The 57,671-nt window shown below is 35.0% G+C and carries 41 protein-coding genes (1 of these 41 running past the window's edge); 23 read left to right on the top strand and 18 right to left on the bottom strand.

Annotated elements, in window-relative coordinates; genetic code table 11:
* The 3 genes from ccoN to CLV33_RS13905 form a co-directional block, all read right to left on the bottom strand.
* Window positions 1-1,247, bottom strand: the 5' portion of a protein-coding gene (gene ccoN / locus CLV33_RS13915; protein ID WP_042242574.1) for a cytochrome-c oxidase, cbb3-type subunit I. Its footprint begins 943 nt before the window's first position; 1,247 of the gene's 2,190 nt are visible here — the first part of the coding sequence; the start codon lies at window positions 1,245-1,247; the stop codon falls past the left edge of the window.
* Between the two features lie 11 nt (window positions 1,248-1,258).
* Window positions 1,259-1,444 (bottom strand): cbb3-type cytochrome oxidase assembly protein CcoS, encoded by a 186-nt coding sequence (gene ccoS, locus CLV33_RS13910; RefSeq protein WP_042242577.1) that lies wholly within the window; start codon window positions 1,442-1,444, stop codon window positions 1,259-1,261.
* 241 nt (window positions 1,445-1,685) lie between these two features.
* Window positions 1,686-4,061, bottom strand: a complete 2,376-nt coding sequence (locus CLV33_RS13905; RefSeq protein ID WP_105474419.1) for a heavy metal translocating P-type ATPase — start codon at window positions 4,059-4,061, stop codon at window positions 1,686-1,688.
* Between the two features lie 107 nt (window positions 4,062-4,168).
* Here CLV33_RS13905 and CLV33_RS13900 point away from each other — a divergent pair, with 107 nt between their 5' ends.
* Complete coding sequence (locus tag CLV33_RS13900; RefSeq protein WP_105474418.1) at window positions 4,169-4,846, top strand: Crp/Fnr family transcriptional regulator; 678 nt, start codon at window positions 4,169-4,171, stop codon at window positions 4,844-4,846.
* A 49-nt stretch (window positions 4,847-4,895) separates the two neighbouring features.
* On the opposite strand, the gene CLV33_RS13895 is transcribed toward CLV33_RS13900, so the two are convergent.
* Window positions 4,896-8,093 carry a WD40/YVTN/BNR-like repeat-containing protein gene (locus CLV33_RS13895; protein ID WP_105474417.1) on the bottom strand — a complete coding sequence of 1,066 codons (3,198 nt, stop codon included), beginning with the start codon at window positions 8,091-8,093 and terminating at the stop codon, window positions 4,896-4,898.
* A gap of 109 nt (window positions 8,094-8,202) precedes the next feature.
* Between CLV33_RS13895 and CLV33_RS13890 the strand changes: the two genes are divergently transcribed.
* The 5 genes from CLV33_RS13890 (at window position 8,203) to CLV33_RS13870 (ending at window position 15,478) form a co-directional block, all read left to right on the top strand.
* Complete coding sequence (locus CLV33_RS13890; protein WP_042242583.1) at window positions 8,203-9,330, top strand: vWA domain-containing protein; 1,128 nt, start codon at window positions 8,203-8,205, stop codon at window positions 9,328-9,330.
* A 91-nt stretch (window positions 9,331-9,421) separates the two neighbouring features.
* Complete coding sequence (locus CLV33_RS13885) at window positions 9,422-10,888, top strand: MoxR family ATPase (RefSeq protein WP_042247868.1); 1,467 nt, start codon at window positions 9,422-9,424, stop codon at window positions 10,886-10,888.
* 272 nt (window positions 10,889-11,160) lie between these two features.
* Window positions 11,161-13,248, top strand: a complete 2,088-nt coding sequence (locus tag CLV33_RS13880; protein WP_105474416.1) for an HAD-IIB family hydrolase — start codon at window positions 11,161-11,163, stop codon at window positions 13,246-13,248.
* An 18-nt stretch (window positions 13,249-13,266) separates the two neighbouring features.
* Complete coding sequence (locus CLV33_RS13875) at window positions 13,267-14,541, top strand: glycosyltransferase (RefSeq protein WP_105474415.1); 1,275 nt, start codon at window positions 13,267-13,269, stop codon at window positions 14,539-14,541.
* A 55-nt stretch (window positions 14,542-14,596) separates the two neighbouring features.
* Window positions 14,597-15,478: a carbohydrate kinase family protein gene (locus tag CLV33_RS13870; protein WP_105474414.1), complete on the top strand. Its 882-nt coding sequence runs from the start codon at window positions 14,597-14,599 to the stop codon at window positions 15,476-15,478.
* Between the two features lie 92 nt (window positions 15,479-15,570).
* Here CLV33_RS13870 and CLV33_RS13865 read toward each other — a convergent pair whose 3' ends face one another.
* The 8 genes from CLV33_RS13865 to CLV33_RS13830 form a co-directional block, all read right to left on the bottom strand.
* Window positions 15,571-17,217 carry a M1 family metallopeptidase gene (locus tag CLV33_RS13865; protein ID WP_105474413.1) on the bottom strand — a complete coding sequence of 549 codons (1,647 nt, stop codon included), beginning with the start codon at window positions 17,215-17,217 and terminating at the stop codon, window positions 15,571-15,573.
* On the bottom strand, window positions 17,210-17,980 hold the full coding sequence (locus CLV33_RS17715) for a M23 family metallopeptidase (protein WP_170064025.1): 771 nt from the start codon (window positions 17,978-17,980) through the stop codon (window positions 17,210-17,212). Before CLV33_RS17715 ends, CLV33_RS13865 begins: the two co-directional genes overlap by 8 nt.
* Window positions 17,981-18,017: 37 nt before the next feature.
* Entirely contained in the window at window positions 18,018-19,349 is a 1,332-nt protein-coding gene (locus CLV33_RS13855; RefSeq protein ID WP_105474411.1) for a M28 family peptidase, read from the bottom strand.
* A gap of 101 nt (window positions 19,350-19,450) precedes the next feature.
* Complete coding sequence (locus CLV33_RS13850) at window positions 19,451-21,256, bottom strand: acyl-CoA dehydrogenase family protein (RefSeq protein WP_042247871.1); 1,806 nt, start codon at window positions 21,254-21,256, stop codon at window positions 19,451-19,453.
* 170 nt (window positions 21,257-21,426) lie between these two features.
* Window positions 21,427-22,617 (bottom strand): acetyl-CoA C-acyltransferase, encoded by a 1,191-nt coding sequence (locus CLV33_RS13845; RefSeq protein WP_105474410.1) that lies wholly within the window; start codon window positions 22,615-22,617, stop codon window positions 21,427-21,429.
* Between the two features lie 131 nt (window positions 22,618-22,748).
* Window positions 22,749-25,157, bottom strand: a complete 2,409-nt coding sequence (locus CLV33_RS13840; RefSeq protein WP_105474409.1) for a 3-hydroxyacyl-CoA dehydrogenase/enoyl-CoA hydratase family protein — start codon at window positions 25,155-25,157, stop codon at window positions 22,749-22,751.
* A gap of 13 nt (window positions 25,158-25,170) precedes the next feature.
* Window positions 25,171-25,617 (bottom strand): MarR family winged helix-turn-helix transcriptional regulator, encoded by a 447-nt coding sequence (locus CLV33_RS13835; RefSeq protein WP_042242605.1) that lies wholly within the window; start codon window positions 25,615-25,617, stop codon window positions 25,171-25,173.
* 268 nt (window positions 25,618-25,885) lie between these two features.
* Window positions 25,886-27,658 carry an AMP-dependent synthetase/ligase gene (locus CLV33_RS13830; RefSeq protein WP_105474408.1) on the bottom strand — a complete coding sequence of 591 codons (1,773 nt, stop codon included), beginning with the start codon at window positions 27,656-27,658 and terminating at the stop codon, window positions 25,886-25,888.
* A 375-nt stretch (window positions 27,659-28,033) separates the two neighbouring features.
* Between CLV33_RS13830 and pflB the strand changes: the two genes are divergently transcribed.
* The 4 genes from pflB (at window position 28,034) to ppdK (ending at window position 35,387) form a co-directional block, all read left to right on the top strand.
* A complete protein-coding gene (gene pflB, locus CLV33_RS13825) occupies window positions 28,034-30,259 on the top strand; it encodes a formate C-acetyltransferase (protein ID WP_042242608.1) in 2,226 nt (741 codons plus the stop codon).
* Between the two features lie 108 nt (window positions 30,260-30,367).
* Window positions 30,368-31,090 (top strand): pyruvate formate-lyase-activating protein, encoded by a 723-nt coding sequence (pflA, locus tag CLV33_RS13820; RefSeq protein ID WP_244906440.1) that lies wholly within the window; start codon window positions 30,368-30,370, stop codon window positions 31,088-31,090.
* A gap of 38 nt (window positions 31,091-31,128) precedes the next feature.
* Entirely contained in the window at window positions 31,129-32,397 is a 1,269-nt protein-coding gene (locus tag CLV33_RS13815) for an L-lactate MFS transporter (RefSeq protein WP_105474406.1), read from the top strand.
* Between the two features lie 260 nt (window positions 32,398-32,657).
* Window positions 32,658-35,387 carry a pyruvate, phosphate dikinase gene (ppdK, locus tag CLV33_RS13810; protein ID WP_105474480.1) on the top strand — a complete coding sequence of 910 codons (2,730 nt, stop codon included), beginning with the start codon at window positions 32,658-32,660 and terminating at the stop codon, window positions 35,385-35,387.
* 86 nt (window positions 35,388-35,473) lie between these two features.
* On the opposite strand, the gene CLV33_RS13805 is transcribed toward ppdK, so the two are convergent.
* Both CLV33_RS13805 and purL read right to left on the bottom strand, forming a co-directional pair.
* Window positions 35,474-36,478 (bottom strand): T9SS type A sorting domain-containing protein, encoded by a 1,005-nt coding sequence (locus CLV33_RS13805; protein WP_105474405.1) that lies wholly within the window; start codon window positions 36,476-36,478, stop codon window positions 35,474-35,476.
* A 218-nt stretch (window positions 36,479-36,696) separates the two neighbouring features.
* Window positions 36,697-40,386, bottom strand: a complete 3,690-nt coding sequence (gene purL / locus CLV33_RS13800) for a phosphoribosylformylglycinamidine synthase (RefSeq protein WP_105474404.1) — start codon at window positions 40,384-40,386, stop codon at window positions 36,697-36,699.
* Window positions 40,387-40,715: 329 nt separating this feature from the next.
* Here purL and CLV33_RS17710 point away from each other — a divergent pair, with 329 nt between their 5' ends.
* From CLV33_RS17710 to CLV33_RS13770, 4 genes are all read left to right on the top strand, one after another.
* Window positions 40,716-43,097 (top strand): DUF4397 domain-containing protein, encoded by a 2,382-nt coding sequence (locus CLV33_RS17710; RefSeq protein ID WP_244906438.1) that lies wholly within the window; start codon window positions 40,716-40,718, stop codon window positions 43,095-43,097.
* 425 nt (window positions 43,098-43,522) lie between these two features.
* Window positions 43,523-44,455 (top strand): peptidylprolyl isomerase, encoded by a 933-nt coding sequence (locus CLV33_RS13780; RefSeq protein WP_105474403.1) that lies wholly within the window; start codon window positions 43,523-43,525, stop codon window positions 44,453-44,455.
* A gap of 196 nt (window positions 44,456-44,651) precedes the next feature.
* Window positions 44,652-45,074, top strand: a complete 423-nt coding sequence (locus CLV33_RS13775) for a hypothetical protein (protein WP_105474402.1) — start codon at window positions 44,652-44,654, stop codon at window positions 45,072-45,074.
* Window positions 45,075-45,183: 109 nt separating this feature from the next.
* Entirely contained in the window at window positions 45,184-45,666 is a 483-nt protein-coding gene (locus CLV33_RS13770; protein ID WP_105474401.1) for a GNAT family N-acetyltransferase, read from the top strand.
* Window positions 45,667-45,730: 64 nt separating this feature from the next.
* Here the strand turns inward: CLV33_RS13770 and CLV33_RS13765 are convergent, their stop codons facing one another.
* A complete protein-coding gene (locus tag CLV33_RS13765; RefSeq protein ID WP_105474400.1) occupies window positions 45,731-46,288 on the bottom strand; it encodes a thioredoxin family protein in 558 nt (185 codons plus the stop codon).
* A 46-nt stretch (window positions 46,289-46,334) separates the two neighbouring features.
* Here CLV33_RS13765 and CLV33_RS13760 point away from each other — a divergent pair, with 46 nt between their 5' ends.
* On the top strand, window positions 46,335-46,670 hold the full coding sequence (locus tag CLV33_RS13760) for a tRNA-binding protein (protein WP_105474399.1): 336 nt from the start codon (window positions 46,335-46,337) through the stop codon (window positions 46,668-46,670).
* Between the two features lie 4 nt (window positions 46,671-46,674).
* On the opposite strand, the gene CLV33_RS13755 is transcribed toward CLV33_RS13760, so the two are convergent.
* From CLV33_RS13755 to CLV33_RS13745, 3 genes are all read right to left on the bottom strand, one after another.
* Window positions 46,675-49,188, bottom strand: a complete 2,514-nt coding sequence (locus tag CLV33_RS13755) for a M14 family metallopeptidase (RefSeq protein WP_105474398.1) — start codon at window positions 49,186-49,188, stop codon at window positions 46,675-46,677.
* Between the two features lie 78 nt (window positions 49,189-49,266).
* Window positions 49,267-49,653, bottom strand: coding sequence for a PUR family DNA/RNA-binding protein (locus CLV33_RS13750; protein WP_042242631.1), 387 nt, complete (start codon window positions 49,651-49,653; stop codon window positions 49,267-49,269).
* Window positions 49,654-49,798: 145 nt separating this feature from the next.
* Window positions 49,799-51,559: an ABC transporter ATP-binding protein gene (locus CLV33_RS13745; RefSeq protein WP_105474397.1), complete on the bottom strand. Its 1,761-nt coding sequence runs from the start codon at window positions 51,557-51,559 to the stop codon at window positions 49,799-49,801.
* Window positions 51,560-51,776: 217 nt separating this feature from the next.
* Between CLV33_RS13745 and nusB the strand changes: the two genes are divergently transcribed.
* The 8 genes from nusB to CLV33_RS13705 all read left to right on the top strand — a co-directional run bounded on the left by nusB (window position 51,777) and on the right by CLV33_RS13705 (window position 57,460).
* Complete coding sequence (gene nusB / locus CLV33_RS13740) at window positions 51,777-52,724, top strand: transcription antitermination factor NusB (RefSeq protein ID WP_244906437.1); 948 nt, start codon at window positions 51,777-51,779, stop codon at window positions 52,722-52,724.
* An 86-nt stretch (window positions 52,725-52,810) separates the two neighbouring features.
* Window positions 52,811-53,284, top strand: coding sequence for a DUF1573 domain-containing protein (locus CLV33_RS13735; RefSeq protein WP_042242636.1), 474 nt, complete (start codon window positions 52,811-52,813; stop codon window positions 53,282-53,284).
* A gap of 10 nt (window positions 53,285-53,294) precedes the next feature.
* A complete protein-coding gene (gene yajC / locus CLV33_RS13730) occupies window positions 53,295-53,594 on the top strand; it encodes a preprotein translocase subunit YajC (RefSeq protein WP_042242638.1) in 300 nt (99 codons plus the stop codon).
* A gap of 383 nt (window positions 53,595-53,977) precedes the next feature.
* Window positions 53,978-54,418 carry a GNAT family N-acetyltransferase gene (locus tag CLV33_RS13725; protein ID WP_042242641.1) on the top strand — a complete coding sequence of 147 codons (441 nt, stop codon included), beginning with the start codon at window positions 53,978-53,980 and terminating at the stop codon, window positions 54,416-54,418.
* A gap of 34 nt (window positions 54,419-54,452) precedes the next feature.
* Complete coding sequence (locus CLV33_RS13720; RefSeq protein ID WP_042242644.1) at window positions 54,453-54,644, top strand: hypothetical protein; 192 nt, start codon at window positions 54,453-54,455, stop codon at window positions 54,642-54,644.
* 27 nt (window positions 54,645-54,671) lie between these two features.
* Complete coding sequence (proC, locus tag CLV33_RS13715) at window positions 54,672-55,478, top strand: pyrroline-5-carboxylate reductase (RefSeq protein WP_042242647.1); 807 nt, start codon at window positions 54,672-54,674, stop codon at window positions 55,476-55,478.
* A gap of 1 nt (window position 55,479) precedes the next feature.
* The gene (gene proB, locus CLV33_RS13710; RefSeq protein WP_105474396.1) at window positions 55,480-56,250 is read left to right on the top strand and encodes a glutamate 5-kinase; all 771 of its coding nucleotides are present in this window, start codon (window positions 55,480-55,482) and stop codon (window positions 56,248-56,250) included.
* Between the two features lie 10 nt (window positions 56,251-56,260).
* On the top strand, window positions 56,261-57,460 hold the full coding sequence (locus CLV33_RS13705; RefSeq protein ID WP_105474395.1) for a glutamate-5-semialdehyde dehydrogenase: 1,200 nt from the start codon (window positions 56,261-56,263) through the stop codon (window positions 57,458-57,460).
* Window positions 57,461-57,671 lie beyond the last annotated feature (211 nt).

Genomic DNA, 57,671 nt, shown 5'->3' with positions numbered 1-57,671 from the left:
TCTGGGTTAAATTGTTTCCACATACTAGCTTGTGTAAATCCAGCAACATACATAGGTAAAGCATACATTATTATACCCAGTGTGCCTATCCAAAAGTGTAGATTGGCAAGTCCTACAGAGTACAGTTTGGTTTTAAACAATCGTGGTACTAAATAATAAATCATACCAAAGGTTAAAAAACCATTCCAAGCAAGAGCACCCACGTGTACGTGTGCTATAATCCAATCTGTAAAGTGCGCAATAGCATTTACGTTTTTAAGTGAAAGCGTAGGGCCTTCAAAGGTTGCCATACCGTATCCTGTAATGGCAACTACCATAAATTTTAGAACAGGATCTGTTCTTACTTTATCCCAAGCACCACGTAAGGTTAATAAACCGTTTATCATACCGCCCCAAGACGGCATTAATAACATTACAGAAAAGGTAACCCCTAGGTTTTGTGCCCATTCTGGTAACGCAGTATATAATAAATGGTGAGGTCCTGCCCAAATGTAAATAAATATTAAAGACCAGAAGTGCACAATAGAAAGTCTATACGAGTATACAGGTCTGTTTGCTGCTTTTGGTACAAAGTAGTACATTAACCCTAGGAATGGTGTTGTAAGGAAAAATGCAACAGCATTGTGTCCATACCACCATTGTACTAAAGCATCTTGTACACCAGCATAAACAGAGTAGCTTTTCATACTGGTTAATGATAAAGGTAATTCTAAACTATTAAAAATATGAAGTACTGCAACGGTTACGAATGTTGCTATGTAAAACCAAATAGCAACATATAAATGGCGTTGTCTACGTTTTAACATGGTACCAATTAAATTCCATCCAAAAACCACCCATATTACTGCAATAGCAATATCGAAAGGCCATTCTAATTCGGCATATTCTTTAGAACTTGTGTATCCAAGAGGTAAAGTTATTGCAGCACCTACAATAATAAGTTGCCAGCCCCAAAAATTAATTTTACTTAAGGTGTCGTTAAACATTCTTGCTTTTAACAAGCGTTGAGTAGAATAATAAACACCTGCAAAAATAGCATTACCTACAAATGCAAAAATAACGGCATTAGTATGTAATGGTCTTAATCTACCAAAGCTTAACCACGAAATGCCGTCTGTTAAGTTTGGAAATAAAAACATAAAGGCTAGCAGTAACCCTACAAGCATGCCTACAACCCCCCAAAGCATGGTGGCATAAATAAAATTTTTAACGATTTTATTATCGTAATGAAATTGTTGCATTTCCATAATTATAGTTATTAATCTTTCTTGGTTAGTATCGTTTTATTGGTTTTATCTTTTATTAATTCGTCTTCAAAAAGCATGCGTACAGACGGTGTATAGCTATCATCAAATTGTCCTTTTTTTACGGCAACAACAAATGCCACAAAAAAAGCAATAGCAACCACTATGCTTACGGCTAATAAAATATATATAACACTCATACCTAATTGAAGTTATGGTTCAAAAATACTTTTATACTTATTTTAAAAAGATGACATTTGTCATATTTACCCATTTTTTTTATGCTTTAATCTCTTTGGTTGGGCTTTCCGCTCTAGGTGTTCTATTGTTTCTCATGGTAAGCTTTTCTCTATAATTCCTAATGCAGTTATCAACTTAAACCGTAGTTTAAATTATCTCCCTAATTTTCTGTGAAAACTTAGAGAAGTGTTTTATGGTTATCTATTTCAACTTTCGTCCAATTATATTAGTACACACTGTTGTAAATACCACGATACTAATAGAGCTTAAAGGCATTAAAATAGCCGCAACCACAGGTGCTAATTGTCCTGTAACTGCAAAATAAAGGCCAATGGCATTGTAAACAAAAGATAGCACAAAGCTCCATTTTATAATGGTTATAGCCTGTTTTGATGCTTTTATAAAATGGTATAAACTATTAAATTTTGATGCATCTAAAATAGCATCGCAAGCTGGTGAAAATACATTTACGTCTTCTGAAATAGCAATGCCAACATCGCTTTGTGCTAGGGCACCTGCATCATTTAATCCATCACCAATCATTAATACTTTTGCACCAGAACTTTGATGGTGCTTTATGTACTCTAACTTGTCTTCGGGCTTTTGGTTAAAAAACAACTTTGTTTTAGCTGGTAAAAGTTTGGTTAAGTTCTCTTTTTCTCCAGCATTATCGCCAGAAAGTATAACCAAATCGTATTCTTTTTTTAGTTTGTTAAATAATTTTGAAAGTCCTTTTCTGTATTTATTATAAAATGTAAATTTTCCCTTATATGTATTATTGGTGCTTACATGTACCGCAGTGTTTAAAGTGGTACTTTCAGAAGAATGTCCCACAAAAGGTGCAGATCCAATTTTTATGGAATTGTTATTGTGTGTTGCGCTTATACCTTTGCCAATATGCTCTTCGTAATCGTTTAAAGTTAAAATATCGTTATCCTGTAAAAGTGCATATAAAGAACGACTTAAGGGATGGTTTGAGTTTCTTAGCGAACTTTTTAAAAGCACTTCTTCGGTGCTAGAAAGTGCCATACCCTCATAGGCAATAGAGGTTTCTTTGTTTGCAGTAATAGTTCCTGTTTTATCAAAAATAATGGTGTTAATGGCCGCCAATTGTTCTATTACCGAGGCGTTTTTTGCGTAAAATTTTAACTTACCAAAAATACGTAGCATATTACCAAAGGTAAACGGTGCAGCCAGCGCAATGGCACAAGGGCATGCAATAATTAAAACAGCTGTAAATACATTTAAGGCTTTAGATGCATCAACAAACATCCAAAAAATGGTTGCAAAAATTGCTATACTTAAAATGGTTATTGTAAACTTTTTGCTTATGGCATTGGTTAGGTTGGTAAACCCGTCCTCTTTATTTTTATTAAATACATCGTTGCTCCATAATTGCGTTAAGTAGCTTTGTTCTACTGTTTTTAATACATCAACCTCAATGCTGCCATTTAGTTGTTTGCCACCAGCAAATAACTTATCGCCAGATGTTTTAGAAACCGTATTAGATTCACCTGTTACAAAACTATAATCAATGCTGGCATTACCATGAATTAAGATACAATCTACAGGAATTAATTCTTCATTTCTAATTAAAAGCCTATCACCTTTTTCAATATCATAAACTTGTATAGACTCTTCTTTACCCTCTGAAGTAATTTTTGTAATTCCTATAGGGAAATAAGATTTGTAATCTCTTTCAAACGATAAGAAATTGTACGTTTTTTGCTGAAAAAATTTTCCAAGCAAAAGAAAGAATACCAAACCAGATAAACTATCAAAAAAACCTGTACCTATATCTAAAACAATTTCGGCAGTACTCCTTAAGAATAGTACCGTAACACCAAGTGCTATAGGAACATCTATATTTAAAAGTTTAGATTTTAAACCCTTGTAGGCCGATATAAAATAGTCTTGAGCGCAATAAAATACTACAGGAAGAGAGAAGGTAAACATTAACCACCTAAACGTATGTTTAAATTGTTCCAGCCAATATTCGCCAACCTGAAAATACTCCGGGAAGGATAAAAACATAATGTTACCAAAAGCAAAACCCGCGATTCCTAATTTGTAAATTAGCGAACGATCTACATTTTTTTTGCCCACACTATAGTCATCTAAACTTATAAATGGTTCGTAACCTATGCTACTTAATAATTTTACTAATGCTTTTATAGAAAAGTTATTTGTGTAGTAATTTACCCTAACGGTTTTTTTTCCAAAATTTACAATTGAAGAACTTATTGAAGGATGTAGTTTGTTTAAATTCTCTAAAATCCAAATACAAGAACTACAGTGAATATGTGGGATGTAGAGTGTAACAATTTGTGTGTTTTCATCATTAAATTCCAACAAGCGTTCTACAATTTTTTTGTTATCCAAAAAATTGTATTTGCCTTCAATTTCTTTTGGTGTAGCGCCAGGGGCTTGTTGTAAATCGTAATAGCACCCTAAATCGTTTGCAGAAAATATCTCGTAAACAGTTTTACAACCGTTACAACAAAACGATTTATTGTCGTACACAATTTCAGAAGATGTGGCATCTAGTCCACAGTGGAAACATGTTTTTGCTCCCATAATATTTGCTCATTTATACCTGAAACAAAAATGATAAAACAAGTACTTACTTCATATGATATTTGTCATGTTTTATTTATTTTTGTATTCTAAACAAACATCTCGGTATGAGTAAATGTGAACAATGCATCATTAAACAGTTTAATGCGCTTAAGTCCTTGACTAAGGATGAGTTAATTAGAATTTCTGGATGCAAAACCTCAAAAGTTATAAAAAAGGGGGAAATTATTTTTGAGGAAGGCGAGGCTATAAACGGCGTATACTGTATTAAAGATGGTATATGTAAGTTGTCTAAATTAAGCGAAAATGGTAAAGACCAAGTTGTAAAAATGGTAGTTAAAGGCCAACTTATTGGGCAACGTTCCTTGGTTTCTGATGAGAGTTCTAATTTACAAGCTACTGCTTTAAATGACATGGAAGTTTGTTTTATACCTAAAAGCGAAATTATTGCAGACCTTGAGCGTAATCCTAAATTTACCTTGGATATGTTAAAGGATATGGCACACGATTTAAAAGAAGCAGATGACGTAATTGTGGATATGGCACAAAAATCTGTAAAACAACGTTTGGCAGAAACCTTGATTTATGTTGAAAAAAACTTTGGAACAAATCCTGATGGTACTATAAGTTTGGTGTTGTCTCGTGAAGATTATGCAAACATTGTAGGTACTGCAACAGAATCGGCTATTAGGGTGCTATCCCAGTTTAAAAAAGAAGGTATTATTTCTACCGTAGGAAAGCACATTAGAATTGAAGACGTTAGTGCATTGCGACGTGTAGAATAATAAGATTAAAAAAAGGGTTTTGAAAATTTTTTCAAAACCCTTTTTTATGCTAGTCTTGTAATTTAAAGGATTTTGTTTCTTTAAATGGAGACAGGTTTACATCGTTCATCTTATCTTTATAGCCTTTCCACGCTTCATTAAAAAATGTATTTGTTTTATCAAGACCACTTTGTAAGGCTGTTTTAGCTTGTGCTATTAAGGCTTTTTCGGTTGCAGTAATACCGTTTTGTCTAGAACTAACATAGCTATTTGCTAAACTAATACGCCTGCTAATATTGGGTTTGGGGCTTCTTACAATGCCTTGGCGTTTATCTTCTTTTCCTAAAAATAATGCCATAAGCGTATCTATTTCTTTTACAATTGCTTTTGAAGCTTTTATATGCGTTTTGTATTTCTCTCTGTCTAGTTGTTTTAATTCAGACTGATATTTTTCTGCTATCTGTTTGCTTTCAGCTAGTTGTTTTGTAGCATCTGCAGCCAGTTGTGTCATCTCTTCAATAGCTTTAGCAGTTTTATAAACATCATTAACGGCTTGTATTGATGTATCAAGTCTAGGATCCAACTCAACTTTAATCATTTCTTCTGAAACCTTATCCCCAAAATGTAAAGCAATTTTATAAATACCAGGTTTTACACGAACCCCTGAAGGTTCGTTTTTAGGAGTTCTCATAGTTCTGGAAGGACGTTCGGGACCTTTTTCAGTTAAATTCCATCGCCATTTTTGTATGCCTGTTTTTTTAGGTGCTTTTTGTTTTAGAGTTCTAATTAGGCGATCCCCGTCATAAATTTTAAGAGTTAAAGAATCCCATTTTGCAGTATTTTTTTTGATTTTAGAATCATCCTCATCTTTCTTTTCGTTATTAGATTGTGTTTTTTCATCAATAGTAACAAAATAAGAAATTTGCGCTCCAGAATTTCGGTTTTCACCATTATATAGTGCATCTGCACCAAAACGACTACCTGAAGGTTGCTGATAGGCAGCTAAATAAGCCGTAGGTGGTTTAAATAATTCTAGCTTAGAATTAAGCAGTTGTTGGTTGTTGGCAATGGCTCGAAGCGGACGAATATCGTCTAACACCCAAGCAGCACGCCCAAATGTACCTATTATTAAATCGTGTTCTCTAGGGTGTATAACCAAATCTTTTACCGATACTGTTGGAAACCCCTCAGTCCATTTAGTCCAAGTGTTACCTTTGTTAATAGATATGTATAAACCATCGTCGGTTCCTAAAAATAATAAGTTTGGGTTTTCTATGTCTTCAATTATAGATAATGTGTAGCTTTCAACATCGTTTTCATCAACAATACGTTCCCAAGTTTTACCATAGTTTGTAGTACGGTAAGCATATGGTGTGTAATTAAATCTTCTATAATCGTTAGCAATAAGTAGCGCTTCACCTTTGTTTTTATTTGAAGCTTTTATCTGCGGAATCCAGCTTCCCGAGGGCAATCCTTTAATGTTTTTAGATACATCGGTCCATGTTGATCCTCCATTTTTTGTTATATGTACTTTACCATCGTCTGTGCTTACCCAAAGCATATCTTTTTCTAGGGGAGAAGGCTCAATAACTAAAATGGTACAATGGTTTTCGGCACCTGTGGCATCAATGGTTAATCCGCCACTTTCACTTTGTTTTTGTTTTTCTGGATTGTTGGTTGTTAAGTCATCTGAAATAAGCTTCCAAGTTAATCCTTTATCTGTTGATTTATGAACAAACTGACTTCCAAAATAGAGTGTATTACTGTCAAAAGGATCAATACTTATAGCAGCATTCCAATTAAACCGTAACAATACATCAGGGTTAGGATGTGTAGGTCTAACGCTAAAATTATTTCCAGTTTCTGCATCGTAATATCTCACATTTCCTTGTTGGCTCATAGACCATCCAAAACGAGCATTAGTGGGGTCTGGAACCACATCAAAACCATCACCAAAGCTAATTTCCTGCCAATACGAGTTACGAATACCTTGTGCGCGCCAAACATAAGCAGGCCCTTTCCAGGAACCGTTATCTTGCATGCCGCCATATACGTTATAGGGTATATCGTTATCTACAGCAATGTGGTAAAATTGTGCTACAGGCAAGTTGCCAATAAAGCGCCAAGTCTTACCACCATCTTTGGTTATATTTAGTCCGCCATCGTTCCCATCAATCATAAAATTACCATTTTTAGGATGAATCCACCACGCATGATGATCTGGGTGCACACCGTTATTTGCACCATATGCAGGCATTAATTGTGTAAAGTTTTTACCGCCATCTTCACTTACATTTACATATGTAAAAACCGAGTATACCCTATTTTCATTCTGTGGATCTACATAAATTTCAGAATAATAAAAAGGCCTGTTGCCAATGTCTTCTTTATCGTTAATTTTTTCCCATTTAAATCCGCCATCTTCACTTTTATAAAGTGCATTTTTTTTAGCCTCAACTAAAGCATAAACGGTATTGGGTTTATTGGCAGCAATAGCAACACCTATGCGGCCTAAATCGCCCTTAGGAAAGCCATCTTCTTCGGTTACTTTTTTCCAAGTTTCTCCGCCATTATAAGTTATGTGTAACCCAGAGCCAGAACCGCCAGAATTAAAAAACCAGGGTTCGCGTTTGTGTTCCCACATAGCTGCGATAAGTTTATTGGGGTTTGTTGGATCCATTACTAAATCTGCAGCACCAGTTTTATTGTTTGCAAATAGTATTTTTTCCCAGGAAATACCGCCATCGGTAGTTTTAAAAACACCGCGTTCTGGGTGTTCTCCCCAGGGCGAGCCTATGGCAGCTACATAAATGGTATTAGGGTTTGTAGGGTCTATAATTACTCTATGGATATGGCGGGTGTTTTCCAGCCCCATAAGTGTCCAGTTTTTACCGCCATCTAGTGAGCGGTAAATACCATAACCCCCATTTAAACTATTTCTTGGGTTGCCCTCGCCGGTACCTACCCAAATTACACTTGGGTTAGATTGCTGGATAGCCACCGCGCCTATAGAGGCTGTTACTTCTTCTTCAAAAATAGGATCCCATTTTATACCGCCAGAAGTAGATTTCCATAACCCTCCAGAGGCAGTACCAACATACATAATATCTGGGTTGGAATGTACAACATCTATTGCTGTAACTCTTCCAGACATACCACCTGGACCAATATTTCTAGGATGCATATTCTTAAAAAGATCCATAGAAAGATTTTGACTAAAAACTGAAAATGAGCTTAATAAAACTAGAGTTAGAATAATTTTTTTCATTGATTATTTTTTAATGCTTTCGAAAATAATGAAAACTTATTACAGAATTGTTTAAATAGATGTTAATCTTAACTTAGGTATTCTATAAAAGTAGTATTTTTATACAGCTATGAAAAACAACACTACTATTAGAAAAGGTTTCGTTTTTAAAACTTACGAGGCACCTTACAAATCGCCTTTTGATACACTTTTCGAAATTTTCAAGGAACTAATTACGCATACTTCTGGTGATTTTGATGAAGCCATTAGTTGGTTACGAGAATTAGATAAGGAGTACAAACTAACAACTCCAGAGTATACCATTGAAGATTTTATTGAAGACCTTAAAAAGAAAGGCTATCTACGTGAAGAAATTGATCCTGATGGAAACGGTGCTCTACAAATTACTGCTAAAACAGAACGTGCTATTCGCCAGCAAGCCTTAGATCAAATTTTTGGTAAAATAAAACGCAGCGGACAAGGCAACCATAAAAGTAAAAGCCCAGGTATTGGCGATGAGCATACTGGAGATTTTAGAGGCTACCAATTTGGTGATGCGCTAGATAAGGTATCTATGACCGAAAGCTTAAAGAATGCACAAATAAATCATGGTATATCAGACTTTACACTTTCTGAAGACGATTTGGTAGTTGAAGAAACGCTGCATAAATCTCAGATGAGTACAGTTTTAATGATAGATATTAGCCATAGTATGATTTTATATGGTGAAGATCGCATTACACCAGCAAAAAAAGTAGCGATGGCACTGGCCGAATTAATTACCACCCGTTACCCAAAAGATACTCTAGACATTATTGTTTTTGGCAACGATGCGTGGCGTATAGAAATTAAGGATTTGCCATATTTAAAAGTAGGTCCTTACCATACCAATACGGTTGCGGGCCTAGAACTTGCCATGGATTTACTAAGACGTAAACGAAACACAAATAAACAAATTTTTATGATTACCGACGGTAAACCAAGCTGCTTGCGTTTACCCGATGGGCAGTATTATAAAAATAGTATGGGCTTAGATCCTCATATTATTAATAAATGTTATATGATGGCACAACAAGCTAGACGATTGCACATTCCCATCACCACTTTTATGATTGCTAAAGATAGTTATTTAATGCAATTTGTAAGAGAGTTTACTTATGCCAACCAAGGAAAAGCATTTTATACTGGGTTAAAAGGTTTGGGTGAAATGATTTTTGAAGATTACGAAACCAATAGAAAAAAGAGAATTAAAGGATAATTTTAACGTATAAACTTTGGGTATTATCTTTTATAAATTTTAAAATAGAGTAAGTGCTAGTGGCTAAGCGCCAATAGCTAAAAGCAGACATATGAAAATAGAAAAAATAAAAACACTAGGAGCACTAAAACAATCAGGGTATCAATCAAAATCTATTAAAGATGAATTGAGAGATAACCTAATTAAAAAGATAAAAAATAAGGAAACTACTTTTGAAGGTGTTCATGGATACGAGAATACTGTTATTCCAGAACTAGAACGGGCCATTTTATCTCGACATAATATTAACTTATTAGGATTACGAGGACAGGCAAAAACCCGTTTAGCAAGATTAATGTTGAATTTATTAGACGAATACATTCCATTGGTTGAGGGTTCTGATGTAAACGACGATCCTTTAAATCCTATTTCAAGATACGCCAAAACGTTAATTAACGAGAAGGGTGATGATACACCTATTTCATGGTTGCACAGAAGCGAGCGTTTTGCAGAAAAATTGGCAACTCCAGATGTAACAGTAGCCGATATTATAGGCGATGTAGACCCAATAAAAGCTGCAAATTTAAAGTTGAGTTATGCCGACGACCGTGTAATTCACTATGGTATGATACCAAGAGCTAACCGTTGTATTTTTGTAATTAATGAGTTACCAGATTTGCAGGCTCGAATTCAGGTAGCACTTTTCAATATTTTACAAGAAGGCGATATACAAATTAGAGGGTTTAAAGTACGTTTACCTTTAGATATACAGTTTTTATTTACCGCAAACCCAGAAGATTATACCAATAGAGGTAGTATTGTTACGCCTTTAAAAGATAGAATAGGCTCGCAAATTTTAACACACTATCCAGAAGATATAGAAACTGCACGATTAATTACCGAGCAAGAATCTAACCTAGTTGAAAGTCAAAAAGAACATGTATATGTGCCAGATTTAGCAAAAGATTTACTAGAACAAATCGTTTTTGAAGCACGGGAAAGTGAATATATTGATGCTAAAAGCGGTGTAAGTGCAAGATTAAGCATCACAGCCTTTGAGAATTTATTGAGTACCGCAGAGAGGCGTGCCTTAATGGCTGGAGACGACAAAACAACATTGCGTTTAAGCGATTTTATAGGCGTAATCCCCTCAATTACTGGAAAAGTAGAATTGGTTTATGAAGGCGAACAAGAAGGTGCCGCAGTTGTAGCTTATAACCTAATTGGAGAAGGCGTAAAAAGTCTATTTGAAGAATTTTTCCCGAAAATTGAAAAATTAAAAAAACAAAATGAAGAAACAGCATATGACGACATAGTATCTTGGTTTTTCAACCAAAAAGAAGGGTTTGAGCTTCTGGATGATGTAAGAGATAAGGACTATAAAAATATGCTAGATGCCATTTCTCCGCTAGATGATTTATTAGGAAAATACCAACCTAATTTAACAAAGGCAGATAGTTATTTTGTAAAAGAATTTGTGCTTTGGGCACTTGCCGAATTTAAGCAATTAAGTAAGCACAGATTTTCAGAAGGTATACATTTTAAAGATCCTTACGGGAGTTTTATAAGTGGCATATAACATACTTTAATTTTACAAAACTAGTTCTACAGGGCTAAATTCTATATAAACAAAAATAGAATTTAGCCTTTTTTTTATTACAAATTCTCATTTTAACTATTGCTAAATCTTCAAAATAGTTACCAGAGATTTTGTAAATTCTTATTCTATAAATTTCTGTTTACCACATTCTAAATAAGGTCTAAAATAGCGCAATTGCGCTTGGTTTTATCCTTTTAAAGCCATATTTTATTCAAAAATGTAAAAAAACAATAAAAAATCAATAATCCTATATGAGTAAAATCACAACCCATGATCAGGCCGATATACAATTGCTTTCATTTGATATAGATAATACCTTAATAGATTTTCATACCTATAAAAGCAATTTTAAAACAGCTTGGGAAAAGTTCAAACCAAAAAACGTGCTGTTAACTTATAACACTGGGCGTTTAATTGATGACGTTCTTAATTTGATTGATAAGGGTATTTTACCTCGTCCAGATTATATAATTTCGGGAGTAGGTACACATATATATGATTTTAATAATAATTGTATTGTAAAAGAGTTTAACGATGTTTTAGACGATGGTTGGGATTTAAAATCTGTAGAAGATTTGATACAAAGTATACAGCACCCCATAAGCGAGCAACCTATTAGGTTTCAACATGCCTATAAACGAAGCTACTTTTTTCATGATGCAACGCCCGATTTAATTTCGAGTATAGAACAAGATTTTGCCGAGGCCAATATGCACGTTAATGTAGTTTATTCCGGCGATAAGTTTTTGGATGTTTTGCCAAAATATGCAAATAAAGGTAATGCTTTACAGTGGCTATTAAAAAAACTAAATTTAAAAACCCATCAGGCTCTGGTTGCGGGAGACAGCGGTAACGATTCTGCAATGTTCGATATTAAAAATATTAAAGGTATTGTAGTATCTAATGCGCATGAAGAATTATATAAATATACCAAGCACAGACAGGTTTATCATTCTGAACAGGAACAAGGCGATGGCATTGTAGAAGGATTGATATATTATGGTATTTTACCAGAAGAAGCAAAAATACAATGCGATATAGACCATAGCGAAGACTTTTTTATAAAAAAAGAACTAGACAGTGTTGCTTCCGAAGATGATGATGAGAAAGTAGCACTTATTAAAGAAGGTTATGTTAAAGCTGTAGACGCTTTAAAAAAGAATATTACCCCGTTAGGTTTTTCGGCATGTTCAATTAAAGATAATGTAGCCCACGGTACAGACGAAAATTACTATAGCGTTTGGGCCAGAGATGGCGCTATTACAGTTATTGGCGCGCTACCGTTAATTCATAAAGATGAAGAAATACATAAGTGCGCTAGACAAACATTGCTTACCTTATTCGAACATATTTCTAGAAGCGGACAGATTCCTTCTAACGTTCGTATAAAAGATAACGTACCCGATTATTCAGGCGTAGGTGGTATTTGTTCTATAGATAGTGGTATTTGGGTAGTTATAGCATTTTACGAATATGTAAATGTTACTAAGGATATTAAGTTTTTAAGAGAACATATTTCTGCTATAAAAGAAACCATGCGATGGTTAGGCGCCCACGATAGTAATAATGATGCTTTATTGGAAATTCCTGAAGCTGGCGATTGGACTGATTTGTTTGGAAGAAGCTACAATATATTGTACGATGAAATATTATGGTATCGCTCTAACGTGTGTTTTGGGCGTATGTTAGAAATGTTGGGAGATCATGAACAGGCGGGTGAGTATATTCGCTGGTCTCAAGTTATAAAGAAGGAAATAGTTCAAAACTTTTGGCCTTCTACCCAGCAACAATTATTTCAATCGGTTTCTTTTGCAGAAAAGCAATTTACACTAGGCGATACATCTTACTTAATAGCGCAAACTACACCATTCGATTTTAGTTGGCGATGTGATGTGCTAGGAAATGTTTTAGCATTTTTGCACGGTACTATAGATGCAGAAAAAGCACACCAAACATTTAAATTTATGTTAGGTGTTGGAGTTAACGATCCGTTTCCAGTAGCAAATGTATACCCTGTAGTAAGTCCTGGAGATCCAGACTGGAGGCCCTACTACACTGTTAATCTATTAAACCTTCCAAACCATTACCATAACGGTGGTATTTGGCCATTTGTTGGTGGGTTTTGGGTAAAATTTATTAATAAACTAGGTTTAAAAGATGTTGCGATTTTAGAGTTGCACAAACTGGCACTTATTAATAAAGAAGGTATAAACGACGAATGGGAATTTACAGAATGGGCGCATGGTACAACGGGTAAACCTATGGGGAAAGCTTATCAAGCATGGTCTGCAGCGCAATATATTTCAGCTTGCCATGATTTAAAAATAATTAAAAAATAAACTTAAAACTTAAAAATTATGAAGTCTATATTAATGATCTCTTTACACGGTTACGTAGCTGCAAATCCAGAATTAGGAAAACCAGATACAGGGGGACAAGTAGTGTATGTATTAGAACTTGCAGATAGATTTAGCAGACTAGGAAAACGTGTAGATTTAGTAACACGACAGTTTGAAGATCAGCCAGAATATGACGAAGTATATGAAAATTTTAAGGTATGGCGTATTCCCTTTGGAGGTAAAGAATTTATCCGAAAAGAAGATATGCACGACCATTTAAAAAAGTTTGTTACTAATACACTAGCAGCCATAAAAAAAGAGCGTAAAAAATACGATATTGTGTATTCTCACTATTGGGATGCAGGTTGGGCAGGACAAAAAATTGCTGAAGAGCTAGGTATTTCACATGTACATACGCCACATTCGTTAGGTTGGTGGAAACAGCATACCATGGGCAGTGATATGGAGGAGAAAGACATGGAGAAAAAATACCGCTTTAAAGAGCGTATTCGAAAAGAGTACTTTGTATTTCAAATGTGTAACCACGTTATTGCAACTACGTTGCCACAGGTAGACTTATTGGTGCAACAATACGATGTTTTACCTCGTAATTGTAGTATGGTGCCTCCAGGAATTGATGAAAACAGGTTTTATCCAGTACCAACCAAAGAAAACGATAAAATAAGGGCAAAATACGATATTCATCCAACCGATATTTTAGCTTTGGGTAGAATGGCTCATAATAAAGGTTACGATTTACTTATAAAATCGCTTCCAACTGTTTTTCAATTGTGTCCCGAAGCAAGATTAGTAGCAGCCATAGGGGGAGATTCTGCGCAAGATAAACAGGGCATTAAAAAATTAAAAACTCTAGCTAATGAGCTTGGTGTGCAAGATAAAATTAAGTGGAAAAACTATATTGCAGATGAAGATTTAGCTAATGTTTACCGTTCTGCAAATATTTTTGCAATGCCTTCTAGATACGAACCTTTTGGTATGGTAGCCATAGAAGCTATGGCTTGCGGAACTCCAAGCGTTGTAACTGTACATGGTGGTTTGTACGATTTAATTGATTTTGGAAATCAAGCCTTATTTGCAGATCCGCATAGACCCATTGAATTTGGAGCTATGATGTCTATGCCGCTTTTATATCCTACTTTAAGAAATGAATTATCTGTTGAAGGGGCTCGTTTTGCAAGACGTAATTTTGGGTGGACGGGTATTGCGAAACGTATTTTAGAGAAATTTAAAAATTCTATCAATCAACGTACCATGGAGTCTAATATTTATTAGTGTATAATCTAGTGGTATAGTAAGTTTGTAGTGTAATCTTGTAGTTTATAGTATTATGTCGAATATAGTTTGTTTTGGTGAAGTGCTATGGGATGTTTTCCCTGATAAAAAGAAAATAGGTGGTGCACCCTTAAATGTAGCTTTAAGGTTAAATACTTTTAGCCATAATATTAGCATGGTTAGTGCCATTGGAAATGATGTGTTAGGGACTAAACTATTGGAATATATTCAGGCTAATGGTGTAGATGCTTCTTGTATTCAGGTTACTAACGCGTACAACACAGGCGTGGTACAGGTGAATTTAAACAAAAATGGCTCTGCAACCTACGATATTGCCTACCCAAGTGCTTGGGATAAAATAAGTTTAACTAAAGAAATGGGTAATCTTGTAAAAAATGCCGATGCACTGGTCTTTGGGAGTTTAGTTACAAGAGACAATTTATCTAAAAACACGCTTTATAACCTCCTAGAGCTCTCTAAATATAATATTTTTGATCTTAATCTAAGGCCACCCCATTACTCAAAAGATATTTTGATGTATTTAATGCAGAAGGCAGATTTTATAAAGTTTAATGATGATGAACTTTATGAAGTAGCAGGGTTTTTAAATTCAAAATTCAATTCCTTAGAACAAAATTTAAAGTTTATAGCAGACCAAACAAAAACAAAGCGTATTTGTGTAACCAAAGGCGTGCATGGTGCCGTTTTATTATGCGATGGCGCATTATATTATAATAGTGGTTATAAAATTAAGGTTAAAGATACGGTTGGTGCTGGAGATGCTTTTTTGGCATCTTTGATAAGTCAACTGCTACGTAAAGAAAATCCCCAAGATGCTATAGATTTTGCTTGTGGGGTAGGGGCTTTGGTAGCACAAAGTGAAGGGGCTAATCCAAAATTAAGCTTAAAAGACATAAACGCATTTATTAATCCGTAGTCCTTTTTGTATCATAATAATGTAATTGAAAGTTAAGTGCCTTATAAAAATGGTATGGTGTTTAAAATATTTTAATATATATTTCCCTTAGTTTAAAGAGGCTTTGAAAAGATGTAGAAGTCTTTATCTACTGTAAAAGTATTTATTCTATCATCTTGTTTTAAAGTTTGCCATTCAGCATTAGGAAATAACCAGTGTTCCTCATCATTTATTTTCACTTGAATAGGCATATCAAAGCCCTTAACTATATTAGTGTATCTGTATTCTAAATTTTTTTTGTCAAACTTATATTCAAGTGTAGGTATTTTTGTTGTTCTAAGATATTGATTAAAAAATTCGGTTAAATCTTTTTCCAAAGTTTTACTTATATAATCTTCAACTTGTTTTGTAGTCACTGTTTGGTGGTAAAACGCCCTGTTCAAACCTCGTAGCATTTGTCGCCATTTTTTATCGTCTTCAACCAATTGGCGAAGGGTATGCAGCATGTTTTCACCTTTAAAATACATGTCTGAAGATCCTTCTTTGTTTACATTATAACATCCTATTATTGGTCTGTCGTTTGCTATGTTTTTTCTTTTGCCAATTACATATTCTGCTCCAGCTTCCTTTCCAAAATAGTATTCTAAGTACAAGCTTTCAGAGTAAGAGGTAAAACTTTCGTGAATCCACATATCTGCAACATCTTTATTTGTAATACTATTAGCAAACCACTCGTGGCCAGCTTCGTGAATAATTATAAAATCGAATTTTAGCCCCCAACCAGTATTTGATAAATCGCGACCTAAATACCCATTTTTAAACCCATTGCCATAAGTGACAGAGCTTTGGTGCTCCATGCCCAAATACGGCACTTCTACCAACTTAAAGCTATCGGCATAAAACGGGTACTGCCCAAACCAATACTCGAAGGCCTCCATCATTTTAGGTGCTTGCTTAAATTGTACTTTGGCTTTTTCTAGGTTGTAACTTAATACATAATAATCCATATCTAAGTTTCCAGCCATACCGTTATACACCTCAGAAAAGTTTACATAATCACCAATATTGATATTGACGCCATAGTTATTTATGGGATTTTTTACCACCCAATGGTAGGTTTTAGTATCGCCAATTCTTTCAACTAAACGTAGTCTTCCATTTGATACATTTATTAATTTGTATGGTACATTTACGCTAATTTTCATACTATCAACCTCATCATACATATGGTCTTTACATGGCCACCATACGCTAGCTCCAAGGCCTTGACAGGATGATGCTATAAAATGATTGTTGTTTTTGTCTCGCTTCCAAGAAATACCGCCATCCCAAGGTGCTCTAACAGCTTCTTTAGGATGTCCTTCGTAGTACACTTCAATACGATTTACATCTCCTACATTTTGAACTTCTATTAAAGAAATAAAATGGGCGTTTCCATCGTGTTTTATAGTCAACTCGTTTCCGTTTTGGGTAGCTTTTAGCAACTTCATTGGGGATTGCAAATCAATTTGCATCACAGAATTTTCCTTTAAGACCTTATATTGAATTGTGTTTTTACCTGAAATAAATTTTTTATCAGGTTCAACCTTTATGTCTAAATGATAATAGGATAAATCCCACCATTCGCGTTCTGGTGTTATGCTACCTCTTAGCGTATCTTGTCTCGAGAAATTTGTCTTTTCTTGTAAAAGCCCTTGAGCAAAAGAGGCTAACGATAGAAAAGATATAAATAAAAATAGAAGGTATTTATAATTAATCATTTACTGCAATTTTATTTTTGGTGTATTTTTTCCCTGGAATTGAATCTAGAAGTATTGGAATTGAAACAAATCCATTTGTTGTGGCCTTAAAAACTCCAAAATGCAAATGTGGTATAGTGGTTAAGCCTGTAAAACCAGATAATGCAATTGGCTGATTAGTTTTAACTGAATCTCCAACTTTAACCAAACTTCCATATTGTTTTAAATGCACGTATTGCGCAAATGTATTATCCTTATGGTATATAATAATATGATTTCCATAAGGTCTGTATTTCTTTGTTGTACCTTGTTTGTTATGTTGCTCTATAATTTTTATAACAACTCCATCACGAGATGCATTTATAGTATCACCTATTTTTAAATTGAAATCTAGAGTGTATCTTGAAAAGTTCGTGTTATGTGTAAAATCGCCATTATAACCTTGGATGATTTTATATTGTTTTCCTCTCGAAAAGGGTAGCGCATAGTTAAAAAGGGTATCGTAAGCTTGCTTATTGGCTTCATAAAAACCATAATAATGTGTGAACTTGTAAGTATTTAAAATAGTAGTGGTATCCATATGATCTTTTTTAAAGCTCATCACTAGGGAAGTTTCTTTTGGTTTAGATTGTACATAGGATTCATCACCATTTTTAATATTTTTAACTTTTGTAAAAGCAGGACATAAAAATGGATTTTTATAAACTACTTTTAATGAGTCATTTGATAGTTCAAAAACAATATTACCTTTATTATTTGCAGTTTTTGAACAGCTGGCGCACATAATAATTATTACAACTAAACTTAGTCTTAAAATCATTTTATCGCATTACCTGATTAGGAAACACTACAGGACTTTCAAATCCGTTTTCACCAACAGCTGCAATTCCGAAGAAATAATTATCAATAACGATACCATTTAGTGTGAATTCTGAAACATCACCAACATACCTACTGTAATCCCAAGTAGGCGAGGTGGTGTCTCGCCAATAAATTTTATAGCCTTTAGCGCCTTCTACTTTATCCCATTTAAATTTGGCTGAGGGTTCTACAACACCCCCTATGGCAACCTCTTTAGGTGTTGGTGGAGCCCATGCTAAACTCGCTAAATTAATAGCATTTACAGCAGTGAGTTTTTTAGCGTATGCAAAGTTAACATGCTCAATAACGTCGCCATATTTTATCCCATTTTCCTCTCGAATGTCTTGGTGTTGCTGTGTATAGTTTTCGTGGGCTTCCATAATACGAATTCCAGCAAACCCCAAATCGTTAAACGGACGATGATGGCCACCGCGACCAAAGCGGTCTAGCCTATATACCATCATTGGGTTCATTTCGGGCATGTAGGTTTTGGTATTTTTGTAAACATAACGGGCTAGTTGCCTAGAAATACCATCAACCTCACCACCGTAAAAACGTCTTAATGTTCTTTGGCGTTCTGTTTCATTAGCAGGAACAGGTTCAGAAAAAATTCTAAATGTTCTGTTATCAATCACACCATCTACACCTTTAATATTCCCAATCATATCATTATTTAAAACACCGATAATATCCCAATTGTTGTCTTTAGCATATTTTGCTAAACCAGCACCACCAAACAAGCCTTGTTCTTCACCAGATAAGCCTACATAAACAATACTGCTTTCAAATTTATATTTTGATAGTACGCGAGCAGCTTCTAGGGTGCCTGCCATACCCGATGCGTTATCGTTAGCACCAGGTGCATCTGTTGTAAAATCCATAGTATCACTAGCACGAGAATCTATATCGCCACTCATAATGATATAGCGATTTGGGTATTTTGTGCCTTTTTGAATGGCAACCACATTTACCACCCAAGCATCGTGTGGTACACGCCTATTACCTTCTTTGGTTACGAAATCTTTTTGATAAAAAACATCTAAACAATTTTCACAAGTATTAGAAATTGTTTCAAACTCCTTTTTAATCCAACGTCTAGCAGCACCAATACCTCGCGTTTCAGAAATAGTATCGCTAAATGTATTTCGAGTACCAAAATTTACAAGTGTTTGTACATCGCTTTTTATGCGTTCTGCGGAAACAGCATTAATAATATTGTAAATATCTTGTTGGTTTTGAGAGAAATTAAAATTAGAAAATAATAGTAGAGTAAGAAATAGAACTTTTTTCATAAAATTTTATTTTTAACTAAAGTAATAAAAAAACGCCTCAAAATTGAATTTGAGACGTCTTTACATTCGAATTAGTCACACGAAATTGTTTGAGTTTAAACTCAAAAACAATATTTATTTTTAGTAATTACTTTTTCGGCAATTATATGCCTTAGTTCTATAATATTAGGCATATTTACGTATTTAATATAACGTTTTAATCCCATGAGCATCATACGTTGTTCGTCTCCAGTAGAGAATGAAATTATAGAATGTTTTCCTGCGGTTTCAATAACATCGATAGCGTGAAATAAATTTAATTTAGCCATTGCTATTTGTTCTTTCACATTGTCTTCACCTTCTTTTTTAGCCATTTTTTCAGCTCTTAAAATTGCCGATTCTGCTAAATAAATTTGAATAAGAATATCTGATGCTGCGAGCATTAACTGTTGCTGCTTATCCATTTTCTCACCATATTTTTGAAGTGCTGCACCGGCCACCATTAAGAACAATTTTTTAAGATTTTTAATAATGTTTTTCTCCTCTGAAAATAATTCTGAAAAATCGGGAACATCAAAAGAAGGTATGCCCATTAACTCTTCTTTTACGGCCATGGCAGGTTCTAAAACGTTTACGTGCCCTTTCATGGCCTTTTTTATAAGCATACCAATGCTTAACATACGATTTATTTCGTTGGTGCCTTCGTAAATTCTAGCAATACGAGCATCTCTCCAGGCCGATTCAATTGGTGTTTCTTCTGAAAAGCCCATACCACCAAAAATCTGGATACCTTCGTCGGTACATTTTTGTACAAATTCTGATACTGCAACTTTTAGAATTGAACATTCAATGGCGTATTCTTCAACACCTTTTAATTCTGCTTCTTGGTGTGTGTCTTTACCATTGTTTTTTCTCAATTCAATACGGTCTTCAATATCTTTAGCAGCTCTGTAAGTGGCAGCTTCACCCACCCAACAGTTCGTAGCCATTTCAGCAATTTTTTGACGAATTGCTCCAAAACTAGAGATAGGGGTTTTAAACTGGATACGTTCGTTAGCATATTTTACAGATTCTGTAATGGTACGTCTTTGCGCATCTAAGCATGCCGCTGCTAATTTTATTCTACCCACGTTTAGGGCGTTCATTGCAATTTTAAAACCGTTACCTCTTTCTGATAACATGTTTTCTACAGGAACAACGGTTTCATTAAAAAACACCTGTCTTGTGGAAGAAGCGCGAATACCTAATTTATGTTCTTCTTCTCCCATGGTAATACCATTTGGGTTTTTGGGGTCGTACTCTACAATAAAACCAGTTATATTTTTATCGTCTTCAATACGTGCAAAAACAATCATAACACTACAAAATCCAGCGTTTGAAATCCACATTTTCTGCCCTGTAATTTTATATGTTTTTCCATCATCAGAAAGGACAGCTTTGGTTTTACCAGAATTGGCGTCGCTACCTGCGCTGGGTTCGGTTAAACAATATGAACCAAACCATTCGCCAGTAGCCAGTTTGGGTACATACTTTTCTTTTTGCGCTTCGTTACCATACAATGTAATAGGCATAGTGCCAATACCAGTGTGTGCACCAAAAGCGGTACTAAAAGAGCCAGTTGCTCCAGATATATAATCGCAAACTAAGCAAGTATCTACAAAGCCCATGCCCATGCCGCCGTATGCTTCGGGTACGGCAACACTTAAAAAACCTAGCTCTCCTGCTTTACGCATACAAGATTCGGTTAAGGCATAATCTTTTTTCTCGAATTGTGCCTTTTTAGACCAAATTTCTCGGTCGACAAATTCACTAACAGCCTCTTTCATCATCAATTGATCCTCGTTAAAATCTTCTGGGGTAAAAATGTCTTCGCAGTTGCTTTCTTTTACAAGGAATTGGCCACCTCTTAATATGTCTTTTGTTTCCATAGTAACAGCCCCCTATTGCTCCCCCTAATGGGGAGAAACTTACTCGGGGTTATTTTTTAATTATACATTAATTCTTATTTCCTTTTTTGTTGATCTTTTGTCTCTTTACAAGTACCTTTTTAGTTAGGGTATTTCCTCTCCTTTGGGGAGGTTTAGGTGGGGCTTTGGGCTTAATTAAGAAACTCAAATATCCCACAAGCGCCTTGGCCGGTACCAACACACATTGTTACAGCGCCGTATTTACCGCTCATGTTACGCTTACGCATTTCATCAAAAAGTTGCACCGAAAGTTTAGCTCCAGTACACCCTAGAGGATGGCCCAGTGCTATTGCTCCTCCGTTAACGTTTACAATATCTGGGTTGAGGTTTAATTCTCTAATCACAGCTAAAGATTGAGAAGCAAAAGCCTCATTAAGTTCAATTAGCTCTAAATCACTTTGCTTTAGGCCTGCTTGTTTTAGGGCTTTTGGAATTGCCTTAACCGGACCAATACCCATAATTCTTGGTTCTACACCAGCAGCAGCATAATTTACCAATCTAGCAATGGGTTCTAGGTTTAATTCTTTTACCATGGCTTCGCTCATTACCATAACAAATGCAGCACCATCGCTCATTTGGGATGAGTTACCAGCGGTAACACTACCGCCTTGGGCAAATACTGGGCGTAATTTAGATAATGCTTCTATACTTGTACCTTTTCTTGGGCCTTCATCTTTGGTAACTGTATAGCTTTTAGTTACTTTTTTTCCCGCTTCGTCTACATAAGTTTGTTCTACCTCAATTGGTACAATTTGATCTTGAAATCTATCTTCAGCCTGCGCTTTTAAAGCTTTCATATGTGAATTATAAGCAAACTCATCTTGGTCTTCCCTAGAGATCTTAAACTCGTTGGCTACAGCTTCTGCTGTATTCCCCATACCCCAATAATACTCTTCATGGCCAGATTTAACTACATCGTAGTTTAGTTCTGTTTTATATCCCGTCATAGGTACGGCACTCATACTTTCTGCGCCACCAGCGATAATACAATCTGCCATACCTGCTTGAATTTTAGCAGCAGCTATGGCAATAGTTTCTACGCCAGAGGAACAAAAACGGTTTACGGTTACACCAGGAACATCAACAATATTTAACCCCATTAAAGAGATTAAGCGTGCCATATTTAAACCTTGTGAGCCTTCTGGCATTGCATTACCTACAATAACATCGTCTATTCGTTTTTTGTCAAATTGAGGTAATGCTGCTATCATGTGCTGAATAGTTTCAGCAGCCAATTCATCTGTTCTTTTAAATCTGAACACACCTTTTGGAGCTTTACCAACAGCTGTTCTGTATGCTTTAACTATATATGCTTGTTTCATAATGTGCCCCCTCTAACTCCCCAAAAAAGGGGGAGAAACTTACTCGGGGTATTTTATAATTATTTATTCAAAATATTTTTCATTTAGTTTTTCACTTTCCTCCCCTTTGGGAGGCTAGGTGGGGCTTCATTTTAATTACGTAACGGTTTACCTGTTTTAAGCATGTGCTGAATACGCTCTAACGTTTTACGTTCTGTACATAAGCTTAAAAAAGCCTCGCGTTCTAAATCCAGTAAGTATTGTTCGGTTACTAACGTTGGTTCAGATAAGTCTCCACCTGCCATAACATAGGCTAGCTTATTGGCTATTTTATGGTCGTGTTCACTAATGTAGTTACTAGCTTCCATGGCATCTGTACCAACCAAAAACATACCTAGCGCCTGCTTACCTAACACCTTAACATCCTTGCGTTTTACAGGTTGTGTGTATCCAGCGGCTGCCATTAATCTGGCATGTGCTTTGGCGGTTGCAATTTGCCTGTCCTTATTAACTACAACTATATCTTTTCCTTTTTGAAGGATGCCTAAATCGTAAGCTTCGTAAGCTGAAGTCGATACTTTGGCCATACCAATTGTTAAGAAGTATTCTTGTAGTACGTTTAATTCAACATCGCCTTTTCTAAACGTATCAGATGCTCGTAGTGCCATTTCCTTAGAGCCAGCGCCACCAGGGATAACACCAACACCAAATTCAACTAAACCAATATAGGTTTCTGCGGCTGCCACTACTTTATCGGCGTGCATTGATAGCTCACAGGCACCACCTAGAGACATACCATGAGGTGCAGAAACTGTTGGTATTGCTGAATAGCGCATGCGCATCATGGTATCTTGAAAATATTTTATGGCAGCATTTAACTCATCGTATTCTTGTTCTACGGCCATCATAAAAATCATACCAATATTGGCGCCAACTGAGAAATTAGCGGCTTGGTTACCGATTACTAATCCCTCGAAATCTTTCTCTGCAATATCTACTGCTTTATTTAATCCAGCTAAAACATCACCGCCTATGGTGTTCATTTTAGACTGAAACTCACAATTTAAAATACCATCACCTAAATCTTCAACTACAACTCCTGAGTTTTTGAAAACTTGGTTTGATTTTCTGATGTTATCTAAAATAATAAAGGCATCTTGTCCAGGAACTTTAGTTTGTGTTTTTGAAGGTATATCGTAATAATGGGTAGCACCATTTTGAACTGTGTAAAATGATGTGCTACCAGAACTTAGCATATTATCAACCCAATTGGCAGCCTCTAAACCTTCAGCTTTAATTAATTCTAAACCTTTTTCAACACCAATGGCATCCCAAATTTGAAAAGGGCCCTGTTCCCATCCAAAACCAGCTTTCATAGCATCGTCAATCTTATATAATTCGTCTGAAATTTCAGGAATTCTATGGGTAACATAAGCAAATAATTGCGCGAAAGATTTTCTGTAGAAATCACCTGCCTTGTCCTTTCCAGAAACCAAAACTTTAAATCTATCGATAACCTTGTCTATGGGTTTGGTAAGTTCTAAAGTATCAAATTTTGCTTTTTTTGCTGAACGGTATTCTAAAGTGTTTAAGTCTAAAGAAAGTATTTCACTTTTACCATTTTCATCTTTAATCTTTTTATAAAATCCTTGTCCTGTTTTACTGCCCAACCATTTATTTTCAACCATGGTATTGATAAAATCAGGGAGTTTAAATAGTTCTAATCGTTCATCATTTTTACAATTTTCGGCAATTCCGTTAGCTACATGCACTAATGTGTCTAAGCCAACAACATCAACGGTTCTAAAGGTTGCAGACTTTGGTCTCCCAATTACAGGCCCCGTCAATTTATCAACTTCTTCAATAGTTAATTCCATTTCCTTTACGGTATGGAATAAACTCATAATGCTAAAAATACCAATACGGTTTCCTATAAACGCTGGCGTGTCTTTAGCAACAACCGAAGTTTTTCCTAAATATTGTTCTCCATAGCCATTTAAAAATTCTAAAACTGAAGCATCGGTTTTTGGCCCAGGAATAATCTCGAATAACTTTAAGTATCGCGGTGGATTAAAGAAATGTGTGCCACAGAAATGCTTTTGGAAATCTTCGCTTCTTCCTTCACTCATAAATTGAATAGGAATTCCTGAGGTATTACTGGTAATTAACGTTCCAGGGGTTCTATGTTTTTCAAGATTTTCAAAAACCTGTTTTTTAATATCAAGTCGCTCCACAACTACCTCAATAATCCAATCTACATCTTTTATTTTAGTGATGTCATCCTCTAAATTACCAGTTGAAATTCTATCTGCAAATTTTTGATGATAAATAGGAGAAGGCTTAGATTTTAAAGAAGCCCTAAGTGCATCGTTAACTAAACGGTTTCTAACCACTTTATCTTCTAGAGTTAGTCCTTTGGCTTTTTCGGCATCGGTTAGTTCTCTTGGAACTATATCTAGGAGTAAAACCTCCACGCCAATATTAGCAAAATGACAAGCAATACCGCTACCCATAATGCCAGAACCAATAACAGCAACTTTTTTTATTATGCGTTTAGCCATGTTTATTTAAACTTTATTTTTTGTTGTTATTATATATTTTTTTGTTGCAAACCAATTCGTTTATGGTTTCTGCAACTTCGTAGAAATGGTTCATTTTTTCTTCGGGAATATGTTTTTTAATTGTTTCATTAAATGTTAAAACCTTTTCTTTAGAAAGTCCACGCTTTTCTTTACCAAACTCGGTTAAATGTATTAATACGCCTCTGCCGTCTTCCGGATTTGGATGTCGTTCTATTAAACCGCGTTGCTCCATAGTTTTTAGTATACGTGATAAACTTGTGGCTTCCATACCCATTTTTGGTCCTAACGCTGTAGAAGGTGTTCCTTTTTCTGGATCTATGCTTAACAAAGTAAAGCCAGTAGCCATAGTGGTATCAAACTTTGCAGCTTCTTCATTATACATTTTATTTACTGTTAACCAGGTTGTTCTTAATACATAATCTATCGTCTTGTCTTTCATTCTTGAGAGTTAGAATTCTCAAATATAATAAAAATATATTATGCATGCATAATAAATAAACGAAAATGGTTTTGTTGCTTACAATAAAGGGGTATTGCTTAAATTGTATTTAGATTTTTTGCTTTAGTCACCTATTATTTTAGGGTAAAGCGTCTTATTTGCTTGCAGGTTAAATAATTACGGTTTTCTGTAAATAGGGAAAGTTAAATTGTGTTTAATATTTTAATACAGCCTGTAGTGTTGTTTTGAGAAATAAACAGTTTTTTTGCTATGGTCTATATATATTTTCTATTAAGCTATGGTACATTTTTTTAATAACATCGCGTTTCATTTTCATAGTGGGCGTTAGGTGCCCATCATCTATAGACCAAATTTGTGGTGTAATTTCAAACTTTTTTATTTGTTCCCATTTCCCAAATTTGTTGTTACACTTATCTACTTCTTTTTGTATTCTTTTTTTAACAATTTCGGAATTAGCCATAGCTTCCATAGAATTTTCTATAGGATGGTTTTTATGTTCAATCCATTCGCGCAAAAACTCGAAGTGCGGCTGAATTAAAGCAGCGGGCATTTTCTCGCCTTCGCCAATTACCATAGCCTGTTCTATAAATCGGGATTGTTTTAACTCATTTTCTAGAAGCGTGGGGATAATGTATTTTCCGCCAGAAGTTTTAAACATTTCTTTTTTGCGACCAGTAATTTTTAAAAATCCATCTTCGTCAATCTCGCCTTTGTCTCCAGTATGAAAATAGTCTCCCGTCATCACGCTAGCGGTTTTTTCTGCATCTTTATAATAGCCCATCATAACGTTAGGGCCTTTTATTAGTATTTCTCCATCTTCAGCAATTTTAACTTCAACATTATCTATAGGTATACCCACAGTACCTACTTTATACATTCGGTTTGCATATCTACCCACAGAAACAACAGGGGAGGTTTCTGTTAAACCATAGCCTTCCATAACATGCATGCGGGCGGCTCCAAAAATTCTAGCTAATCTAGGTTGTAAAGCAGCGCTTCCTGATACCATGGTGTATAGCTCTCCTCCTAAGGCAGCACGCCATTTACTAAAAATAAGTTTATTGGCTATTTTAAGTTTAAATTCGTACCATGAACCGTTTTCTCCGTATGGTTTCCATTGTTCGCCTAAACCAACCGCCCAAAAAAACAGTGCCTTCTTTATACCAGATAAATCGGCGGCCTTATCCATAATTTTGTCGTACACTTTTTCTAGAAGGCGTGGTACCACACTCATCATATTGGGTTTGATTTCTTTGGCATTATCTCCAATTTTGTCTAGTCCTTCAGCGTAATAAATAGAGGTGCCGGCATGTTGGTAAATATATATTAGTACGCGCTCAAAAATGTGGCAAATGGGCAAGAAGCTCAGTATTTTATTTTCCCCTTCCCTTAGTGGCACTCTTTCTGCACTATCTAGAACGTTACTGGTAATGTTCCAATGTGAGAGCATAACGCCTTTGGGTTTTCCTGTGGTGCCAGAAGTGTAAATAATAGTGGCTAAATCGTTTGGTTTTACAGCGTCTTTTCTTGCTTCAACTTCATCTTGATTGGAGGTGTCTTTGCCTAAATCAAGCAACTCGGAGTAGTGTTTGCAACCTTCAATTTTGTTAAACGAATATACCTCTTTAATATTGGTCTTGCTTTTTATTTTGTTAACTTTTTCAAGTACTTCTGCATCCGAAACAAAACAGTAAATAGATTCGCTGTGATTGATAACATATTCATAATCTTCTGCAGAAATTGTAGGATATACAGGTATGTTTTGTGCGCCAATTTGTAAAACACCTATATCAACAATATTCCATTCGGTTCTGTTTGTTGTAGAAATAACAGCAATTTTATCATCCTTTTTTACCCCCAATTTTAATAAAGCTCTACTTAAAGCATTGGCTTTATCTAGGTATTCTTGGGTTGATGTTTTTATCCACTTACCATCGTATTTGGTTACCAAAGCAGCATTATTTGGTTTGTGCTTTAACTGGTAATATGGAAAATCAAAAAGTCTACTAATCTCAGTCATAGTTGGTATAGAAAATGTCAATGCAAATTATGAAAATAAATAGGATTTACAAATACTTATTACGCTTACTAATTAATGTATATTGTAAATTCCTCGCTTCGTGATACATAATATAGTATCAAAATAAAAAAACAACCCTAGTTTTAATTAGGAATTGGCATTTTTTTAACGTTATTATTAAGAATATATAATGCCGTGTCGTTATTGTCTGAAATATTATTTGGTTTTAAAGAGTTTTTGTTTAAAGGTGTAAAAACATTCATTTTCAAACTTTTACTGACAATTGTCATCTTTTATAATAACTTCTGTGTCTACCTTTGAAGTGTCAAAAATTATTGACCTAGATTTTACAAAATATTAAATAAATATATAGAGATGGAAGTAAAACAATTTAAACCAGGAAAGTGGATTGATGCGATTGATGTTAGAGATTTTGTAATCAATAATATTACTCCTTATTACGGAACTCACGAATTTTTAGTTGGCCCAAGTGCTAGAACAGAAAAATTATGGGATATCTGTAAAGCAGCAACCAAAGAAGAAAGACAAAATAATGGCGTACGATCATTAGATACTGAAACAATTTCTACAGTTAGTGCATTTAATGCAGGATATATAGATAAAGCAAACGAAGTAATTGTAGGATTGCAAACAGATGAGTTGTTAAAAAGAACAATGAAGCCTTTTGGAGGTTTTAAAGTAGTACAAAAAGCCTTATCTGAGCATGGTGTTAAGCCAAATGATAATTTAACAGAGTTATTCTCTAAATATGTTAAAACACATAACGATGGTGTATTTTCTGCATATAATGCCGAAATTAAGAAATTCCGTTCGTTAGGGTTTTTAACAGGTTTACCAGATAATTATGCAAGAGGTCGTGTAATTGGCGATTATCGTCGTATTGCGCTTTATGGTATTAATGCCTTAATTGAGGCTAAGAAAGCAGACAAAGCTAAAATTGTTGGCCCGATGACTGATGCGGTAATTCGTTTACGCGAAGAGGTTGCAGACCAAATTACAGCTTTAAAAGAGATGATAGAACTAGGAGCTAAATACAATTTAGACCTAACACGTCCTGCCGAAAATGCAAGAGAAGCAGTACAATGGACATATATGGCATACTTAGCTGCTGTAAAAGAGCAAGATGGTGCTGCTATGTCGCTTGGTAACGTATCTACGTTTTTAGATATTTATATTGAAAACGATTTACAAGAAGGCCTAATTACTGAAGAAGAAGCACAAGAGTATATCGATCAATTTGTGATGAAATTGAGAATGGTACGTCATTTAAGAATGAGTGCTTACGATGAAATTTTTGCTGGAGATCCAACATGGGTAACCGAAGCTATAGGTGGTATGTTTGATGATGGAAGAACTAAAGTAACCAAAACATCTTTCCGTTTTTTAAACACACTGTATAACTTAGGACCTTCACCAGAGCCAAATATGACGATTCTTTGGTCTGAAAGATTACCACAAAACTTTAAAAATTTCTGTGCAAAAGTATCTATAGATACCTCTTCAATTCAGTTTGAAAATGATGAAATGATGAGAACCAACAGAGGTTCTGATGATTATGGTATTGCATGTTGTGTGTCTTATCAAGAATTAGGAAAATCTATCCAGTTTTTTGGAGCACGTACCAATTTAGCTAAAACATTATTGTTAGCTATTAATGGCGGACGTTGTGAAATTACAGGAACACAAATGGTAGACGGTATAGAGCCATGCGATTGTGAGTACTTAGATTACGATAAAGTAATGGCCAATTTTAAAATAGCCATGAAAGAAGTAGCACGAGTTTATAATGATTCTATGAACATTATTCACTACATGCATGATAAATATTACTACGAAAAAGCACAAATGGCTTTAATTGATACCAACCCAAGTATTAATATTGCTTACGGTATCGCCGGATTATCAATCGTAGCAGATTCATTATCAGCAATAAAATATGCAAAAGTAAAACCAATTAGAAACGAAGATGGTTTAACGGTAGATTTTAAAATTGAAGGTGAATTCCCTTGCTATGGTAATGACGATGATCGTGTAGATGCTTTAGCCGCTAAAGCAGTAGCCGATTTTAATGATGAATTAAAAAAGCTACCTGTTTATAAAAACGCAGAACCAACAATGTCTGTATTAACCATTACATCAAATGTAGTATATGGTAAGAAAACAGGAGCAACACCAGATGGTAGAGCCAAAGGTGTACCATTTGCACCAGGTGCAAACCCAATGCACGGTAGAGATTCTCAAGGTGCTATAGCATCATTAAACTCTGTTGCAAAAATAGATTATAAAGATTCTCAAGACGGTATTTCTAATACCTTCTCAATAGTGCCAAAATCTTTAGGTGCTGATACTGAAGAGCGTATTGAAAACCTAGCAACAATTTTAGATGGTTATTTCTCTAGAAACGCACATCACCTTAATGTAAATGTTCTAGATAAAGAAACATTACTAGACGCTATGGAACATCCAGAAGAGTATCCGCAGTTAACTATTAGAGTTTCTGGTTATGCAGTAAACTTTGTAAGATTAACTAAAGAACAACAAATGGAAGTGATTACTAGATCTTTCCACGAATCAATCTAAACTCTATTTATATTTTGTAGGCATCTGAGAAACGAAGTGTTAAAGCTTTTTTCTCAGATGCTAATTTAAAACCCAATTATTATCCAATCAAAAGATAACATATTGAGAGTGCATTCCATTGAGTCTTTTGGAACGCACGATGGCCCGGGAATTAGAATGGTAGTGTTCTTACAAGGCTGTAAACTAAAGTGTTTATATTGCCACAACCCCGATACTATCGATACCCATGGCGGTAAAGAATACCACGTAGAAGAGTTGGTGCAAATGGCTATAAAAAAGAAGCCTTACTTTGGAAAAAAGGGCGGTGTTACCGTATCAGGTGGCGAACCGCTTTTACAATCAAAAGAACTCATTCCGTTTTTTAAAAGGTTAAAAGAAGAGGGTATACATACCAATATTGATACTAATGGTAGACTTCTTAACCATTTTACCGAAGAATTACTTGACGAATATGCAGATTTAGTAATGTTGGATATTAAACACATGACTGAAGAAGGGTATAAGTACATTACTGGTAAAAAAAATAAAGAAACCACCTTTACCTTTGCTAAGCATAGAGAAGCTTCAGGAAAAAAAATGTGGCTACGCTATGTGTTAATTCCAGGTATAACAAATACACCTGAACTGCTACACGAAATGGGAGCGTACTTTAAAGATTATAAAACCATTGAAAAAATAGAAATTCAGCCTTATCATAAATTAGGTATACATAAATGGGAATCTTTAGGATGGGAATACCAATTAAAAGATGCTCGAGAAAACACAAAAGAAGAAATAGATGCGGCAGTAGCGATATTGCAAAATTATTTTAAAGAAGTAAAAGTAAATTAAAGGGATGTTGTAAAGGCAACATCTAAACAGTAACAGTTATGAAAACACAAAAACTAAAAAACCGATGGCTCATAGCAGCTTCAGCAGTAGGGATCCACATCTCAATTGGGTCTGTATATGCATATTCAGTTATGACCAATCCGGTTAAAGATATTTTTGATGTTGAAGGCAGCGTTATCAAATGGGCATTTAAAATTGCCATTTTGCTATTAGGCTTGTCTGCAGCATTTTTAGGTAGGTGGGTAGAAAAAGTTGGCCCAAAAATTAGCGGTACAACCGCAGGTATATTTTACGGTGTTGGTATATTAGGATCAGGACTAGCAGTACAGTTAGAGTCTTTATGGTTATTCTATTTATGCTACGGTGTTATAGGTGGTATAGGTCTAGGTTTAGGCTACATTACACCAGTAAGTACATTGGTAAAGTGGTTTCCAGACCGTAGAGGTTTAGCTACAGGAATGGCCATTATGGGCTTTGGTTTTGCTGCCTTAATATTTGGTCCTGTAATGCAATCGCTTTTTGATAGTGTAGGCGTTTCCAATGCTTTTTACATTTTAGGTATTATTTATATGGTACTAATTTTATCTTCTGCTAGATATATAGAAAGACCACCGGAAGGCTACATGCCAGATGGGTTTAAACCGGGAGAAGGTAAAACCATTAAAAAAGATTTGGCAAATATTACCGCTAACGCCTCTTTAAAAACACCACGATTTTATTACATCTGGATTATGATGTTTATTAATATTGCTTGTGGTATAGCTATTATTTCGGCAGCAAGCCCAATGATGCAAGAAAAACTTAATTATACACCAATGGAAGCTGCCGCTATTGTTGGTTTAATAGGCGTGTTTAATGGTCTTGGTAGAATTATGTGGTCTACCTTATCAGATTACCTAGGGCGCGCAAATACTTATATAGTTTTCTTTGCATTCCAGATTTTAGCGTTCTATTTCTTACCACAAATATCAATGGAATTGGCATTTTTAATTGTACTATTTACCGTAATAACTATGTATGGTGGTGGTTTCGCAACTCTACCAGCGTTTTTAGGCGATTTATTTGGTACAAAACAGCTTGGAGCTATTCATGGAATGGTACTAGCAGCATGGGGATTAGCAGGTGTTGTAGGACCTACCATTTACGATATGGTTAAAAACGCCACAGGCTCCCTAGATACAACATTAAAAGTATTCGCTGGATTATTTGTTATTGCTTTAATTGTAGCATTGTTAATGAAACGAACAGTAGTTAAGGCACACAAGGAAAACGCAAAAAAAATAGAAGAAAAACTAAAGTTTGCATAAACTTTTTGTTTGAGTTAGTCGAAAAGCACCTTCATGAAAATGGAGGTGCTTTTTTTTATGGATTATATCTGTGCCAATTGCTTAGGTAGTTGCGGTTTTATTAATAAAAGCTATTTTAAATCACATATTATTAAAACATATCAAATAAACTGTTAATTCCTTAAAAAACAATGTGTTTACATGATTTTTATCATGATTATTTCCCTCTTAAAAAGTTATTTTTATATGAGTTTTTAAATATGAACCAAACAACAAACATTATGGAAATACTTGAAAAAACAAAGGCTCGAGTTTTCAAATTTGGAGACAAAACAGCAGATGGAAACAGTACAATGAAAAACCTTTTAGGAGGTAAAGGTGCTAATTTAGCAGAAATGAGTTCAATAGGAATTCCGGTGCCACCCGGATTTACTATAACAACCGAAGTTTGTACAGAATTTAATTTATTAGGAAAAGATGCAGTTGTAGAATTAATAAAAGATGAAGTAGAAGCATCTATTGCAAACATAGAGTCTTTAATGGGAACAACCTTTGGAGATAAAGAAAATCCTTTGTTGGTTTCTGTACGTTCTGGGGCAAGGGTATCTATGCCTGGAATGATGGACACCGTATTAAATCTTGGTTTGAATGACGATGCGGTTATTGGTTTAGCAAATAAAACAGGAAATGAACGGTTCGCATGGGATTCTTATCGTCGTTTTATTCAAATGTATGGTGGTGTTGTTTTAGGTATGAAACCCGAAGCTAAAGAAGATATAGATCCTTTTGAGGAAATAATGGAACACTTAAAATATAAACGACGTATTACATTAGATACAGAGTTTACTATTCAAGATTTAAAAGACTTAGTGTACGACTTTAAAGATGCGGTTAAGAAGAGAACTGGTCATGATTTTCCAACTAACCCTTGGGATCAACTTTGGGGTGCTGTTATAGCAGTATTTAATAGTTGGAACGGTGATAGAGCTATGTATTACAGAAAAATGCATGGGTATCCAGCCAATTGGGGTACTGCAGTTAACGTACAAGCCATGGTTTATGGAAACATGGGGGAAAACTCTGGAACAGGGGTTTGCTTTACACGCGATGCAGGTACAGGTGAAGATGTTTTTAATGGTGAATATTTAATTAATGCACAAGGTGAAGATGTAGTAGCAGGCGTTAGAACCCCACAGCAAATTACAAAACTAGGATCCCAGCGTTGGGCAGAATTAGCAAAAATTGAAGAACAAGATAGAATTGAAAATTATCCTTCTTTAGAAGAGCTAATGCCTAGTATTTATAAAGAATTGAATGGCTATCAGGAAAAATTAGAAAACCATTACAAGGATATGCAAGATATGGAGTTTACCATTCAAGATGGCAAACTTTGGATTCTACAAACCAGAAATGGCAAGCGTACTGGAGCCGCTATGGTAAAAATTGCCATGGATATGTTTAAGCAAGGTTTAATTACCGAAAAAGAAGCAGTTTTACGTATAGAACCTAGTAAATTAGATGAGTTATTACATCCTGTTTTTGATGCTAAAGCTTTAAAAGAAGCTCATGTAATTGCACAAGGCTTACCTGCCTCCCCAGGTGCTGCAACAGGGCAAATCGTGTTTTTTGCAGATGAAGCCAACAAATACAAATACACCATCTTAGTGCGTATTGAAACTTCTCCTGAAGATTTAGAAGGCATGAATATTGCCCGAGGAATTTTAACTGCTCGTGGCGGAATGACATCGCATGCTGCAGTGGTTGCTCGCGGTATGGGTAAATGTTGTATTTCTGGAGCAGGTGCATTAAAAATTAACTATAAAACAAGAACTCTAAAAGTTGGCGATAAAGTATACCATGAAGGCGATTGGATTTCTTTAAATGGTTCTACAGGTAATATTATTGAAGGAAAAGTAGCTACTAGCGAACCAGAATTAAGTGGTGAATTTGCCGAAATCATGACACTGTCTGATAAATATACAACAATGCAAGTTAGAACTAATGCCGATACGCCTAACGATGCAAAAGTAGCTCGTAATTTTGGAGCACAAGGTATTGGATTAACACGTACAGAGCACATGTTTTTTGAAGTAGACCGTATTAAAGCAATGCGCGAAATGATTTTATCTGATACTTTAATAGGTAGACAAAATGCTTTAGAAAAATTATTGCCAATGCAGCGTAGCGATTTTGAAGGTATTTTTGAAGCCATGCAAGGGCTTCCAGTAACGGTTCGTTTATTAGATCCGCCTTTACATGAGTTTGTTCCGCATCAATTGGAAACACAACGTAGTTTAGCCGAAGAAATGCATATCACTTTAGAGGCGGTAAAAATAAAAGTAGCTGAATTAGAAGAGTTTAATCCAATGTTAGGTCACAGAGGTTGTAGATTAGGAATTACGTATCCAGAAATTACCGAAATGCAAGCAAGAGCTATTATTGAAGCTGCGTTAAATTTAAAAGAAAGAGGTATTGTTGCAAAACCAGAAATAATGATACCTTTAATTGGTACGCTTACTGAATTTGAAAGTCAGGAGGCTGTTATTAGAGAAACAGCAAATAAAGTTTTTAAAGAAAGAAATGACACTGTAGAGTATGCTGTTGGTACTATGATAGAAATTCCAAGAGCGACTTTAATTGCTGATAAAATTGCTAAGTATGCCGATTTCTTCTCCTTTGGAACAAACGATTTAACACAAATGGCATTTGGTTATTCCAGAGATGATGCAAGCAAATTTTTGCCAATTTATATAGAAAAAGGCATTTTAACTGCCGATCCTTTTGAAGTTTTAGATCAGGAAGGTGTTGGGCAGTTAGTAGAAATGGCTACCGAACGAGGACGAAACACAAAACCTAAATTAAAAGTAGGGATTTGTGGAGAACATGGTGGCGACCCAAGTTCAGTTGAATTCTGTTATAGAACAGGATTGAATTATGTAAGTTGTTCGCCCTACAGAGTGCCAATAGCTCGATTAGCTTCTGCTCAAGCAGCTATTAAGGCGAGTTTATAGTATTTTAATGCGCCTAAAAACCCCAATAAATATTGTTATATTTATTGGGGTTTTTTTAATACAAGGAATTATTTTTAAATTACCACTTATTCCTTTATCAATCTTTTAACTATAGTATTGTTATCCTCTAAAGTCTTAATCTTTACTAAGTAAATACCAGGTTTGAGAGATTTTATATTGCATTTATTTTGATGGGTTTCAATGACTGCTCTTCCCAAAGAATCATAAACAATAATTTTTTCAATATTCTTAGTAAAGAAAACATAATTGTTTGAAGGATTAGGGTACATTATTACTTCACTATCATTAGAGAAAGTTGAATTGCCTAATGTTCCAGAAATAGGGAATTCATAAGTTGTTGTATTACTTCTAGTCCAATTAGTCATATCTAGTATTGCTGTTTGTAGCGCAGTCTTGCTTAAAGTTAAATCACCAGAATAATATCCGTTATCAAAATGATTTACATATTCTACCTCAAAACCTGTAGCAGGATCTTCTGTGTCTGATGAGCTAAATTGGCAAGTAGTAACATTAGCGTCCCAAGCATCACTAGCGTCATCATATAATATAGAAGCAAGCATTGTTGCTGAAGTTACTTGGTTATTGCTATTTATAGCGCCTTGAAATGCATGTACAGCCTCACCACCTCCACTTAAGCTCATAGCGTAATTTTCATTTTGGGGGTTAACAACTACTGATACACTGCCAATGTTACAAGTTGCACCGATTACGCCAGTAATTCTTACTCTAATTACCAACTGTGTTCCTGCTGCAACATCACTTGTAGCAGTCCATTTTACCATACCATCACTTACGGCGCCACTTGCTGTAATTGGAGAGCTACTACAGCCATTATTCACATTTTGCTGAAAATAAGGAGCACTATTGCCTGTGTATCCCATATCGGTGAAATAAATTTCAGTATTTAAGGTTACAGGTTCAAGAAATAGAACGTTAAATTCATCTGCCAAAGGGTTTCCTGCAGAATCGGCATTAAGCCCTATAAACATTATGTCACCAGGAGCCAGTGTGGTTTGCGCAGTTAAATTTGTTAAATAAAATGTACATAAAATAAGTAGTAGTTTCTTCATAATAGATGTGTTAGGGTTTTTTGTATAAAAAATTATTTTACAAATGTAAGAAAATATTTTCTGTAAAATCGATAAATCGAAATTAATTATTTTTTAAAGATGTTTTTGTTATTTTTTTTATAAAAAGTAAAATTATTCTTTCTTTTTGTAAAAAACAAAGCCTTGGTTTGCTGTATTTCACCAAGGCTTGATAATTAATTTTTTTGTTTTTTATATACTTATAACTTCTCAATCCATTTTCTGGCATTAACAAAAGCTTCTAACCAAGGCGATACTTCATCTTTTCTGCCATTAGGATAATCTGCCCAGTTCCATTGGAATATAGAACGTTCTATATGTGGCATGGTGACTAAATGGCGGCCTGTTTTATCACATAGCATTGCTGTGTTAAAATCTGAGCCATTTGGATTATGCGGATATTCGGCATACCCATATTTTGCTACAATATGGTACTTATCCTCAGTATATGGTAGGCTGAATTTACCCTCTCCGTGCGAAATCCAAACCCCTAAAGTAGTGCCCGCGAGTGTTGAGAGCATCACAGAATTATTTTCTTGGATTTTTACAGAAGTGAATGCGCTTTCATGCTTATGCGAATCATTATGATGCATCTTTCCGTGAATGTCATGCTCTGGGTTTATCTCTTCCAGCTCCATAAATAACTGGCAACCATTACAGATACCAACCGATAAGGTGTCTTCTCTATTAAAGAAATCTTGAATGGCTTTATTCGCCTTTTCGTTATATTTTATAGCACCTGCCCAACCTTTGGCGGAACCTAAAACGTCTGAATTACTAAAACCACCAACAGCACCTAAAAACTGAATATCCTCAAGGGTTTCACGACCAGAAATTAAGTCGGTCATATGTACATCTTTCACATCAAAACCAGCCAAATACATCGCATTGGCCATTTCGCGTTCTGAGTTGCTTCCCTTTTCTCTTAAAATTGCCGCTTTTGGTCTTTTGTGTCCTGTTTTAGGCGATTTTCCAGTAAAATGTTCAGGGAATTTATATTGAAGTGGCTGATGTTTATAATTGTTGAAGCGCGCTTCAGCTAAATTATTTGCCGTTTGTTTTTGGTCTAGCAAATATGAGGTTTTGTACCAAACATCACGCAATCTTGATACTGTTAACTTAAATACATCGCTATTGTTGATAATGCTTAACGTATCACTTTCGGTTACGTTTCCAATGTTGAAAAATTCAATATGGGCATCAAATAACGTTTTTTCAATTGAAGCGTCTTTGGCTTGAATCACGATACCTGCATTTTCAGCAAATAATACTTTAAATGTGTCTTTTTCAGCCAAAGCTGAAAGATCTATTTCGGCGCCTAAATTAGTGTCGGCAAAACATAATTCTAACAGTGTAGTGATTAATCCACCAGAAGCCACATCGTGTCCTGCAACAATGTGTTCGTTTCTAATTAAATCTTGAATGGTATTGAATACCTTTTTAACATAACCTGCATTTATAATAGTTGGTGCATCATTACCAATTTTATTTAAAATTTGAGCAAATGAGCTTCCGCCGAGTTTAAAATTGTCTTGTGAGATATTTATATAGTAAATAGCGCCTTTATTTTTCTTAAAAACAGGTTCTACTACTTTGGTAATATCGTTACAGTTTCCTGCTGCAGAAATGATAACTGTTCCAGGGGAAATTACATCGCCATCAGGATATTTCTGTTTCATGGACAACGAATCTTTTCCAGTTGGCACATTAATGCCCAAATCTATGGCAAATTCTGAAATTGCTTCTACCGCTTGATACAAACGCGCATCTTCGCCTGCATTTTTACAAGGCCACATCCAGTTTGCCGATAACGATACCGATTGTAAACCATCTTTTAAAGGTGCCCATATTATGTTGGTGAGCGCTTCGGCAATAGAGTTTCTGCTGCCAGCAATCGGATTAATTAATCCAGAAATAGGGGAATGGCCAATAGAGGTGGCAATACCTTCTTTTCCTTTATAATCCAACGCCATAACTCCAACGTTGTTTAATGGCAATTGTAATGCGCCAACGCACTGTTGTTTGGCTACTTTACCACCAACGCAGCGATCTACCTTGTTTGTTAACCAATCTTTACAAGCTACAGCTTCCAGTTGTAAAACTTGCTCTAAATAATCGTGGAAATTACTGGGATTATAACTTAAATCTGTATAATTTCTTTTAACATAATTATCGGTCATGATAGTTTTTGGAGAACTACCAAACATATCCTCCATGGCCAAATCCATTGGTTTATGTCCGTTGGTTTTAGATTCAAAAGTAAAGCGATTATCACCTGTAACATCACCAACCGTGTACATTGGCGAGCGCTCTCTATCGGCAATTTTATGTAGCGTTTCAATATGTTTTTTGCCAATAACCAATCCCATTCGTTCTTGGGATTCGTTACCAATAATTTCTTTGTCCGAAAGGGTAGGGTCGCCTACAGGAAGCGCATCTAAATCGATTTTTCCACCAGTTTCTTCAACCAATTCCGATAAGCAATTTAAATGCCCACCAGCCCCATGGTCGTGAATAGATACAATGTGGTTTTCTTCACTTTCTACCATCCCGCGAACTGCATTGGCTGCTCGTTTTTGCATTTCGGGGTTAGAACGTTGTACCGCGTTTAATTCTATACCAGAGGCAAACTCGCCTGTATCGGCACTCGATACTGCTGCACCGCCCATACCAATACGGTAGTTTTCACCACCTAGAATTACTATTTTATCACCAGTTTTTGGGGTGTCTTTTAGTGCTTGGTCCTTTTTGCCGTAGCCAATGCCGCCCGCTTGCATAATTACTTTATCGAAACCTAACTTGCGAGCCTTTTCCAGTTCTCCCGAAGGGGAAGCGTCTGTAGACTCATCATGCTCAAACGTTAATACCGAACCACAAATAAGCGGTTGCCCAAATTTATTGCCAAAATCTGAGGCGCCGTTAGATGCCTTTATTAAAATATCCATTGGTGTTTGGTACAGCCATTTGCGCTCTGGAAATGCTTTTTCCCATGGGCGGTTTTCTTCAAGTCTCGAATAAGAGGTCATATATACCGCGGTTCCAGCCAACGGTAAAGAGCCCTTACCTCCAGCAAGTCTGTCTCTAATCTCGCCACCAGAACCTGTAGCAGCACCATTAAAAGGCTCTACAGTTGTTGGAAAATTATGTGTTTCTGCTTTTAGGGAAATTACAGACTCGAAGTCCTTGGTTTGATAAAACTCGGGAATATCAGCACGTTTTGGTGCAAATTGTTCCACTTTTGGACCTTTAATAAATGCTACATTATCTTTATAAGCTGAAACAATATCGTTGGGATTTGCTTCGGATGTTTTTTTAATTAATTTGAATAAGGACGTTGGCTTTTCCTCGCCATCAATGATAAAGGTTCCGTTGAAAATTTTATGGCGACAATGTTCACTATTTACTTGCGAAAATCCAAATACTTCAGAGTCGGTTAACGGTCGCCCTATTTTTTTTGCTACACCCTCTAAATATGCTACTTCTTCATCACTTAACGATAAGCCTTCTTGCAAGTTGTAAGCCGCAATATCCTCAATATTTAAAATGGGTTCAGGTTTAATAGCTATTGTAAACGTTTCTTGATTTAAGCCATTAAACTTTTCGGAAATCATAGGATCGAAGTCCTTAAAATCCTTAGAAACTGCTTTAAATTCTTCAATTCTAATAATATCGGTAATCCCCATATTTTGGGTAATTTCCACCGCATTGGTGCTCCAAGGCGTTATCATTGCTGCACGCGGACCAACAAAAAAAGCATCTATGGATGCTTGTTCTATTTTTGGCTTGTTGCCAAAAAGCCATGTAAGTTTTAATATGGTTTCTGTTGATAATTCTTTTGTGGTTTGAACAGCAAATACCTTGCTATTTAAGTTGCCGAAGAAATGAATCATTATGTTTGATTTGTGTTTAAGAAAACGCAAATTTAGGCCTTTTTAATTGAATTTAAAGTAAATGTAATATGGAAAAACACGAGTTATTCACCGTGTTTTAAACAAGTGATTTTTTATTAAGGTTTTTATTATTCGACTTTTTCTTCTAGGGTATATTTCAGATTAAGTTTTTTAACATCTCAAAAAAAGATTAATGTTGCGTCACAAATTTTTAGATGGTATCAACACATGGTAATTTTGTTTAATTTTTTGTTAAAAAACATAAACAATCTTGTTTTCTGAATTTTTGTTTACGTAATTTGATAAACAATTAAACAAAATATAAGATTATGAAACAAAAAAAACCCTACCTAATTCTATTTGTATTATTGCTATCTGCATATTCATTTGCTCAGAATGCACGTGTTCAGGTGATACATAACTCACCGGATGACTTTGTACAAACCGTAGATGTATATCTAAACGGTATTTTAACATTAAACGATGTTGAATTTAGAACAGCTTCACCATTTGTTAATGTTCCAGCTGGTATTCCAATACAGGTTGATATTGCACCAAGCACTAGCACAAGCGTAGCGCAATCAATAGCGAATTTTTCGTACACATTAACTGCTAACGAAACGTATATTTTGGTAGCAGATGGCATTACAGGCCTATCGAGTACCACTTACACACCAGCACCAGCGTTCAACCTTGAGGTCTATGCAATGGGGCGTGAAGCGGCAGCCGTTTCGGGCAATACCGATGTTTTGGTTCACCACGGTTCAACGGATGCACCAACTGTAGATGTATTTGAAAGCTCAGTACCAGCGGGTACTGTAGTTGATAATGCATCGTACGGAGATTTTGCGGGCTATCTAGAACTGGCGACTGCGGATTACCGATTAGAAGTACAAGATGAAACGGGCAGTACAGTTGTGGCTTCCTACGAAGCACCGTTAGCAACCCTAGGTTTAACTGATGCAGCCATTACAGTAGTAGCTTCAGGATTTTTAGATCCTTCTGCAAATGGCAACGGGCCAGCATTTGGTTTATGGGTAGCATTACCAGCGGGAGGTGCTTTGGTAGAGTTACCAAAGAGTACGGCACGTGTTCAGGTGATTCACAACTCACCAGACGATGCTGCGACAATGGTAGACGTTTATTTAAACGGAGCGTTATTGTTGGACGATTTTATGTTTAGAACAGCCTCTCCATTTGTGGATGCTCCAGCAGGGTCAGAGATAGAGATAGATATTGCGCCAAGCACTAGCACAAGCGTAGCGCAATCAATAGCGAACTTTCCGCTTACCTTAACGGCGAATGAAACTTACGTTGTTGTAGCAGATGGCATTACAGGCCTATCGAGTACCACTTACACACCAGCACCAGCGTTCAACCTTGAGGTCTATGCAATGGGGCGTGAAGCGGCAGCCGTTTCGGGCAATACCGATGTTTTGGTTCACCACGGTTCAACGGATGCACCAACTGTAGATGTATTTGAAAGCTCAGTACCAGCGGGTACTGTAGTTGATAATGCATCGTACGGAGATTTTGCGGGCTATCTAGAACTGGCGACTGCGGATTACCGATTAGAAGTACAAGATGAAACGGGCAGTACAGTTGTGGCTTCCTACGAAGCACCGTTAGCAACCCTAGGTTTAACTGATGCAGCCATTACAGTAGTAGCTTCAGGATTTTTAGATCCTTCTGCAAATGGCAACGGGCCAGCTTTTGGTTTATGGGCAGCAACAGCAGCAGGAGGTGCATTGGTAGAGTTACCAAAGAGTACGGCACGTGTTCAGGTGATTCACAACTCACCAGACGATGCTGCGACAATGGTAGACGTTTATTTAAACGGAGCGTTATTGTTAGACGATTTTATGTTTAGAACAGCCTCTCCATTTGTGGATGCTCCAGCAGGGTCAGAGATAGAGATAGATATTGCACCAAGTACCAGTACAAGCGTAGCGCAATCAATAGCGAATTTTTCGTACACATTAACTGCTAACGAAACGTATATTTTGGTAGCAGATGGCATTACAGGCCTATCGAGTACTACTTACACACCAGCACCAGCGTTCAACCTTGAGGTCTATGCAATGGGGCGTGAGGCAGCAGCCGTTTCGGGCAATACCGATGTTTTGGTTCACCACGGTTCAACGGATGCGCCAACTGTAGATGTTAACGAAGTCACTGGGCCATCGGTTTTGGTCGATGATGCGTCCTATGGAGATTTTGCGGGCTATTTAGAACTTCCAACAGCAGATTATACAATTAATATATCTACAGCAGACGGTTCAACCGTAGTGGAAGAATACACTGCGCCATTAGCTACTTTAGGTTTAACGGATGCAGCCATTACAGTAGTAGCTTCGGGGTTTTTAGATCCTTCTGCAAACGGCAACGGGCCAGCATTTGGTTTATGGGTAGCATTACCAGCGGGAGGTGCTTTGGTAGAGTTGCCAACATCAGCTTTAAGTATTGAAGATGTGAAAAGGATAGGTGTAAATATATACCCAAATCCAGTAAATACTATATTAAACATTAATCTTAGGGCTTCTTTGAAAACAGAGGTGAAATTATATGACCTTTCTGGTCGATTAGTTATTGAGGAAACATTGAATGGCATTAACAACCAAGTGGATGTTAACAGTTTGAATAGCGGGATTTATATGTTGAATATTTCTAATAAAAATGGAGAAGCAACTACAAAAATAATGGTTGAATAAGTATTTAAATTCATTTTTAAATCATTATTTCAATTCTTAATTGAAAAAGAAGATAAAACACTGGAGAATCATGATTCTCCGGTGTTTTTTTGTGATTCTGTCTTAATTTTCTATATGTTTTTTTCGAGTAGATTTTTATAACAACTCAAATAAGCATATTAAAAGTATCTTATTTTTTAAACAATAAACTTTCATACAAAGTATATTTTTACTAATCGATGGTAGTGTATTAATTTTAATTCAATAAGAATAATATCCTGGTTTTCTAATGTTATATAGTCTAGATGCTTGCTAGCTCTTAAAATCAAATGTTCTTTTGAAGTTTTTATATGATTTTATTATCATTTTATAATTCAAAAATCTAAAATCGTTCCTCTAAAATCGTAAATCCTTTATATATTTGCACCTCATTAAAAATCAGAACAATGCAAGACGGATTATACGCAAAATTCAACACATCAAAAGGTGAAATATTAGTAGCTTTAGAATATAAGAAAACACCAGGAACGGTAGGTAACTTTGTAGCTTTAGCAGAAGGGAATTTAGAAAACTCTGCAAAACCTCAAGGGACACCGTATTACGACGGACTAAAATTCCATAGGGTTATTCCAGATTTTATGATTCAAGGCGGATGCCCTCAAGGGTCGGGTGCGGGAAACCCAGGATACCAGTTTGATGATGAATTTCATCCAGAATTAAAGCACGATGGCCCAGGTGTATTGTCTATGGCAAATGCAGGTCCTGGTACAAACGGAAGCCAGTTTTTTATTACCCATACCGAAACCGCTTGGTTAGATGGAAAGCACACTATTTTTGGAAAAGTAGCCGAAGGACAGGATGTTGTTGATGCAGTAGCGCAGGGCGATGTTATAGAAAGTGTAGAAATTATAAGAGTAGGGGAAGATGCAGAAGGGTTTAATGCAGTAGAGGCCTTTAGAACTTTTGAAGGTTCTAGAGAAAAAAGATTAGCTGAAGAACGTGCAAAACAAGAAGCAGAACTAGAAAAAGTTGCTGCTGGTTTTGAAAAAACCGATAGTGGTTTGCGTTACCAAATTATACAAAAAGGTAATGGTGTAAAAGCAGAAAAGGGTAAAACAGTTTCAGTGCATTACAAAGGACAACTAATTGATGGCACAGTTTTCGATTCGTCATACAAACGCAACCAGCCTATAGATTTTCCACTTGGGGTTGGGCAAGTTATTCCTGGTTGGGACGAAGGTATTGGTTTATTAAATGTTGGCGATAAAGCACGTTTGGTAATACCAAGCAATTTAGCCTACGGAAGCCGTGGTGCAGGTGGCGTAATACCACCAGATGCTAATTTAATTTTTGATGTTGAGTTAATGGATGTGAAATAAGTTGAGCATAATTTTTATTTAAAAGGTTGTTTATTGCTTTACCATAAAGAATTCTAATAATACACAACAAATTATAAATTTTTAAAAAAGCATCTGTTTAAGGTGCTTTTTTTTATCGTGTACCGTAAGATGTCGTATAATTAAAGAATTGGTCGAGTTTTTTAAGCATTATATTAGGTCTCTGTAGTTTTGCGCGGTGATAAGCGTAAAACAAACTGAATTATATCCTGAAGTCCTCAAGGAATTAAATTATTCTTTTGGGGATGTTTTTATTTTTAATGGTTTTGTTATTTCTGAAATAGAAAGTGGCATTAACTTAAATTGGAAAAACCATGGAAAACTTATTGTTGAGGATATTTCCTGTTATTTAGGGACAGATGGTAGCGATCTTGTGTACATCTCTAATCGTATAAACTCTTATGCGGTTATGGCTGTAGATTGGTTGAAATTCTTCAAAAATAACTATTACCTAAAAGCGTACTATATTGTTTCTAGCAGTCCTAGCAGTAAACTAAATTTATTGGTTGAGAACTTATTTTTCAACAGTAAAATCCAAAGTTTTAATTCTTTGTTTGAAGCTGTTAATTGGGCCAAAAAGGGTAATCTAGAAATTGCTTAATTACAATTAATGATTATTTTAGGGCTTGCTTCTAAATTTAAAACAATTAATTTAAGAAGTAGTATTACGTGTTTTTAAAAATTCTATATAACATAAATTTTTGCTGTAAATGATAAGGCAATTGCACACTAACGATACACAAGCGTTACTTGATATTTATAACTACTACGTTTTAAACAGTGTAGTTACGTTCGATATAGAACCCTTGTCTTTAACTACATTTAGCGAAAAGATAAATCATATTAATTCCCATTACCCTTTTTTAGTTTATGAGGACGAAGGCCATATTTTAGGCTTTGCCTATGCCAGTATGTTTAGGCCAAAACCTGCATATAATTTTACAGTAGAATCTACAGTTTATGTAAAACATAATGCACACGGAAAGCAAATAGGTACAAAGCTTTACAAAGCCCTTATCGACAAGTTAAGAGCAACCAAAGCACATTCTGTTTTAGGAGTTTTAACTATGCCAAATAAAGCTAGTGTAAAACTGCATGAAAAATTTGGATTTAAAAAAGTAGCCCATATTGAAGATGCAGGCTTAAAATTTGATGAGTGGCACGATGTGGGGATTTGGCAACTTAAATTATAGCTTAAATATCATTCTAAAGAATTAGTCTTGCAGGTGCTTTTTAGTTTTAAACTAGGTTTTTATTTTAACTTTTCCACTTAATATTACAACCAATACTTGGTTTTTGGGGTTTGGTATTTTCCTTGCCTTCTATTACACAATCCAATGCATGTCTTAAATCTTTGCCTGATAGCGGAACGCCATTTTCTGGTCTAGAATCATCTAACTGTCCGCGATATACTAATTTTAAATCACTATCAAAAAGATATAAATCTGGGGTACAAGCCGCATCGTAAGCCTTAGCAACTTCTTGTGTTTCATCGTATAAATACGGAAATGGATACCCTTCTGTTTTGGCGTGAATTTTCATTTTTTCAGGGCTATCTTGTGGATAGTTTTCCACATCGTTACTAGAAATAGCTATAAAACTAATTCCTTTTCCGGCGTAAGTATTTGCAATAGCCACTAATTCAGAATTTATATGAATAACAAAAGGGCAATGGTTGCAAATAAAAAGCACCACAGTACCCTTTTCACCCTTTAAATCATTTAAATGTAATGTGTTGCCAGAAACAGTGTCCAACAACGAAAAATCTGGTGCTTTTGTTCCTAACGGAAGCATGTTTGATGGAGTTCTTGCCATAATTTAGAGTTTGTTCAAAGTTCGTAATAATTTGTATTTTTAAAAAATGAGTGAGACAATATCTTTTAATGACTTTGCTAAAGTAGATTTAAGAGTGGGGACAATTATAGCAGTAAACGATTTTCCCGAAGCCAAAAAACCTGCATACCAATTAACGATAGATTTTGGTGATTTAGGTGTGAAAAAGTCTTCGGCTCAAATTACAACGCTATATTCAAAAAAAGAGTTAATTAACAAGCAGATTATTGCTGTTATAAACTTTCCAAAAAAGCAAATAGCCAAATTTATGAGTGATTGCTTGGTTTTAGGCGCCGTTAATGCTAAAGATGTTATATTGTTAAAGCCAGAAACAAAGGTAAGAAACGGCAGTACGGTAACTTAATATTTTATAATTCATCCCTAAAGAATATGGCATTCATTAATAATTTATTGGTACCGTACCAAAATGCTCTAAAATTAGTGTTATCAGTAAAGGCTACTACCTTTCCTTTTCCCAGATTTTTAATTTTTACAGGAACAGTTTCTGCCAAAGCCTCTAAATTGGGTTTAGAAATATAGCCACTTAATAGAGGTGTTTTGGTATATTTTATAGGGTTATTGTAGCTTAAAGAATCTGGTTTCATAAAAATTGTAGTGTTTCTAAACATGGCGAGCATGTTATTTTTATAGCCAAAGTTTATAGGGTGCGACCTATCTAATTTAGCTTCGAAAATAGCACCTCCAATACGTTGTGCCCCTCTAAAATTACTAGCATCTTCAAAAGATATATTTTTGGCAGGAACATCAGTTTTATTAAATTTAGCTTTAATAAATTCTTGTTTTTCTAGCCATTTAACTGTGTTTCTATAGCCAATAATTGTGCCGCCGTTTTTAGTCCATTCCTTAAGCCTTTTTGTTTCAGTATCTCCTAAACTCCTTAAATTAGGTATAATAATAGTGTTATATCTGCTTAAATCTACCCTTGATATATTCTTGGTGTCTAGTTTTGTTGCTGTAATGTTATAACGAGTATCTAGTAAGTGCCAAATTTCGCCAGCATCGTAAGATGAAATTCCATCGCCAACAAGTAGTGCTATGTTTGGTTTTTCTAAACGGCTAAAATTTCTACTTCCTAAATCTATCCCTTGGGTTAAACCTGTATTTACCCCGTTAATGGTTACATGGCTTGCCTTTGCGGCTTTATGAAGAAAAGTATACAAATCCTCGGCATTTAGTTTTTGATTTTGTACGGGCACCATAATAGTGCCATAATCGTAATTTACACCATTTAAACTAAACTGTTTTAGGGCTACTTTAGCCCTTAGGTCTTTATTTAGAATAGTATTTAAAAGTTTTGGAGAATAGTATTCGTGCCATTCCACTAAATAGGCATAATCGCTTTTTGCAGAAACACCACCTTCTCTTAATTTTAAATCGTTTACCTGCTCACCTAGGTTTGAAGTTGCTACATTTTCAGCATAATCTAAATTAAAAGCTAGAGGGAAAGACCACGCAGAAATATCATAAAATAAACTATCTTGAAATGTTGTTCGTTTTTCGAACATGGCATTAATTAGCCTGCTGTTTTTTTGGTGTTTAGGAACAATATAACTGTAGCCTTTTTTAAAGTTTTTGCCATCAATACTAAAATCGTCCTTTATGTCGTGAATTATAATTTTATGCCTATTTAAAATTTCTGCTAAATGAAAAGTTTTGGCAGCATCTTTTTCATCTCCAAAAACTATGGCCTTGGTATGTTGTTTAGCACTTTCCTTCCTTGCGTTTTTGTAGAAGTTGTGCTGATATTTTAAAATTTCCTCACGAAGGTTATTTGCAGCTTTTAAAGTAGATAGGCTTGTTGTAAATTGGTTGCGAATGGTGAATGGAAAGGTTAAAATACCATTATCGCTTTCTTGTATATGACCTCTAGAGCTGGCTTGTTCAAATAAAATCCCAATGCTTCCATTAATATCAGGAAATGTAGAGCCTTTACCGTAATAAAAGTCGTCGTAGCTTTCTTCGGTAAAATATAAAGACCCAATTTTATCTAAAGCTTTAGCGTGGTAATTTCCAATTTTTGCTGTTAATTCTTGGTTTAGCTTAGGGGTTAAAGGGTGTGTTCTTGAAGGAATTCCCGGTTGAAAAAAGAACGTAGAATTTGTCCCCATTTCATGATGGTCTGTTAGAATATTTGGTAACCATTTATGGAATGTTTTTATGCGGGCACGAGATTCTGGTAATTGCACAGGTAGCCAATCCCTATTCATATCAAACCAGTAATGGTTTGTTCTGCCACCGGGCCAAACCTCACTATACTCCCTATCGTTAGGGTCTGGGTTTAAATTTATGTTTTTGTTAGTGTTTGCCCAATAGGCAAAGCGCTGTAAGCCATCTGGATTAAAAGCAGGATCTAAAAGAATAACGGTGTTTTGTAGCATGTTTTCTATTGCGTTTCCTTGAGCGGCGGCTAAATAGTAGGCTACTAATAATGCCGCATTGGAACCACTTGGCTCGTTACCATGAATGGAATAGCCTTGGTATACAACTATTGGCCTATTTTTGGTATTTATAGCGGTATCAGTATTTGTGGCTTCAATATGGTTGTTACGAATAGTTTCTATATTCTTAATATTTTCAGGAGAAGTTATTGTTAATAAAAGTAGAGGCCTATCTTCAAAGGTTTTTCCTCGGTTTTCTATTGCTATTCTATCTGAAGCTTCTGCTAGCGCGTACATGTACTGCACTAATTTATCGTGTGTAACATGCCATTTGCCTACTGGGTGCCCAATAACGCTTTCGGGAGTTGGAATATTGGTATTGTAGGTTACGTTTTGTGGTAGATAATATGAAAGTTCAGTATTGTTTTGAGATGTTAAAGCGAATGCAAACAATAAGAAACATAGGAGTAGAAGCTTTTTCATAAAAAAAATTTTGAGTTTAAAGATAAAAAAACCGCTATTAAAAATAGCGGTTAGGTTTTTATAAATCTTTGTTAAAGCTTAGATATCATCAAAATCTATATCGGTAAAACTCTCTGTAGACTTTGGCGTGTCTATGGTGCTTTCAACAGCTGGTTTTTCGTAATCTTTTTTGAAATCTTTTTGGTGTCTTTCACTAATAACCTCATCGCCTTTTTCTCTAATGATGAAATCAGTCATTTCAGCTAGAATTTCTTTAAATTCAGTAAAATCTTCTTTATAGATATAGATTTTATGTTTTTTGTAGTGGTACGATCCATCGTCGTTTGTAAACTTCTTACTTTCGGTAATTGTTAAGTAATAATCATCAGCTTTTGTAGCTCTAACATCAAAAAAATAGGTGCGTCTTCCAGCTCTTAGTACTTTAGAAAAAATTTCCTCTTTCTCCATCATGCCGTTGTTATTCATTATACTTTCAAATTAATTTAATAACTCCTTGTTAACATCAAAAATCTAAAAAAAACCTAAACTTACCAACATTTTTTAAAGTTTCTTTTGTAAAATCCCATTTTTGTAGCATAAAATTGAAACAGCCATAATGCAAAAAAAGGATTTAATTAATTTTACTCTCGCCAGTTTCGCTAAGTTGCTTTAAATAAAGTTCTTTGTAGTAGCCATTTACATCTATAAGTGTTTCATGGCTTCCTTTTTGGACAATTTTTCCATCTTCCAATACTATTATTTTATCTGCGTTTTTAGCTGAAGATACACGGTGGCTAACAATAATGGTGGTTTTCCCTTTAGTTATTTTAAAAAGATTTTTTAATATTTTTTCTTCTGTTTCGGTATCTACGGCAGATAAACAATCGTCGAACAACAATATTTTAGGTGACTTAATTATGGCTCTAGCTATAGAAACGCGCTGTTTTTGTCCTCCAGATAAGGTAATACCACGTTCTCCTAAAACAGTATTGTAGCCTTTGTTGAATTTTGTTATGTTTTTATGTACTTGTGCATTTTTGGCAGCAGCAATTACCTCATCGTCAGTAGCGTCTTCTTTTCCAAATTTAATATTATTTTTTATGGAATCTGAAAACAAAAAGGCATCTTGTGGTACATAACCAATATTACTTCTTAAATCGGATAAATTATGCTCATTTATTTTAATATTATTCAGTAATATTTCACCAGAATCAACATCATAAAGTCTACCAACTAAATCTAAGATTGTGGATTTTCCAGAACCTGTTTTGCCTAAAATAGCTAAAGTTTCCCCTGCTTTTATTTCAAAAGAAACATTTTTTAATGCTTGTATGTTGGTGTCGTCATAGGTAAACGATACATTTTTAAATGTAATGTCTCCCGTAATTTCTGTGTGGCCTTCAACGTTGTTTTTAATCTCAGGTTCAATCTTCAAAAATTCATTAATACGTTTTTGGGATGCTTCGGCTTGTTGTACAATAGAGGTTACCCAGCCTACAGTGGCTACAGGCCATGTGAGCATATTAACATAAATTATAAACTCTGCAATGGTACCTAAACTTTCTATTTTTCCATTAATGTATTGCATACCGCCAATGTAAATTACTAACAGGTTACTGGTACCTATAAGCAATATCATCATAGGAAAAAATAAGGCTTGTACACTTACTAAATGTAATTGTTTTTCTTTGCTGGTTGTAGATAATGCATCAAAATCTGCTGATGTTTTTGGTTCTATATTATAAGCTTTTATTACCGAAATACCACTGAAGGATTCCTGGGTAAACGTAGAGAGTTTTGATAAATATTCTTGTACAATGGTACTGCGCTTATGAATTTCTTTACTTAGTTTATAAATGATTACCGATAAAATAGGCAAAGGTATAACGGTATATAGCGTTAGGGTAGGCGCTTGGTTAAACATATAAATTAATGCAATTACAAAAAGCGTAACTGTGTTGATACTGTACATTATAGCAGGACCAGCATACATGCGTACACGCCCTACATCTTCACTTATACGGTTCATTAAATCGCCCGTTCTGTTTTTTTTGTAAAAATTTAAGGATAGTTTTTGGTACTGGGCGTACACCTCGTTTTTTAAGTCGTACTCTATGTAGCGCGATACATTAATAATAGTTTGGCGCATTAAAAAGGTGAAAATTCCAGCTATAACTGCTGCACCAATAATGTATAGAATGGCTTCGAGTAATTCTGCCCTAATTTCAGTTTCTTCAAGTCCTGCTTTGTTTTCAATAATTTCAAAAATGCGCCTTATGTATCGTGGCGTAAACAATAAAAAAATTCTAGCTACAATTGTAATTACAATCCCAATTAATAAATGAGATTTATATTTTAAAAAGTATTTATTGAGGTGCTTGAGTTCTTTCACTTAAATTAAGAAAAAATGAGTAGCAAATATACATCAATAAAAACGTAATTGAGATATTTAACCTGTAGCTAACTGTTAAATAATAGCTAAAAGAAATTAATTTAATAAAACTAAAATTCATGATATGTTTAGAATAAACTTTATTAAAATAGTACTATTTTTGCCAGCACAAAAAAGTAAAAAACATAAAAACCCGTTTTAACTTAAGTTCTTTGTAATGATGCTAAACAGAAGACATATTCGCGTAAAAGTAATGCAAACCATTTATGCTTTTAATGGAAGCGAAAGTGATGATTTAAAGAAAGATGAAAAATTTTTAGTGTTTAGCATAGAGAATATGCATAACCTCTACATTCTTATAATGTCCTTACTGCTCGAAGTTCAAAAAAGAGCAGAAAAAGATTTAGAAAAAAAACAAAAAAAGCATTTAGCTACATCGGAGGATAAAAACCCCAATAAAAAGTTTATAAACAATCAAGTGTTTCAGCTAATACAACAGAATGAAACACTACTAAGTAGCATTAAAAATAATAAGGCGATAAACTGGGAGTTAGATAGTGAGTATGTAGATATTATTTTTAAAGCTATAATTAATAGTGATTTGTATGAAGATTACATGCAAACACGGACCTCTGATTTTAAGGAAGATAAAGATTTTTTTATCGATATATTTAAGGAAATTATAGCTCCAAACAACAAGCTTTACGATTATATTGAAGACAAGAGCTTAACTTGGTTAGATGACTTGCCAACAGTAAATACATTGATATTAAAGTTATTTAGAAAATTAAAGGTAAATACTACCGATGCCCACTTTACACCAAAATTGTACAAGGATGCTGATGATAAACAATTTGCAATAGACTTGTTGAAAAAAACAATTTTAAATGCCACTACTATTAATGCTGAAATCGCCAAAAAAACAAAAAATTGGGATGCCGATAGAATAGCAAATTTAGACTATGTTTTACTGCAAATGGGTATTTGCGAATTACAGCATTTTCCATCCATTCCTGTAAAGGTTACTATTAATGAGTATTTAGAAATTGCTAAAGAATACTCTACCCCAAAAAGCAGCATTTTTATTAATGGTATTTTAGATAAATTGGTAAAAGAATACAAAAAAGAAGATAAACTAAATAAGGTAGGTAGAGGTTTAATGTAAATAAACCCTGTTAAGAAGCTCTAAAAAGTTTTTAAACAGTTAAATAATTGCTATTTTTACGCACCAAATCATAAAAACAACAAATTATGAAAAAAATAATATTAGCGCTAAGTGCATTATGCTTAGTTGCCTTTACAAGTTGTAAAGAAGATGCTACCAAAAAAATTAGTGAAGCCAATGTAGCTAAAGCGGCAGAGAGAGATGCAGTTGCATCTAAATTCCCAGTGTTAACGTTTGATAAAACGGAACACGATTTTGGCGAAATTGAAGCTAAAACTCAAGTAGAAACTGTATTTAAATATAAAAACACAGGAGAAGCCCCTTTGGTAATAACCAATATTAAAAGTACCTGTGGGTGTACTGTACCAAAAGATTGGAGCAGAGAGCCTTTAGCCCCAGGTGGCGAAGGCCAGTTTACCGTAAAATTTAACGGTAGTGGTTCTAATAAAGTTTCTAAAACTATCACAGTTACAGCAAATACCGAAAAAGGATCTGAAAACGTAAAAATTACAGCATTTGTAAAGCCAGATCCAAATACAGCTAAACCAGCGCAAAGCTAAATTATAAAACATGGGAGAAGGAGGATTCGGCAGTTTATTGCCATTTGTATTAATGTTTGTAGTCATCTATTTCTTTATGATTGCACCACAAATGAAACGTGCTAAAAAAGAAAAGAAATTTGCAGCAGAGTTAAAAAAAGGAGATAGGGTTGTAACTAAAAGCGGCTTACATGGAAAAATTGCAGAGCTAAACGATAAAGATAATTCTTGTATTATTGAAACTTTGGCGGGTAAGCTAAAGTTTGACCGTTCTGCAATATCTATGGAAATGAGCACAAAGCTTAACGCCCCTGTAGCAACAAAAAAATAATACTATTAATATTTTAATATAAAGACTCTCCTAAATGGAGAGTTTTTTTGTTTACAATACATTCATTCTACAAAGGTTATAATTATCTTAACACTAGATATTTGCCAGCAGCCATCTGTTTTTGTATTTTTGCAAAATGGGAAAAGGAATGCATGACAAGAAAAACGACAGGATATTTAGTTTCAACTTTCTAGTTTTTAGAAATCAACCTAATAAGTTTATTCCCCCAGCTTTATAATTAATTTAAGGTTGTTTTATCCACGGCCTTTTACTCATCTTTAATTAAATACTTTATTAAAAGTATTTTCTATCACCCCTAACTAATTCATCAAGAATTACCAAAGCTATACCATTTAAGGTATTGCAAAAAATAACGCACGTTAATGACTATTAAAACTTTTGATGCTTTTACAAGGCTATCAATTATAGATATAAACCGTATAACTAATTTTTTATATGAGCATTCTGGCGAGTACAAGGACAGCAAGAGTGCCATTAAAAAAGCATTGTTGTATGCCGCAAAGGAAATCCCAGGACTTGGTGGGTGCGTTTTTGTAATGGAGCAAAAAAATGAAATCCTTGGCGTTTCGGTTATAAATAAAACGGGAATGAATGAATATATCTCCGAAAATATATTGGTATACATAGCTGTAAAAAAAGATTTTAGAGGTCATGGCATAGCAAAAAAACTAATGAATTACACCATAGAATATTGTAGCGGCGATATAACACTACACATAAATAAAAGTAATCCTGCAATAGCATTGTTTAGAAAATTAGGATTCAAATCAAAAAATATAGAAATGAGGTTAGAAAGAATTTAATTCTAATTACTCATTCGTTAAAACAATAATACAAATGAAAATATTACACATAAAAAGAATAACAAAACACGAACAGCGACATACAGTAAAAATGGGAGTTTTAAATACAAAAGTTACCTACATAAAAAAGTATTTATTTGGGCTTCCCATAAAAACGTTGCATAAATATAGAGAAACCTATTATGGTGAAGTTAAAGACTGTAACGATTGTATGTTGTTCATCTAAATAATATAAACACACTAAATATAAAACATGAAAGTATTAGTTATTGGTGCAGGTAATATGGGTCTTACCTACGCAGAAGGAATGTCTAAATCTAAACTCTTAAAGAAAAAGAACATAATGGTTTTAGACAAGTCTGAAGAAAAACTTCAGGCCTTACATAAAATAGCACATTTTGATGCCTTTGATGCGTTAGAAGATTGCGTACCTAAAGCCGATATTATTTTTGTAGCAGTAAAACCTTACCATGCCGAAGATGTATTTAAATCTATTCAAGCATTGGTAAAGCCTCAGCAAATTATTATTTCCATCATGGCAGGTGTAACCATACCAAAAATTAAGGAAATAACAGGCTTGCAAAAAATTGTTAGGGCAATGCCAAATTTACCAGCACAAATAGGTAAAGGGTTAACATCTTATGTAGCATCTCCCGAGGTATCGCGCATAGAACTTTTAACGGTAGAAAGTTTATTAGATACCACTGGAAAATCTATAAAAGTTTCAAATGAGGAATTAATCGATGCCTCTACGGGTATTTCAGGAAGTGGGCCAGCATATGTATTTTACTTTATGCAAAGTATGATGGAGGCAGCACTTCAAATGGGCTTTTCAAAGAACGATTCAACAGTTTTGGTGAGCCAAACCTTTACAGGTGCCGTAGAATTGTTTAACCAATCAAATTTATCACCTAATTCTTGGATGGAACGTGTAGCCTCTAAAGGAGGCACAACACGTGCAGCTCTAGATTCTATGGATGATAATAATATAAACGAATTAATTAAAGAAGCAGCCTTTGCGGCTTTTAACCGTGCCGTTGAATTAGGTAAAGAATACTAAAATGTATAAAGAAATAATAGTGATTAAAGTTGGTACAAATGTAATGACCAACAAAGACAACCGAATAGTAAGACCAGTTTTAAGGCGTTTAGTAAGACAAATCGCAGAACTTTACGAAAGAGATATTATGACGCTTTTAGTGTCTTCTGGTTCCGTAATAGCTGGTAGGGAAGTGCTTGGAGATTCTAAAATTGAAAATGATACTCAAAGACGACAAGTATACTCTGCCATAGGGCAACCAAGAATGATGCGACTTTACTACAATATTTTTCATGAATATGGTATGAAATGTGCCCAAGTATTACCAACAAAACGAGATTTTAGTCCAGGCGTACACAGAGAAAATATGATTAATTGTTGTGAAGGGCTGTTGGCCGAAGGTGTAATACCCATTGCCAATGAAGATGATGCGGTATCCGTTACTATGTCTATGTTCTCTGATAACGACGAATTGGCGAGCTTAATTGCCCAATTAATAAATGCCGATAAGCTTATTATTTTAACCGATATAGATGGGCTATACACAGGGCATCCAGAAGAAAAGGATAGTAATTTAATTACCAATGTAGATCCCGAGGATAACGTAGATAAATACATTAAAGAAAATGACAAAAGTGAAGGTGAAGGTAGAGGTGGCATGGGCTCTAAACTAGACTATGCACAACAAGCCGCCGCTAATAATGTGCCTACTTACATTGCCAATGGTAAACGAGACAACACTATAATAGATATTATAGATGGCAAGGACGTAGGTACTAAAGTATCACTCTAAAAAAAATAAAATGGAATTATTAAGTACAACTATAAAAAACAATGTTTTGCAGAGTATGATAAAGCTTTTGCAGAACAACCAACATGCATTGCTAGAAGCTAACAAAAAAGATGTAGATGCTTTTAATAGTGAGGACCAAGCTATGTACGATCGTTTAATTATAAACGAAAAGAAAATTAAAGGAATGGTAACTGCTGTTGAAGAAGTATTACAGCAGGAAGATCCCGTAAACCAAATTATAAGCTCTAACACGCTAAATTCAGGTTTAAAAGTGGTAAATAAAACGGCGCCTTTTGGCACAATTATGATTATTTACGAATCTAGACCAGATGTAACAGTAGAGGCCACCGTTTTAGCCTTTAAGGCCAACAATAAAATTTTGCTTAAAGGTGGGAAAGAAGCACTGCATAGCAATAAAGCCATTGTAGCACTATGGCATAAAGCACTAGAAGCACATAATTTAAGTACAGATTATATTCAGCTGCTACAAATGAATAGGCAAGAAACACAAGAATTTTTAAAAAACCCAACCGAATCTCTAGATTTAATAGTACCAAGAGGAGGAGAACAGTTAATTAAGTTTGTGAAAGAACATGCAAACTGCGCGGTTTTGGTAAGTGGAAGAGGCAATAACTTTTTGTATGTTGATACAGAAGCAGATTGGAAAAAAACTATAGAAGTTATACTAAATGCTAAAACCGATAAAATATCGGCTTGTAACGCATTGGATAAAATTCTTATCAACGAAAATATTTCAGATTATAAAGGTAAACTGCAAATTTTAAATGATATTTTAAAGCAAAACAAAGTAAAGGTTTTGGTTGACGAAAACACTAAAAAAGTTTTAAGTGAGGCACCTTTAGTAGAAGATAATGCCGTATGGTACCAAGAGTTTTTAGAAATGAAATGCTGTATTGGTACTGTAGCTTCAATTACCGAAGCTATTATTGCCATAAATGAATATTCTGGAGGACATTCGGCAACCATAATGACCAATGATGATACCAAAGCCAAAACATTTATGGAACAAGTAGATTGTGCTGTGGTATACCAAAATGCTTCCACACGATTTACCGATGGCGGACAAATAGGTGTAGGTGCAGAATTAGCCATTAGTACGGATAAATTACACCATAGAGGCCCTCTGGGACTTAAAGAATTGGTAACAAATAAGTATTATGTATACGGCGATGGCCATGTAAGAGTTTAAAAAAGGACTTAACAATTTATATATTATCATGTAAAGAGGTCGTCTAAAAAGTAATTTTTAGGCGATTTTCTTTTTGGTTATTTTTCAGTTTGTTTTTTTTGACGTTGAATTTTTGTTACAAAACGCTCAATATAAAAAAGCAAAAGTGATTTTATATTGCCAAACTATACTTTTTAAGGTTGTGGGCCATTGCAATTAGCCCTATTTCAAC

The organism is Jejuia pallidilutea (assembly GCF_002973595.1).
Lineage (GTDB): Bacteria > Bacteroidota > Bacteroidia > Flavobacteriales > Flavobacteriaceae > Jejuia > Jejuia pallidilutea.
The sequence above is the reverse complement of the archived record's forward strand: the minus strand, read 5'-3'. Positions and strand labels throughout refer to the sequence as shown.

Bases quoted from the DNA above. Each gene is read 5' to 3' on its own strand.
- ccoS (WP_042242577.1), bottom strand. From the start codon at position 1,444: ATGAGTGTTATATATATTTTATTAGCCGTAAGCATAGTGGTTGCTATT.
- CLV33_RS13905 (WP_105474419.1), bottom strand. From the start codon at position 4,061: ATGGGAGCAAAAACATGTTTCCACTGTGGACTAGATGCCACATCTTCT.
- CLV33_RS13900 (WP_105474418.1), top strand. From the start codon at position 4,169: ATGAGTAAATGTGAACAATGCATCATTAAACAGTTTAATGCGCTTAAG.
- CLV33_RS13895 (WP_105474417.1), bottom strand. From the start codon at position 8,093: ATGAAAAAAATTATTCTAACTCTAGTTTTATTAAGCTCATTTTCAGTT.
- CLV33_RS13890 (WP_042242583.1), top strand. From the start codon at position 8,203: ATGAAAAACAACACTACTATTAGAAAAGGTTTCGTTTTTAAAACTTAC.
- CLV33_RS13885 (WP_042247868.1), top strand. From the start codon at position 9,422: ATGAAAATAGAAAAAATAAAAACACTAGGAGCACTAAAACAATCAGGG.
- CLV33_RS13880 (WP_105474416.1), top strand. From the start codon at position 11,161: ATGAGTAAAATCACAACCCATGATCAGGCCGATATACAATTGCTTTCA.
- CLV33_RS13875 (WP_105474415.1), top strand. From the start codon at position 13,267: ATGAAGTCTATATTAATGATCTCTTTACACGGTTACGTAGCTGCAAAT.
- CLV33_RS13870 (WP_105474414.1), top strand. From the start codon at position 14,597: ATGTCGAATATAGTTTGTTTTGGTGAAGTGCTATGGGATGTTTTCCCT.
- CLV33_RS13865 (WP_105474413.1), bottom strand. From the start codon at position 17,217: ATGATTAATTATAAATACCTTCTATTTTTATTTATATCTTTTCTATCG.
- CLV33_RS17715 (WP_170064025.1), bottom strand. From the start codon at position 17,980: ATGTGCGCCAGCTGTTCAAAAACTGCAAATAATAAAGGTAATATTGTT.
- CLV33_RS13855 (WP_105474411.1), bottom strand. From the start codon at position 19,349: ATGAAAAAAGTTCTATTTCTTACTCTACTATTATTTTCTAATTTTAAT.
- CLV33_RS13850 (WP_042247871.1), bottom strand. From the start codon at position 21,256: ATGGAAACAAAAGACATATTAAGAGGTGGCCAATTCCTTGTAAAAGAA.
- CLV33_RS13845 (WP_105474410.1), bottom strand. From the start codon at position 22,617: ATGAAACAAGCATATATAGTTAAAGCATACAGAACAGCTGTTGGTAAA.
- CLV33_RS13840 (WP_105474409.1), bottom strand. From the start codon at position 25,157: ATGGCTAAACGCATAATAAAAAAAGTTGCTGTTATTGGTTCTGGCATT.
- CLV33_RS13835 (WP_042242605.1), bottom strand. From the start codon at position 25,617: ATGAAAGACAAGACGATAGATTATGTATTAAGAACAACCTGGTTAACA.
- CLV33_RS13830 (WP_105474408.1), bottom strand. From the start codon at position 27,658: ATGACTGAGATTAGTAGACTTTTTGATTTTCCATATTACCAGTTAAAG.
- pflB (WP_042242608.1), top strand. From the start codon at position 28,034: ATGGAAGTAAAACAATTTAAACCAGGAAAGTGGATTGATGCGATTGAT.
- CLV33_RS13815 (WP_105474406.1), top strand. From the start codon at position 31,129: ATGAAAACACAAAAACTAAAAAACCGATGGCTCATAGCAGCTTCAGCA.
- ppdK (WP_105474480.1), top strand. From the start codon at position 32,658: ATGGAAATACTTGAAAAAACAAAGGCTCGAGTTTTCAAATTTGGAGAC.
- CLV33_RS13805 (WP_105474405.1), bottom strand. From the start codon at position 36,478: ATGAAGAAACTACTACTTATTTTATGTACATTTTATTTAACAAATTTA.
- purL (WP_105474404.1), bottom strand. From the start codon at position 40,386: ATGATTCATTTCTTCGGCAACTTAAATAGCAAGGTATTTGCTGTTCAA.
- CLV33_RS17710 (WP_244906438.1), top strand. From the start codon at position 40,716: ATGAAACAAAAAAAACCCTACCTAATTCTATTTGTATTATTGCTATCT.
- CLV33_RS13780 (WP_105474403.1), top strand. From the start codon at position 43,523: ATGCAAGACGGATTATACGCAAAATTCAACACATCAAAAGGTGAAATA.
- CLV33_RS13770 (WP_105474401.1), top strand. From the start codon at position 45,184: ATGATAAGGCAATTGCACACTAACGATACACAAGCGTTACTTGATATT.
- CLV33_RS13765 (WP_105474400.1), bottom strand. From the start codon at position 46,288: ATGGCAAGAACTCCATCAAACATGCTTCCGTTAGGAACAAAAGCACCA.
- CLV33_RS13760 (WP_105474399.1), top strand. From the start codon at position 46,335: ATGAGTGAGACAATATCTTTTAATGACTTTGCTAAAGTAGATTTAAGA.
- CLV33_RS13755 (WP_105474398.1), bottom strand. From the start codon at position 49,188: ATGAAAAAGCTTCTACTCCTATGTTTCTTATTGTTTGCATTCGCTTTA.
- CLV33_RS13750 (WP_042242631.1), bottom strand. From the start codon at position 49,653: ATGAATAACAACGGCATGATGGAGAAAGAGGAAATTTTTTCTAAAGTA.
- nusB (WP_244906437.1), top strand. From the start codon at position 51,777: ATGATGCTAAACAGAAGACATATTCGCGTAAAAGTAATGCAAACCATT.
- CLV33_RS13735 (WP_042242636.1), top strand. From the start codon at position 52,811: ATGAAAAAAATAATATTAGCGCTAAGTGCATTATGCTTAGTTGCCTTT.
- yajC (WP_042242638.1), top strand. From the start codon at position 53,295: ATGGGAGAAGGAGGATTCGGCAGTTTATTGCCATTTGTATTAATGTTT.
- CLV33_RS13725 (WP_042242641.1), top strand. From the start codon at position 53,978: ATGACTATTAAAACTTTTGATGCTTTTACAAGGCTATCAATTATAGAT.
- CLV33_RS13720 (WP_042242644.1), top strand. From the start codon at position 54,453: ATGAAAATATTACACATAAAAAGAATAACAAAACACGAACAGCGACAT.
- proC (WP_042242647.1), top strand. From the start codon at position 54,672: ATGAAAGTATTAGTTATTGGTGCAGGTAATATGGGTCTTACCTACGCA.
- proB (WP_105474396.1), top strand. From the start codon at position 55,480: ATGTATAAAGAAATAATAGTGATTAAAGTTGGTACAAATGTAATGACC.
- CLV33_RS13705 (WP_105474395.1), top strand. From the start codon at position 56,261: ATGGAATTATTAAGTACAACTATAAAAAACAATGTTTTGCAGAGTATG.